This window comes from Streptomyces sp. NPDC001717 (genome assembly GCF_042892775.1).
GTDB lineage: Bacteria > Actinomycetota > Actinomycetes > Streptomycetales > Streptomycetaceae > Streptomyces.
Window position 1 is genome coordinate 1 of record NZ_JBIAUK010000044.1, and the last position, 57,671, is coordinate 57,671.

The window sequence follows — 57,671 nt, forward strand, 5'->3', positions numbered from 1 at the left end:
GAGCCGGACCTCACCGGGGTGCTGCGGCCGAAGGCGGAGGCGGCCCGGCTGCTGCACGAGCTGACCCAGGACCTGGACCTGGACGCCTTCGTCCTGTTCTCCTCCGTGGCGGGCATCACGGGCAATCCGGGGCAGGCCAACTATGCCGCCGCCAACACCTACCTGGACGCCCTCGCCCAGCACCGGCACGCCCTCGGCCTGCCCGCCACCTCCCTCGCCTGGGGCCTGTGGGACACCGGCACCGACACCGGCATGGGCGGCCACTTGTCCACCGCCGACCTCGCCCGCATCGCCCGCACCGGCATCGCCCCGCTCACCACCACCGAAGGACTCCGCCTCTTCGACGCGGCCCTGGCCGGTGGCCTGCCGGTCGTCGTACCGGCCCGCGTGGACACGGCGTCACTGCGCCGGGCCGCCGATCCGGCGCGGATACCGGCCCTGCTGCGAGATCTGGCCCCCCGGCCCGAGCCGCGGCCGGCCGCGCCCCGCACCGCGGGCGGGGCCACCCCGTCCGGGGTGGCGGACGTGACCCCGCCGTGGGTGCGCACCCTCGCCGCGGCGAACGCCGCCGACCGGGCCCGGATCGCCCTCGACCTCGTACGGGCGACCGTCGCCGACGTGCTCGGCATCCCGCCGAACCGCCCGGTTCCCGTCGATCGCGGCCTGCTCGACCTGGGCTTCGACTCCCTGACCGCGGTCGAACTCCGCAACCGGATAGGAGCCGAGACGGGGCTGCGCCTGCCCACGACCCTGCTCTTCGACCAGCCGACGGTGAGCGCGCTCGCTCCGCACCTGCTGCACGAGCTCGCGCCCCGCCTTCCGGGAGGCGCGGCGACGGCCCTGGCCCGCATCGACGAGCTGGAGGCCGCCTTCGACCAGGGCGACCTCAGCCCCGAGGCTCACGAACGCATCGCCGACCGGCTGGCGGCCGTCCTGGCCCGGCTGCGACCCGGCGGCGCCGCCGCGGCCGACGGGGACACGACCACCACCGCACTTCTCGACCAGGTCTCCGACGACGAGCTCTTCGAGCTCATCGACGGCAGCCTCGGCTCCGAGTGACCAGCACCAAGAGGAGAGTTGACGTCGAATGACGAACGAGGACAAGCTCCGCGACTACCTCAAGCGCGTGACCGCCGATCTGCTGCAGACGCGGGAACAGCTGAGCCAGGTGGAGGCCGAGCGCCACGAGCCGATCGCCATCGTCGGCATGGCCTGCCGCTATCCGGGGGGCGTCCGCTCCCCGGAGGACCTGTGGCGCATCGTCGCCACCGGGACGGACGCCATCTCGCCCTTCCCCGAGAACCGCGGCTGGGACACGGCCGCCCTGTTCGACCCGGACCCGGAGCGGACCGGAAAGACGTACGCGCGGGAGGGTGGATTCCTGCACGACGCCGACCAGTTCGACCCGGCGTTCTTCGGGATCAGCCCGCGCGAGGCACTCGCCATCGACCCGCAGCAGCGGCTGCTGCTGGAGACCGCGTGGGAGGCATTCGAGCGGGCCGGGATCGACGCCCGCACGCTGCGCGGCTCCCGTACGGGCGTGTTCGCCGGGGTGATGTACGGGGACTACGGCGGCCGCATCCGTAAGGCCCCGGACGGGCTGGAGGGGTACATCGGCACGGGCAGCGCGGGATCGATCGCCTCGGGCCGGCTCTCGTACACCTTCGGCCTGGAGGGCCCCGCCGTCACGGTGGACACGGCGTGCTCGTCCTCGCTCGTCGCCCTCCACCTGGCGGTCCAGGCGCTGCGCAACGGCGAATGCGACCTCGCGCTGGCGGGCGGCGCGACCGTGATCGCCACGCCCGGCCTGTTCGTGGAGTTCAGCCGGCAGCGCGGGCTGTCCGCCGACGGCCGCTGCAAGGCGTTCGCAGCCGCCGCCGATGGCACGGGTTGGGGCGAGGGGGTCGGCCTCCTGCTGGTGGAACGGCTGTCGGACGCCCGGCGCAACGGCCACCAGGTCCTCGCCGTCGTACGGGGCTCGGCCGTCAACCAGGACGGTACGAGTGGCCAGTTGTCCGCGCCGAACGGTCCCTCGCAGCAGCGGGTGATCCGGCAGGCCCTCGCCGACGCCGGTCTGGGTACGGCCGACGTGGACGCGGTCGAGGCCCACGGCACCGGCACCCGGCTCGGCGACCCGATCGAGGCCCAGGCGCTGCTGGCGACGTACGGCCAGGACCGGCCGGAGGACCGGCCCCTGTGGCTGGGGTCGTTGAAGTCGAACATCGGCCACACCCAGGCCGCCGCCGGAGTCGGCGGCATCATCAAGATGGTCGAGGCCATGCGGCACGGCGTGCTTCCGCGCACGCTCCACGTGGACGAGCCCTCCCCGCACGTCGACTGGTCGGCCGGCGCCGTCGAGCTCCTCGCCGACGAGGTGTCCTGGCCCGAGCACGACAGGCCGCGCCGGGCCGCGGTCTCCTCGTTCGGCATCAGCGGTACCAACGCCCACGTCATCCTGGAGCAGCCCGGCGAGGCGGCGGAGCCCGCCGCGGAACCGTCCGGTGGTGCGGCGGCCGCGCCGTGGGTGCTGTCGGGGCACAGCGAGGCCGCGCTCAAGGACCAGGCCGAGCGGCTGCGCACCTACCTGGAGACCCACCCCGAGGCGGAACCCGACGCCGTGGCCCACGTCCTGGCGACCGGCCGGGCCCACCAGGACCACCGCGCGGTCATCACCCACACCGACCGGGAGTCGCTCGGCGAAGCCCTGGAAGCACTGGCTGAGGGCACACCGCATGCGGCCCTGGTCCAGAACGTGGTGGGGCCGCTGGGCAAGACGGTGTTCGTCTTCCCCGGCCAGGGCTCCCAATGGGACGGCATGGCCCGCGAACTCCTCACCACCTCACCCGTCTTCGCCGAACACCTCACCGCCGCCTCCCACGCCATCCAGGAACACACCGGCTGGAACCTCCTCGACATCCTCAACGGCACCACCGACACCCCACCCATCGACCGCGTCGACGTCATCCAACCCGCCCTCTTCGCCGTCATGACCAGCCTCGCCAAACTCTGGCAACACCACGGCATCCACCCCGACGCCGTCATCGGCCACTCCCAAGGAGAAATAGCCGCCGCCTACACCGCAGGCGCCCTCACCCTCCACGACGCCACCAAAATCGTCACCCTCCGCTCCCGAACCATCCGAGAACTCGCCGGCACCGGCGCCATGGCCCACATCCCCCTCCCCGCCCACGACACCACCACCCACCTCACCCCCTACAACGACCTCCACATCGCCGCCCACAACGGCCCCCACTCCACCGTCATCGCCGGCAACCCCCACCAACTCCACCAACTCGTGGAAAAACTCAACGACCAGAACATCCGCGCCCGCACCATCGACGTCGACTACGCCTCCCACACCCCCCACGTCCACACCCTCCACACCCAACTCCTCCACCACCTCGCCGACATCAAACCGGCAACCGGCAACATCGCCTTCCACTCCACCCTCACCGGCACCCCCATCGACACCACCACCCTCAACGCCGAGTACTGGTACCAAAACCTCGCCAACCCCGTCCTCTTCCACCCCACCCTCCACACCCTCATCAACACCGGCCACACCACCTACATCGAAACCAGCCCCCACCCCACCCTCACCACAGCCATCCAAGACACCACCGACCCCCTCGAACTCCCCACCACCCCCCTCATCACCGGCACCCTCCGCCGCGACCACGGCACCCTCACCCAGTTCCACCACAACCTCGCCCACCACCACACCCACGGCACCCCCACCACCTGGCACACCACCCCCACCACACCCCCCACCAACCTCCCCACCTACCCCTTCCAACACCACCGCTACTGGCTCGAGGACGCGGCGACCGGCGGCGACCCCGAGAGCCTGGGCCTGCACACCACCCAGCACCCCCTCCTCACCGCCGTGACCACGCTCGCCGAGGGTGACGCCCTGCTGCTCACCGGACGGGTCTCCGCCCGCGCCCACCCCTGGCTCACGGACCGGACCCTGAACGGCACCGTCCCGTTCGAGCTCGCGCTCCAGGCGGGCCGCGTGCTCGGCGGGCTCGGCGTGGCACGGCTCTCGCTCGGCGAGCCCGTGGCCCTGCCCCCTACGGGCGGAGTCGACGTACAGCTCACGGTGGCCGCTCCCGGCGAGGACGGCGGCCGCGAGTTCGCGCTGCACGTCCGCCCGTATGAGGACGGGGCCGACGACGACTCCCTGCACCGGCCGTGGACCGGCTTGGCCTCCGGCCTGCTCACGGTGCCGGCCCCGGTCCCCGACCCGGCGTCCGAGGACTCCGCCGTCTGGCCGCCGGCCGAGGGCCCGGACGGAGTCCCGCCCCACGCCGAGGTCTCGCTGCCCGAGGACTCGGCGGACGGAGCGGCCCGCTACGGCCTCCACCCTGCCCTGCTCGACACCGCCCTGCGGGCCGCGCTCACCGCCCTCGACGAGGACGTGGTCCCGGCCGACTGGGAGGACGTGGTCCTGCACGCCGTGGGCGCCGGAACCCTGCGGGTCCGGCTCACCGCCCGCGGTGACGCGTACGGGCTGCACGTCACCGATGCCACCGGGGCACCCGTGGCCACGGTCGGGTCCCTCGCCCTGCGTCCCCTCCCCCGGACGGCCGGGGTGCGCCACGACTGGCTGCTGGGCCTCGACTGGCTCCCCGTGGACCCCGCCCCCGCGTCGGCGGCCGGCGCCTTCGGCACCTGGGCGCTGGACGGTCCCGGGATCGCGGGCCTCGACTCCGTGCTGGGCTCGGCGCAGATCGCCCCGTACGACCCCGATTCGCCGGACGGGGCGCCGACCACCATCCTGCTCACCGCGCCCGACGCGGCCGATCTGCTCCCCCGGCTCCAGCGGCTGCTGGCCGCGCCTGCCGCGGCGGAGAGCCGGCTCGTCGTCCTGACCCGGCACGCGGTGGCCACGCGGCCGGAGGACGTGCAGGACCTCGCACCGGCCCCCGTGTGGGGCCTCGTACGGGCGGTGCAGTCGGAGCAGCCCGACCGGATCACCCTGGTGGACGTCGACGGTACGGCCTCCTCGCTCGCCGCCCTGCCCGCCGCCCTCTCGTCCGGTGAGCCCCAACTCGCCCTGCGGGACGGCCGAATACGCGTGCCACGGCTGGAGCGCGGCGTCCCCGGCGAGTTCGGTGACGTGCCCGCGCCGGATCCCGCCGGGTCCGCGGTCATCTCCGGCGACGGCGACCTCGCGCAGGCCGCCGCCCGCCGCTTCGTCGAGGTGCACGGGGTCCGCAGCCTGCTGGTGCTCGGCACGGACACGGCGTGGGCGGCCCAGTACGCGGACCTGGGGGTCGACGTACGCGTCGCCCACGGCACGGCTGCGGACCGGGACGCGCTCGCCGCTGCCCTCACCCTGCTGCCCGCCGGTCAGGCGCCGACCGCGGTCGTCCACGTGGCCGGGCCGGCGGCCGGCACGGTGCTGGCGTCCACCGCTCCGGAGGCCTTCGCCGCCGACCTCGAGGACGGGATCAGTGCGGCCTGGAACCTGCACGAGCTCACCCTGGGCACCGAGTTGAGCTCCTTCACCCTGCTCGCCCCGGACACGTCCGCCGTCCTCGGCGGAACCGGCCTTGCCGCCGGTGCGGCGCTGGGCTCCTACCTGGACGCACTCGCGCATCACCGCCGTACGCTCGGCCTGCCCGGCACCTCGGTCGCCTGGGGGCCCCGAGGGTCCGCGGCGCAGCCCACTGCCTCCCGCGGTCTCACCCCCTTCGGGGCGGGCCAGGTCGGCGACCTGCTGGAGCTGGCGTACGGCGCCGAGCGGTGGGCCGTGCTCGTCGCGGCCCGGCTGAGCCGGGCCGCGCTGGAGGAGCAGGCCCGCGCGGGCCTGCTGCCGCCGGTGCTCGGCTCCCTCGTCCATGTCGTACGCAGCGCTGCCGCGGGTCCCGCGGCGGCGGCCGGCACGCTGGCGTCCACGCTGGCCGGGCTGCCGGAGAGCGAGCGACTGCGCACTCTGCTCGACCTGGTGAAGGGACAGGTGTCCAGTGTGCTGGGGCATGCTCCGCGGGACACCGTGGACGCATCGCGCGCGTTCAAGGACCTCGGCTTCGACTCGCTCACCGCGGTCGAGCTGCGCAACCGCCTGAACGCGGCAACCGGTCTGCGGCTCCCCAGCACCCTCGTCTTCGACCACCCCTCGCCCGGTGCGCTCGCCGCTCACCTGCGGGACGAGCTGCTCGGCGGGGCGGTCGAGGCGGGTGGCGGCTCCCGTGCTCCGCGCGGCGCGTACGACGGTGAGCCGATCGCGATCGTGGCGATGGCCTGCCGTTATCCGGGCGGGGTCCGCTCACCGGAGGACCTGTGGGAGGTGGTCGCCTCCGAGAGCGACGTCATCTCGCCCTTCCCCGTGAACCGCGGCTGGGACCTGGACCGGCTCTTCGACCCCGACCCGGCCCACCCGGGCACCTCCTACGCGCGGGAGGGGGGTTTCCTGCACGACGCCGACCAGTTCGACCCGGCGTTCTTCGGGATCAGCCCGCGCGAGGCCACCAGCATGGACCCGCAGCAGCGGCTGCTGCTGGAGACCGCCTGGGAGGCCTTCGAGCGGGCCGGCATCGATCCCACCTCGCTGCACGGTTCGAAGACCGGGGTGTTCGCGGGAGTCGTCTACACGGACTACGGATCGCGGGTGAAACTGCCCGCCGACATGGAGGGCTACCTGGGCATCGGCAGCGCCGGCTCCATCGCCAGCGGCCGGATCGCCTACACCCTCGGTCTGGAGGGCCCCGCGGTCACGGTGGACACGGCCTGCTCGTCCTCGCTGGTCGCCCTCCACCTGGCCGTGCGGGCACTGCGCAACGGCGAGTGCGACCTGGCCCTGGCGGGCGGTGCGACCATCCTCGCGAACCCGGACATCTTCATCGGCTTCAGCCGGCAGCGCGGTCTGGCCCGGGACGCCCGCTGCAAGGCCTTCGCGGCGGCCGCGGACGGCACGGCCTTCGGCGAGGGGGTCGGTCTGCTGCTGGTCGAGCGGCTCTCGGACGCGCGGCGCAACGGCCACCAGGTCCTCGCCGTCGTACGGGGGACCGCCACGAACCAGGACGGTGCCAGCAACGGCATCACCGCGCCGAACGGTCCCTCGCAGCAGCGGGTGATCCGGCAGGCCCTGGCCGACGCCGGTCTGGGCGCGGCCGATGTGGACGCGGTCGAGGCCCACGGGACGGGGACGACACTGGGCGACCCGATCGAGGCGCAGGCGATCGTCTCGACGTACGGGCAGGACCGGCCGGAGGACCGGCCCCTGTGGCTGGGGTCGTTGAAGTCGAACATAGGCCACACCCAGGCCGCGGCCGGTGTCGGCGGCGTCATCAAGATGGTCGAGGCCATGCGGCACGGCGTGCTTCCGCGCACGCTGCACGTGGACGAGCCGACCCCGCACGTGGACTGGTCGGCCGGCGCGGTCGAACTCCTCACCGAGGCCCGGGAGTGGGTGCCGGACGGGCACCCCCGGCGGGCGGGCGTGTCCGGATTCGGCATGAGCGGTACGAACGCGCACGTGGTGCTGGAGGAGGCTCCGGCGTACGAGCCCGAAGAGGTCGCGGACGCCGGAGAGGTCGAAGGGCCCTCCGTCGGCGTGGCCGCGCCGTGGGTGCTGTCGGGGCACAGCGAGGCCGCGCTCAAGGACCAGGCCGAGCGGCTGCGCACCTACATCGAGGCGGAGACCGACACTCCGCTCGATGCGGTCGCCCATGTCCTGGCGACCGGCCGGGCCCACCAGGACCACCGCGCGGTCATCACCCACACCGACCGTGCGGGGCTGACCGAGGCGCTCGGCGCACTGGTCAGCGGGACGGCTCACGCCGAGGTCGTGCAGAACGTGGTGGGGCCGCTGGGCAAAACGGTGTTCGTCTTCCCCGGCCAGGGCTCCCAATGGGACGGCATGGCCCGCGAACTCCTCACCACCTCACCCGTCTTCGCCGAACACCTCACCGCCGCCTCCCACGCCATCCAGGAACACACCGGCTGGAACCTCCTCGACATCCTCAACGGCACCACCGACACCCCACCCATCGACCGCGTCGACGTCATCCAACCCGCCCTCTTCGCCGTCATGACCAGCCTCGCCAAACTCTGGCAACACCACGGCATCCACCCCGACGCCGTCATCGGCCACTCCCAAGGAGAAATAGCCGCCGCCTACACCGCAGGCGCCCTCACCCTCCACGACGCCACCAAAATCGTCACCCTCCGCTCCCGAACCATCCGAGAACTCGCCGGCACCGGCGCCATGGCCCACATCCCCCTCCCCGCCCACGACACCACCACCCACCTCACCCCCTACAACGACCTCCACATCGCCGCCCACAACGGCCCCCACTCCACCGTCATCGCCGGCAACCCCCACCAACTCCACCAACTCGTGGAAAAACTCAACGACCAGAACATCCGCGCCCGCACCATCGACGTCGACTACGCCTCCCACACCCCCCACGTCCACACCCTCCACACCCAACTCCTCCACCACCTCGCCGACATCAAACCGGCAACCGGCAACATCGCCTTCCACTCCACCCTCACCGGCACCCCCATCGACACCACCACCCTCAACGCCGAGTACTGGTACCAAAACCTCGCCAACCCCGTCCTCTTCCACCCCACCCTCCACACCCACATCAACACCGGCCACACCACCTACATCGAAACCAGCCCCCACCCCACCCTCACCACAGCCATCCAAGACACCACCGACCCCCTCGAACTCCCCACCACCCCCCTCATCACCGGCACCCTCCGCCGCGACCACGGCACCCTCACCCAGTTCCACCACAACCTCGCCCACCACCACACCCACGGCACCCCCACCACCTGGCACACCACCCCCACCACCACACCCCCCACCAACCTCCCCACCTACCCCTTCCAACACCACCGCTACTGGCTCGAAGGTCCCGCGGCCCACAGCGACGCGGGCAGCCTCGGCCTCGACGCCACCGACCACCCGTTCCTCACGGCCGTCACCACGCTCGCCGACGGTGACTCCGTCCTCCTCACCGGGCGGATCTCCGGCGCCGCGCACGCCTGGCTCGCCGATCACGCGGTCAACGGCACCGTGCTGCTGCCCGCCACAGCGCTGCTGGAACTGGCCCTGCAGGCAGGACAGCGGACGGACACCAACCGGGTGGAGGAACTGACCCTGGAGTCACCGCTGTTCGTCCCCGAGCGCGGCGGCATCCGCGTCCAGGTCGCCGTCCAGGCCCCGGACGAGGCGGGGCTGCGCCGGATCTCGGTGCACTCCCGGCCCGAGGCGACCGGGCCCGGGCTCGACGCCGGTGACGAGGCGGGGCCGTGGACCCGGCACGCCTCCGGCACGCTGGCCCCGGCGGCGAACGGGGTTGCCGTACCCGGGGCGGACGAGGTCTGGCCGCCGGCGGGAGCCGAGCCCGTCGACGTGACGGAGCTCTACGAGGACCTGGCGCGCCTCGGTTACGAGTACGGGCCCGCGTTCCAGAACCTCACCGCCGCCTGGCGCGCGGGTGACACCGTGCACGGCGAGGTCTCGCTGGCGCCGGAGCACCACGACGACGCCGCTCGTCTCACCGTGCACCCGGCGCTGCTCGACTCCGCCCTGCACACCATGGCGCTCGGCGATTTCCTCGGCGACGGAGTCCGGCTGCCCTTCTCCTGGAGCGGTGTGTCACTGCACGCCACGGCGGCGACCGCGCTGCGGGTGACGGTCGCACCGGGTTCCGGCGGTGAGGATTCGGTGACCGTCTCGGTCGCCGACCCCGCCGGGGCTCCCGTCCTCACCGTCGAGGCATTGACGCTGCGGCCCGTCGCGGCCGGCCAACTGCCTTCGGCCGCGCGCCCGTCCGGGGTGCGGTCGCTGTACGAGCCGGTGTGGACCGAGCTCCCCGAGACGTCCGAGCCGTCCGCGTCCGGTCTGTCCGCGTCCGGTCTGTCCGTGTCCGCAGAGGTGCCCCCGTACGAGCTGCTCGACGCGACCGGCGCCCACGAGGGGTCCGCCCCCGAGGCGGTGCGCGCGGCCGTGGCGGACGTACTCGGCCGGCTCCAGGGCTGGGTGAGACAGGACTCCGGTACGGGCGCGGACCCGGAGCGCCCGCTCGTGGTGCTCACCCGGCGGGCCGTCGCGGCCGCTCCCGGTGACGCGCCGGATCTGGCGGCGGCGCCGCTGTGGGGGCTGGTCCGGTCGGCAGCCACCGAGAACCCGGGCCGGATCGTCCTGGTCGACATCGACGATCCGGAGGCGTCCTCCGCCTCGCGCCGGGCCCTGGACTCCGCCCTCGCCACCGGTGAGGCCCAGTTCGCCCTGCGGGAGGGCCGGATCCTCGTGCCGCGGCTGGAAGCCGCGCCCGGAGGCGCCCCGCTGGTCCTGCCCGCCGAGGGTCCCTGGCGGCTCGCGACCCCGGGTGGCTCTCCGGACGACCTGTACGCGGCTCCGTACCCGGAGGCCGCCGCGCCGCTGCAGGCAGGCCAGGTACGGATCTCCGTGCGCGCGGCCGGGCTGAACTTCCGGGACGTGCTGACCGCCCTGGGCATGGTGCCTGCCGATGCCTCGCCCCTGGGGACCGAGGCCGCGGGCACGGTGCTGGAGACCGGGCCGGGCGTCGAGGGTCTCGCGGTCGGCGACCGCGTCTTCGGCTTGGTGCCGGGGTCGGTGGGCCCCGTGGCCGTGGCCGACCGGCGGCTGATCGCCCGGATCCCGGATGCCTGGTCCTTCGCCCAGGCGGCCGGCGTTCCGGCGGTGTTCACGACCGCCTACTACGGTCTGGTCGAGCTGGCCGGGCTGAAGTCCGGGGAGCGCCTGCTGGTCCACTCGGCCGCGGGCGGGGTGGGGCTGGCCGCCCTCCAGCTGGCCCGCCACCTGGGGGCCGAGGTCTTCGCCACGGCGAGCACCGCCAAGTGGGGCGCGCTGCGCGAGCTCGGGGTGGACCGGGACCATCTGGCCTCCTCGCGCACCACGGAGTTCGAGCACGCGGTCCTCGCGGCCACCGGGGGTGACGGGGTCGACGTGGTCCTGAACTCCCTGACGGGCGCGTTCGTCGACGCGTCGCTGCGGCTGCTGGGCCCGGGCGGGCGGTTCGTGGAGATGGGCATCGCCGACCTGCGCGACCCGGAGGAGGTCGCCGCGGCCGCACCGGGGGTCGCGTACCGGCCGTTCGAGCTGCTGGACATGGACCCGGACGTGGTGGGCGGCGCCCTGGCCGCCGTACTCGCCCTCTTCGAACAGGGGGTGCTGGATCCGCTGCCGGTCACCACGTGGGACGTCGCCCGCGCACCGGAGGCGTTCCGCTGGTTTTCCCAGGCCCGGCAGGTCGGCAAGGTCGTCCTCACCCTGCCTGCGCCCGCCCGGCCGGGAACGGTGCTGATCACCGGCGGTACGGGCACGCTGGGGTCGGCGCTGGCACGGCACCTGGTGACCGAGCGCGGTGTGCGCCGGCTGCTGCTGACCGGCCGCCGGGGACCGGATGCGCCGGGTGCGCCGGAGCTGGCCGCCGAGCTGACCGCGCTGGGGGCGGACGTACGGATCGCCGCGTGCGACACCGCCGACCGGGAGGCCCTCGCCGCCCTGCTCGGATCGGTGGACCCCGCGCATCCGCTCACGGACGTCATCCATGCGGCGGGCGTGCTGGACGACGGCGTGATCGCCTCGCTGACGCCGGAGAAGACCCGGGCCGCACTGCGGCCCAAGGTGGACGCGGCCTGGCACCTGCACGAGCTGACACGGGAGTCGGACCTGTCGTCGTTCGTCCTGTTCTCCTCCGCGTCCGGTCTGCTCGGCGGCGCCGGTCAGGCCAACTACGCGGCGGCGAACGTCTTCCTGGACGCGCTGGCCCTGCACCGGCGCCGGCTCGGCCTCCCGGCGGTCTCCCTGGCCTGGGGCATGTGGGAGGACGCCAGTGGGATGACCGGGCATCTGGACGACGCGGACCGGGCCCGGATCGGCCGGGGCGGGCTGGTCCCGATGTCCGTCCCCGAGGGCATGGCGCTGTACGACGCGGCGCTGGCGGCCGGAGCGCCGCTGCTGGCACCGGCGCCGCTGGACCTCGCCGGGCTGCGGGCCCAGGCGGGCCCGGAGGGGCTGCCCGCGGTCCTGCGCGCGCTGGTGCGGGGGCCGGTCGTACGGCGGGCCGCGCAGGCCGCGCGCGCGTCGGCGCAGGGCCTCGCGGACCGGCTGGCGGCCCTGCCCGGGCCGGAGCGGGAGCGGGTCCTGCTCACGCTCGTGCGCGACCAGGTCGCGGCGGTCCTCGGGCATGCCGCGGCCGACGGGATCGCGGCGGACCGCGCGTTCAAGGAGATCGGCTTCGACTCCCTGACGTCGGTGGAGCTGCGCAACCGGATCGCGGCGGCGACCGGGCTGCGGCTGCCGACGACGCTGGTGTTCGACTTCCCGACGCCGCAGGCGCTGGCCGGGAAGCTCCTGGGGCTGCTGGCCCCGGCGGACGCGGCCGCCGACCTGGACCGGCTGCTGGCCTCGGTGACCGTCGACAGCCCGGACTTCCCGGCGCTGCGGGACCGGCTGCGGGCGGCCCTGTGGCTGTGGGAGGAGCAGGCGGGCCCGGTGGACGGCCCGGACGGGAGCGACGGCCCCGGTGATCTGGCCACGGCCACCGACGAGGAGCTGTTCCGGGCCCTCGACGGAGAACTGGACGCGGATCCGGACGCGGAACTGGACGGAGAGCTCGATGCCTCCTGAACCGAACGGAAAGAGTGGGACAGCGATGAGCAACGAGGAAAGGCTCCGCGACTACCTCAAGCGGGCGACCGCCGACCTCAAGCAGGCCAAGCGCCGGATCCGGGAGCTGGAGGACAGGAACCACGAGCCGATCGCGATCGTGGCGATGGGCTGCCGCTTCCCGGGCGGCGTCGACTCACCGGAAGCCCTCTGGCAGTTGGTCGCGGAGGAGCGCGACGCGGTGTCCGGCCTGCCGGTGGATCGGGGCTGGGACGTTGACGGGCTGTACGACCCCGACCCCGACCGGCCGGGCACCACGTACGCGCGGGAGGGCGGCTTCCTGCACGACGCGGGCCGGTTCGACGCGGCGTTCTTCGGGATGGGGCCGCGCGAGGCGATCGCCACGGACCCGCAGCAGCGGCTCCTGCTGGAGGTGGCGTGGGAGACCTTCGAACGCGCCGGGATCGCCCCCGGTTCGCTGCGCGGCAGCCGCACGGGCGTGTTCGCGGGGGTCGTCTCCCAGGCGTACGTACCGCCGCCCGCCGAGGTGCCCGACGGGTACGAGGGGCACCTGATGACCGGCAACGCGACCAGCGTCGCCTCTGGGCGGATCTCCTACCAGCTGGGCCTGGAGGGGCCGGCCGTCACGCTCGACACGGCGTGCTCCTCCTCGCTGGTGGCCATGCACATGGCCGCGCAGTCGCTGCGCAGCGGGGAATGCGATCTCGCCCTGGCGGGCGGCGCGACGGTGATGGCCACACCGCTGCTGCTCGTGGAGTTCAGCAGGCAGCGCGGGCTGTCACCGGATGCGCGGTGCAAGGCCTTCGCGGCAGCCGCGGACGGGACCGGGTTCGCGGAGGGCGTCGGTCTGCTGCTGCTGGAGCGGCTGTCCGACGCCCGGCGGAGCGGGCGCCGGATCCTGGCCCTGCTGCGCGGCTCGGCCGTGAACCAGGACGGGGCGAGCAACGGTCTGACGGCGCCCAACGGGCCGACGCAGGAGCGGGTGATCGCGCAGGCGCTGGCCTCGGCCCGGCTGGCGCCGCAGCAGGTCGACGTGGTGGAGGCGCACGGTACGGGCACGCGGCTCGGTGATCCGATCGAGGCCCAGGCGCTGCTGGCCGCGTACGGTCAGGGGCGGCCCGCGGGTGAGCCTCTGCTGCTGGGCTCGGTGAAGTCCAACATCGGCCATACGCAGGCGGCCGCGGGGGTGGCGGGCGTCATCAAGATGGTGGAGGCGATGCGGCACGGGCTGCTGCCGCGCACGCTGCACGTGGACGAGCCGACTCCGCACGTCGACTGGTCGGCGGGGGCTGTGGAGCTGCTGACGGAGTCGGTGCCGTGGCCGGACCGGAAGCGGGCGCGGCGGGCGGGGGTGTCGTCGTTCGGGATCAGCGGGACCAATGCCCACGTCATCCTGGAGCAGGCGCCGGGGCCCGCCGTCTCCGGGGCCGCGTCGCGGGGCCCGGCAGCAGCGTCCCCACGGTCGGCACCGGACGGGGCTGCCGCGCCGCCCGCGCCGTGGCCGCTGTCGGCCCGTACGGAGGGGGCCCTGAGGGCCCAGGCCGGCCGGCTGCTCGCCCGGCTGGAGTCCGCCGGGGCGGACTGGACGGACGCGGAGGTCGGCCGGACCCTCTCCCTCGGGCGCAGCCACCTGCGGTACCGGGCGGCCGTGCTGCCGGGTGGACGTGAGGCGTCGGCGGCCGCGCTGGCGGCCCTGGCGGCGGGCGGCCCCGCGGGGGGCGTCGTGCGGGGCACGGCCGGCGAGCGTCCGGCGACGGCGTTCCTGTTCACCGGGCAGGGCAGCCACCGGGTCGGCATGGGCCGGGAGCTGTACGAGGCCCGGCCCGGGTTCAGGACGGCGCTGGAGGAGGTGTGCGCGGCGTTCGACACCCCGTTGGGCCGTCCGCTGCTGCCTGTGCTGCTCGCGGCCGAGGGCAGTGCGCAAGCCGCGCTGCTGGAGCGTACGGAGTTCGCGCAGCCCGCGCTGTTCGCTCTGGAGCTGGCGCTCTTCCGCGAACTGGGGCGGCTGCTTCCGGAGCCGGAGTGGGTGGCCGGGCATTCGATCGGCGGGCTGACGGCGGCCGCGGCGGCCGGGGCCCTGTCCCTGGAGGACGCGAGCACGCTGGTCGCGGCGCGGGGCCGACTGATGCAGGAGCAGCCGGCGGGCGGCGCGATGCTGGCCTGCGAGGCCTCGGAGCAGGAGGTGCTGGCGCTGCTCGGCGAGTACGGGGGCCGGGTCTCGCTGGCCGCCGTCAACGGCCCCTCGTCGGTGGTGGTTTCCGGTGACGAGGACGCCGTGGCGGAGATCGCGGCCGCGTTCACCGCATGGCGGCGGCGGACCAGCCGGCTCCGGGTGAGTCACGCGTTCCACTCGCACCACATGGACGGCGCCCTCGAACCGCTGCGCCGGGTGGTGGCCGGCCTGCACTTCCGGACCCCGTCGCTGCGGATCGTCTCCGACCTGACGGGCCTGCCCGTCGACGGGGAGGAACTGCGCCGACCGGACTACTGGGTCCGCCAGCTCCGTTCGACCGTGCGCTTCGGCGAGGTCGTCTCGACGCTGCACTCGGCGGGGGTCACGGCCTTCGTGGAGGTCGGGCCCGATGCCGTGCTGGCCCCGCTGGTCTCGTCGGCGCGGTCCACGGGCTCCGGCGAGCCGGCGGTGGTGCCGGTGGTGGTGCCGACGCTGGTGCGCGAGCGGCCCGAGGAGGTCTCGCTGGCCGGAGCGCTGGCCCGGTTGCACGTGGCGGGCCAGACGGTGGACTGGAGGGAGTGGTACGGCGGCCCCGAGGCGGCGGGGGCGGACCTGCCGACCTACCCGTTCGAGGAGACCCACTACTGGTGGCCCGCCCGTGCGGCGGCCCGCCCGCGCCCGCTGGCGAGCGTGCCGGACCTCGCCGGGCCCGGCCCGGCCGGCGGCGCGGTGGAGACGCGAGGGCACGGGAGTGGGTACGGGCCCGCGCACGAGCCCGTGGAGGATGACGCGCGGGGGCCCGTGGAGGATGACGCGCGGGGGCCCGTGGAGGATGACGCGCGGGATCCCGCCGGGGTGGACCCGTACCTGGAACTCGTCCGGGTCCACGCGGCCGACGTGCTCGGCCACGCCTCGCCCGAGCTGATCGACGCCGAGGACAACTTCCTCGACATCGGCTTCTCCTCCTTCACCGCGCTGGAGGTGCGCAACCGGCTGTGCGAGGCGACGGGGCTGATCCTGCCGCCCGTACTGCTCTACGACTACCCGACCCCGGCGGCCGTGGCCCGCTTCCTGGAGGAGCAGGCCCCGGCAGCCTGACGCGGGGTGCGGAACGGAAGCGAGGCGGTGGGCACCGGGGACGCCACCCGGTGCCCACCGCCTTCGTGCCCGGCGCGCTACCAGCGCACGGGCAGCCGCAGGATGCCCTGGACCGATCCTCCGGGCTTGGTTCCCAGTTGCGAGACGGGCTCGGCGAGGCTCAGCTCCGGCAGGCGTACGGCCAGTTCGTACAGGGCGATCTCCAGTTCGGCGCGGGCCAGGTTCTGGCCGATGCACTGGTGGACGCCGTAGCCGAAGGCCAGGTGGTGCCGGGTGCCGCGCTCGAGGTCGAGGACGTCGGGATCGGGGAAGGCCTCCGGCGAACGGTTGGCCGCGGCGTTCGGCAGGTAGACGGCGTCGCCCTCCCGGATCAGCCGGCCGCCGATCTCGATGTCGGCGGCCGCCACCCGCTGGAGTTCGTCCGCGACGGAGAGGAACCGCAGGAGTTCTTCGACCGCGCCGGCCGCGAGTCCCTCGTCGGACCGCAGCCGGGCGAGCCGGCCGGGGTGCTCCAGGAGCGTGAGAATGCTCAGCCCGATCATGTTCGCGGTCGTCTCGTGGCCGGCGACCAGCAGGAACATCGCGATGGAGGCGACCTCCTCCCGGGTGAGTTCGCCCCTGCCCAGGCGCTCCGTGATGAGCTCGTCGAGCAGCCCTTCGCCGGGCTCGCCCAGTTTCGTCTCGATCAGCTCCTCGAAGTACAGGATCAGCGCGGCGCTCGCGGCCGCCGCCTCCTGCGCCGTACTGGTGGCCATCAGCATCCGGCGGGTCTGCTCCTCGAAGAACTCGTGGTCCCCGTAGGGCACTCCCAGCAGTTCGCAGATGACGGTGGACGGCACGGGCAGCGCGAACTCGGGCACCAGATCGGCCGCCCGCCGCCCGTCGGCAGTGAGGGCCTCGATCCGCTCCACGACGATCCGGCGGATCGCCGGCCGCAGCGAGTTGACCCGCTTCACGGTGAAGCTGGGTATGAGCATGCGGCGCTGCACGTCGTGCTCGGGCGGGTCCATCCCGACGAGCGCGACGAGCTTCGCGGCGGCCATCCTGGGCACCAGCACCGGGAAGTCCGGCCGGGAGCGGTCGGAGGAGAGCCTCGGATCGACCAGGAGCCGACGGGTCTCGTCGTAGCCGGTGACGGCCCAGGCCGTACGGCCGTCATAGAGCCGCACCTGCGCCAGCGGCCCTTCCTTCCTCAACTCCTCGTAGCCTGCAGGCGGGTGGTACGGGCACTGGCGCGACATGGGGAACTCGGGCAGCATGCGGCCTCCTGGCCGGGAGGGGAGGGCGAACGTTCGTCCGCGACGACGCGGCATCCTCCGATCCCCCGCTAAAGCGCACCTGAAGACCCCCCGCGGCCCGACCTGCCGGTCCCCGCCGTCACCCATGGCCGATGTCCAACGGGCCGTGTCCGAAGGGCGGATGCGTCGCCGGCCGGTCACCGGGCACCGAGGCCGGGCCGGGCGTTCGGCTTCGCGGATGACCTGGCCGAAGAGGAAGAACCGGAAGAAGTTGGCCATCGGGTTGCCCTCGGTCCACTCGAAGCAGATGTGGGAACGTTGGCCGGGCCCGGCGCCGATCTGACGCCGCCCGCGAGCGGTCCCTGTCAAAACGCGTGGATGTCACCGCAGACCTCGGCCGGCGTCCGGAGTACAGGGGCATCTCGGTCCATGGACCGGGGCATCACTGCTGCCGGGGTGCAAAAAGCACCCGTACGACACCCCGACCTACAGGTGGAGATCGACGGCATCCGCGACTGACCGCGCCGACCCCGGGCGCGGAGATTGCATGCAGACCACGCCCTGTCTCACGGCGGTCACTCCCGCGTGTTGACAGATGCTGCCACTCGGAAGGGGAGGGAGGAGGATGAGAGGGAATCGACGGACGGGCAGGGCCGCGCGGATCATCGGGTCCGTGGCCCGCCGGCGGTGGTCGAAGGAGGTCCGGTCATGGTCACGTCCGAGACATCGCGGGCCGAGCCCAGCCCGGTGGGAGTCGCTCCCTCCGAAGCAGGCGGTCTGCTGGACGTGCTGAGCGTGGCAGCAGTGGTCCTGGACACCGATGGGCGGATCACGCTATGGAGCCCCCAGGCGGAAGAGCTGTTCGGCTGGTCGGCCAACGAGGCACTGGGCAACTACGCGGCCGGACTTCTGGTCGCCGATGAGTACGTCGACCTGATCCTCGAGCTCTTCGGCAAGGTCATGGCTGGAGAGGGCACCTGGGCGGGCGTCTTTCCCGTACGGCACAAGGACGGGTCCACGAGACTGGTGGAGTTCCGCAACATGCGGCTGCAGGACGAACACGGCGACGTGTACGCCCTGGGCATCGCATGCGACGAGGCCGTCCTGCGAGGCGTGGAGCGCGACCTGGCGCTGTCGGTGCCGCTGGTGGCGCAGTCCCCGCTCGGACTGGCGGTGCTGGACACCGGCCTGCGCTACGTCCTGGTCAATCCGATGCTGGAGCGGATCAACGGCCTGCCCGCCGAGAAGCACCTGGGCCGTACACCCCGTGAGGCGCTGCCGTTCCTCGACACGGACGTGATCGAGGCGTCCATGCGCCAGGTCCTGGACACCGGCGTGCCGCTGCTCGACCAGTACGGCATCGGCCGGACTCCCGCCGATCCGCACCAGGAGCATGCCTGGTCGGGCTCGTACTACCGGCTGGAGGACCCGGGCGGACGGGTGATCGGTGTCGCTCTGGTGGTGGTGGACGTCACTGACAGCTACCGTGCGGCCAAAGAGGCGGCCGAGGCCCGTCGGCACCTGGACCTCATCGCCCGGGCATCGGTGACCGTGGGAACCACGCTGGACCTGGGGCGCACGGCCCGTGAACTCGCCGACCTGGTCGTGGCCGACCTGGCCGACATCGCCTCGGTCGACGTCCTCGACTCCGTCCTCGAAGGCAGCGTGACCTCGGCGCCCGGCCCCCGGGCCGGGCAGGCCCTCTTCATGGCCCTGGCCGTATCGGCATCCTACGAGACGGTCGCCGTCCGCGCCGCAGACCCGGTGGGCGAGCGCGTCACGTATCCGGCCGAGCGCCTGGTCACCCGTTGCGTGGGAACCGGGCGTCCCGTCCTGGTATCGCACATCACCGGTCGGGACCTGGCACAGATCGCGCGCGACCAAGCTGCTGCGGACCTGCTCGCCCGGGAGGGCGCGCACTCCTACCTGGCCGTACCGCTGACCGCCCGTGGGCAGGTCCTCGGCGCCCTCGGCCTGCTGCGCACCCGAAATCCGCTGCCCTTCGACGACGACGACGTCACCCTGGCCGGAGAGCTCGCAACCCGCGCCGCCATCGCCATCGACAACGCCCGCTGGTACCAGCACGCCACCGACACTGCCCTGACCCTGCAACGCCACCTCCTCCCGCACCCCCCGCCCCGGGCCGCCGGCCTCCAGATCGCGTACCGCTACCAGCCCGCTGCGGCGGCGGCCGGGATCGGCGGCGACTGGTTCGACACGATCCCCCAGCCGAGGGACAAGACCGCTCTCGTGGTCGGCGACGTCATGGGACACGGTGTGCACGCCGCCGCCACCATGGGACAACTGCGCACGGCCACCCGCACCCTGGCCGACCTCGGCCTCGAGCCGGCCCGGGTCCTGCGTCACCTCGACCACATCACCGCCGAACTGGAAGGGACCATCGCGACCTGCGTCTACGCCACCTGGGACCCGCACCGCTCCCGCTGCCGTGTCGCCCTCGCCGGCCACCCGCCCCCCGTTGTCATCCGGTCAGGGCAGGCCCCCGAACTGGTCGACCTTCCCGTCGGTGTGCCGCTCGGCACGGGCGGCCTCGGCAAAGCCGTCTTCGAGACTGCCGTCCTCGATCTGATACCCGGCGACCGGTTGGTCCTGTACACCGACGGCCTCGTCGAAACCCGCGACGACGCCCTGGACGACCGCCTGAACCTGCTCCTCAGCCTCCTCAGCAATCCCGGCCTCTCCCCCGAGGCAACCTGCGACCGGCTCCTGGCAGCACTGCGACACCACGACGCGGCCGACGACGTCGCCCTCGTCATAGCCCATGTACAAGCTCACCCCGCACCCACCGACGAGACCCACACATCAAGCTGACCAGCGCGCCGGGCGAGTCTCGCCCCGCGTCAGCCGCCCGCCCGGAGTCGCGGGCCGATGTGTCTGCGATCAGGGCCACCGCCTCGTCGAACTTGCCGACTTCCTCCGGGCTGAGCGTCGGGGTTGCGGCCCGCCGCGTCCTGGCCTCCGCAAGCTGTACCTCGCCGATGTCGCCGAGATGCCGTAGCAGCGAGGAGAGCGGAACTGTTGCGGCAACCCTGCCGCATCGAGGTCGCATCGCGGGGCGTCAACCCGCTCGGGCCACGACCTCGAACTCCAGCGGCAGGCTCCGTTCGGTCTCACGCGTCAAGACCGTACCCATCGGAGCCCTCGGCCTCCCCTCACCGCACGGCCACTCTCGCCTGCCGCACGTCGCCTCTTCCGGCGGTCCCGTCAGGGAGTTGGGGAGTCGGTCGCGCGGGCGATGCCGTCGAGGCGGCCGTCGAACCACGCGTGTCGCGCCGCGTCGGGAGCGGCCGGGGGTGTGCCGGGGTGTTGGTCACGGGTGCGGGGGTTCTCCACGACCGCCCAGCCCTTGCCGCCGTCGAAGGTCGTGAACTCGACCAGGCGGTGGTCGAGGTGGCCAGTGATCATCACTGCCATGAGGGACAGGTACTCTCCCCGAAGGTCGGGGGTGAGCTCGCCCTCCTGCGACCCTCCCAGGAGGACCTGCTGCTCCTCGGCCAGGAGCGTGCACGTGGTCTGGACGGCTCGGACGAGTGCCTCGAACTGCTCTCCGCTCAACCGCGTCCGTAGCAACTCCAGATGGGAGCCGAGGACGTCGGCCTCCTCACCGCCTCCCGACCCGCCGGGATCCACCTGCGCTCCAGGCTCTCCAGGGTCCGGCGGATGAGTCTCGGTCATGCTTCCGCCCTTCCCCCAACGGCTGGTGCCCTGCGCAGTGTAGGCCGAGACCCGCGCTCCGAGGGCGCTCTTCGGCCACTCGGCCGGCCCCCGCCGCCTTCTCTCCGGCGCTGCCGGTCCCAGGCGCCCCGAACGCAATCGACTATGCCAATTGCACATTCAAAACGAATGCGATTTCGGCAATTCCGGGATGGATTACCTGCGTTCACCCTCCCAACGTTGACAGCGTGCTGCGTCTTGAGGGTAAATGAGTTCACAGGTGGCCTGATGTGGTCGCAGGGAGGCTGGATCAGGCCACCCCGTGACCGGTTCGTTCCGCCTGTCACCTGGCGTGGCCGCGGCGATGTCGCAGGAGAGGGGCGTTTGGACCGCGGGTGTACGGCGTGCTCGTGCAGTGAGCGGGTATTGACGAATCCGATTCTTCCGTGGGGGATCAATGGCCCAGCTCGATTCCTTTTCCGTCCCGGATTTCCACCTTCCGTTCGGAAACTCCAAGCATCCCGGGGCCGCCCGGGCGAACGCCGAGGCGACCTCGTGGGTGTTGCAACACGAGCTGGTGACCGCCGCGGCCGAGCAGTTCTCGGGCATCGGCGTGGGCCACCTGGCCGGCCGCGTCAGCGGTGACGTCCCCTACGAGCGGGTCCTCCTGCTCGCCGAGTGGATGGCCTGGTCGTTCGTCCTGGACGACCAGCACGATCACCTCATCAGGACCGGAGAGGTCGCGGCCTGGCGGCCCGTCACCGATGCGATCACCGGCTATCTGCGAACGGGGCGGATCGAGCGGTCGGCAGCGGGCCGAAATCCGTTGGTGACGGGATTCGTGGAGCTGTGCGACCGGATCCTGGCCGGCATGTCCGAGGGGACCGCGGCCCGGTACCGCACCCATGTCCCCCTCATGCTCGACTCCTTGGACCAGGAGGCGGGCAACCGCGCCGCCACGCGACGCCCGGGGGTCCAGGAGTACGTCCTCATGCGCCGCCACAGCTCCCAGATCCTTCCGATGATGGACATGGTGGAAGCCGGGCTCGGGATCGACCTCCCTCAGAACGTCCACGACCTCCCCGAGTTCCAGGCTCTCGCCGCGAGCGTGCTCGACGTCATCTCATGGGGCAACGACGTGTTCTCCCTGCCGAAGGAACACGCTTGCGGGGACACCAACAACCTCGTCTCCCTCATCTCCTTCTGGGAGGGGTGCTCCCTCCCCGACGCCGTCCAGGCGGTCGAAGGGCGCATCCAGGAGCGCATCGAGCAGTATCTGACCCAAGAAGAACGTCTGGTTCAGGCCGTCAACGCGCTCCCCGGGACGGAACCGTCGCTGGTCGACGCGGTCACCCGCTGCGTGCGCAGTTACGAGGACTGGATGATCGGCGCCGATCTGTGGCAGCGTTACGAGTGCACGCGGTACAGCGACGAACGGTTCGCGGCCGGACTGGAGTCTGCGTACACCCGTCCGGATCTTGTCTCCGTGGCGTGACGGAAAGTCAGTTCATGGCATCTGAGGCGCATTCCGGTCCCGAGGTCCATGCTCCGGTCGCCCCAGGACGGTTACCGCTCCTGGGGCACGCGCTGCAACTGTGGCGCCGGCCGATCGCGTTCCTGGAGTCGCTCCGGGAACACGGCGACATCGTACGGCTCGACATCGGCACCTGGCCCGTCCACGTGCTGACGAGCCCGGAGCACGTCCACTCCGTACTGGTCCAACAGGCACAGCAGTTCGGCCGGGGAAGGATCTTCGACAGGCTCCGCCCGGTGTTCGGCAACGGAATCGTGACCACCGACGGCGACTTCCACCGCAAGCAGCGCCGGATGATGCAACCCGCCTTCCACCGCAACCACATCGCCGAGTACACCGAGGTGATGTGCCGGCAGGCGGAGGTGATGTCCGCGTCGTGGACGGCCGGCCGTGAGATCTCCATGGTCACGGAGGCGCGCGGGTACGCGATGTCCTCGGTCGCCGAGATGATCTTCTCGGGGGACCTGAGCCGGCCCGCCGTCGACGAGGTGCACCGCTCTCTGCCCATCGTCCTGCAGGGCATGCTCGTGCGGGCCGTCATGCCCAAGTCGCTCGACCGGCTGCCCATTCCCTACAACCGGCGGTTCGACGGCGCTGCCGCCCGGCTGCGCCGGGTCATCGACGAGGTCATCGAGCAGTACCGGGCCGAGGAGCCGGCCGAGCGGGGCGACCGACACGACCTGCTCTCCTTGCTGCTGGCGGGCGTGGACTCCGAAACGGGCTCGACGATGGCTGCCGAGCAGGTGCGGGACGAGGTCATCGCCATCATGCTCGCCGGCACCGAGACCTCTGCGACCACGCTGTCCTGGATCTTCCACGAGATCGGCCGGCACCCCGAGGTGGAGGCGCGCGTCCACGCCGAAGTCGACTCGGTGGTGGGGTCCCGGCCCGTGCGTCCCGAAGACATACCCGCGCTGACGTACACGCACGACGTCTTCCAGGAAGCCCTGCGCCTGCATTCCCCCCTGCTCTTCACCCGCAGGGCCTTGGCCCCCCTCGCCCTCGGCGGAATCTCGATCCCGGCCGGCGCGGAAGTGGCCTACAGTCCGTACGCGTTGCACCGGGACCCCGTGCTCTTTCCCGACCCCGGCGTCTTCGACCCGGACCGCTGGCAGAAGGGGGCGAAGGAGCGGTCCCGTACTCACAGTTACGTACCGTTCGGGGCCGGCCAGCACAAGTGCATCGGCGATTCCTTCGCCGTGGCGGAGATCCTGACCGCGGTGGCAACCGTCGCCTCGCGATGGCACCTGAAGCCCGCCCAGGGCATCACCGTGCGCGAACTTCCCGCAGGGATCCCGCAGCCCAGCGAACTGCCGATGATTCCCGTGGCGCGGAATATACAACACACTTCTCATACGAGTGAGGAGATGCCGCAATAGTGTGCTGAAACAACATCAACTCCTCCTCCGACCCGTACACTCTGCCGCACGTGCTGGAGGGGGCAAAGGATGTCGCAGGTCACGGAACCGAGAAGCTGGAACACTCAGCCCCTGCTCGAGCGGGAGGCTGAAGTCCTCGCGATCCAACGCGCGGTGGACGTACTCTGCGGCATCTCGGGCAATGGCTCGGCCAACCGCAGCGGGGGTGTCCTGACCTTCGCCGGATCGGCCGGCATAGGCAAGACCACCCTGCTGAACGAGGCCCGCCGCCCCGCCGCCGACCGCTCCTGCACCGTGCTCTTCGCGCGCGGCGGCGAGCAGGAGCGGCAGGTTCCGTTCCACGTGATGCGCCAGCTCATCCAACCGGCCCTCGCCGCCATGAGCGAGGACGAACGGCGCGACGCGCTCGGCAACTGGTACGGCATCATCGCCCCCGCGCTGGGGCTGACCGCCGCCCCGAAGAATCCGACGGCGCCCGACCCGCAGGGCGTGCGCGACGGACTCGACTGGGTGGTCACGCATTTAGCGGTACGCAACGCCCCCGTCGTGCTGATCGTCGACGACGCGCACTGGGCGGACGCGGAGTCCCTGAGCTGGCTCACCTCCTTCGCGGCGCGCGCCGAGGAACTGGCCATGCTGATCATGGTGGCCTGCCGGCCCGACGAGATCCCCGCCGACGCCGCCGCTCTGCGCGCCCTCATGGGACGCCAGGGGACGCGCCCGCACGAGCTGGCTCCCCTGACCACGAGCGCCGTCGCGCGCATCGTGCGCGACGCCCTCGGGGAGAACGCGGACGACGTGTTCTGCCGCGAATGCTGGGCGATCACCGGCGGAAACCCCTTCGAGGTGGTCGAGCTGGTCATGAAGGGCCGCGACCGGGGGTTGCAGCCGTACCAGGACAACATCCCCCAACTGCGCGACCTGGCTTCCGCGGTCAAGGGCAGCGGCCTGATCGACCGGCTCGAACAGCTCGGCCCGTCCACCGTCCGGCTCGCCTGGGCGGCCGCCGTGCTCGGTACGGCGGTCCCCCTCGGCATCGTCGGTGGCGTGGCCGCCCTCGGTGAGGCACAGGCCGCCGAGGCCATCGACCGGCTGCGGGCCGCACGCATCCTGACCGTCCTCACGGGCGTACGGCGCAAGGAGGTCGTGGAGTTCTTCCACCCGCTCATCGCCACCGCCGTGTACCGCTCGATTCCGCCCGGTGTGCGCGTGGCCATGCACGGGATGGCCGCCCAGGCCGTGATCGACGACGGGCAGGGTTCCGCGGCCGCCGCCCGCCATCTGCTGGAGATGCACCCCGAAGGCGACCCGTGGGTCGTACAGCAGCTGCGCCAGGCCGCGCGCGAGAGCTTCTCCGCGGGCGCTCCCGATGCCGCGCGCCGCTACCTGGCGCGTGCCCTGCGTGAGCCCCCGGAGGTGGAGGACCGCGCCGAGGTCCTGTTCGAACTCGGATCCGCCAACCTCCTGCACGAGCCCGCGACGACGATCAACCAGCTCAGGGCCGCGCTGGAGGAGCCCAAGACCGACCAGGCCCTGCGCGAGGCGATCACGTACCGCCTCGCCCAGGCGCTCGGCCACACGGGTCAGCTGGGTCTGGCGGCAGAGCTCCTCGCGGACGAGGCCCGGCGCGCCACGAGCTCCCGTACGCGGCTGCGCATGCAGGCCGAGCAGTTCAAATGGAACGCTGTCCGGTTCGACGAGGAGAACTCGCCCGCCCGCTCCCGGCTCCTCGCCCAGTTCGCCAAGCGGCTCACCGGTCGGGGTCTGGCCGAGCGACACATCCTCGGTCTGCGGGCCTGGGACGCCGCGATGCGCGGCGAGCCCGCCTCCACCGCCCTGGAGTACGCGGAACAGGCGCTCGACGGGGGCATGAGCTGGACCGACCAGGACTTCGGCTTCGAGGTGCCCGCCGTCCTCGCGGTCACGCTCATGTACTGCGACCAGCCCGGCCGCGCCGAGGAGCTCTTCAACACGGCGATCATCGAGTTCGAGGGGAAGGGCTGGCGCGGCGCGCACCTGTCGTTCGTCTACACCCTGCTCGGCTACGTCCGCTACCGCCGCGGTCAGCTCGCCGAGGCCGAGGACTTCGTACGCAACGGCCTGCAGATCGCCGACCGCGTCGGCACCGGTACCCCGGCGCAGTGGTACGCGATCGGCACCCTCATCGAAACCCTGCTCGCCCGGGGGAACACCGCCGAGGCGCAGCGCATCGCCAAGGCATACAAGCTGGCCGACGGCTTCCCCCAGGCCGTGGTCTATCCCGATCCCCAGGCCGTGTGGGGCAAACTGCTCCTGGCCCAGGGCAGGATCGAGGAGGCGGAGCACCATCTCACCGCAGCCGGCCGGCGCCTGGATCTGCGCGGAACGCGCAATCCCTCGTGGAGTCCCTGGCAGTTGGACTTGGCGCTCGCGCAGGCAACGCACGCGCCCGAGCAGGCACGGGCCACGGCGGCCGAAGCGGTCGCACGGGCCCGCGCGTTCGGGACGTCCAGCGTGATCGGTCACGCCCTGCGCGTCGCGGCCGCGACCACGGACCCGTCCCAGGCGGCGGGCCTGCTGCAGGAGGCCGTGGAGCACCTCGAACAGTCACCGGCCGCCTGCGAACTCGCGCACGCGCTCATCGACCACGGGCTGGCCCTGCACGCCATCGGCGACCCGCACCAGGCAGCACAGCAGAACTACCGGGGCATGGAGTTGGCCGCCGACTGCGGCGCCGACGGGCTCGTGAGCAGGGCCAGGAACCAGCTGGCCGCGGCAGGTCTTCGGCCTCGCCGTCTGCACACCTCCGAGCAGGACACCCTGACCGTGGCCGAGCTCACGGCGGCCCGCCACGCCTCGGCGGGGATGGACAACAGGGCGATCGCCGCGGCGATGCACACCCACGCCCAAACGGTGTCCGAGCTGTTGTCCGCGGTCTTCACGAAACTGGGCACCGACCGGCTCGGACTGCACCGGGCGCTCGGAGACTGATCTCACGGTCGGTCCGGCGGGGAGTCCGGGCCGGAGTCGGTGCTCGGCCGGCCCCGGCGCGGACCCGAGGGGGCTCAGTCGAGCCCGGGTGCGCCCCACACGGGGAACCAGCGGCCGAGGTCCGGCTCCATGGGCAGGTCGTCCGCGAGCAGAGCCCGGATCTGCAGTTCCGTGCCGTTGTCACGCTTCCCGGTCTCCCCGGTCCGCCCGGTCTGTCCGGGAAGCGGAGCGAACGGATAGAAAGTGCCTCGCTTGTACAGGTAGACCAGGGCCAGTGCACGCTCCGCCGTCGCGTCGTGGAAACCCATCAGGGAGCAAAGGAGCTGCGGACCGAAGCCGGCGTCCTGGAGGAGTGCGTTGACGGCGTGCAGGTCGTTGACCAGTGAGGCGGTGTCGTCGGCAGGGTGCCGGGCGAGGAGCCAGGTGTAGCCGTACGCGTCCTGGCTGAACTCGACCGGTCGGCCACCGCTGCCGGTATCGGCGTCGAGCAGCTCCCGTACGTCCTCCTTGAGCCGGGCGAAGGCACCGCCTTCGACGCCGGCGAAGCACACCGAGCCGGCGCCGGTCGGAGCGAACCCGGCACCCGCCTGAAGGGTGATCGCGGCGCTGGGCAGGCCGAAGAGCCGGTCGAGGTCGGGAAGTACCGGCTTGCTGCGGCCGAGGATGGTGTCGAGCAGTCCCACGGTAGGAACCTCCGTTGCCGGTGACGCGCCTGGCTGTTCAGGGACGGCCGAGCTGCTCCGTGATCCTGCCCAGCCGGTCCAACCGCTCCTCCAGCGTGGGGTGGGAGTCGAGCAGCCTGCTCAGGCTTTCCTTCGACGAAAACGCGGGCGCGAACCAGAACGCGTTGAACGACTCCGCCTTGCGCAGATCCCGGCTCGGGATCCTCGCCATCTCACCGGTCACCTTGGTGAGCGCCGAGGCGAGTGCGGAAGGCCGGCCGGTCAGCAGCGCGGCCGCACGGTCGGCGGACAGCTCGCGGTAGCGGGACAGCAGCCGGGTCAGCAGGAAGCTGATCACGTAGACGACGGCGCTGACCAGGGGTATCAGGATCGCCACGAGGGCGGCGTTGCTGTCGCGGCTGTTGCGGCCGAGTCCGCTGTAGACCGCGATGCGGGTCATGATCCCCGCGAGGACACCGAGGAACGACGCGACGGTCATCACCGCGACGTCGCGATGGGCGACGTGCGACAGCTCGTGCGCGAGGACACCCTCCAGCTCCTCCGGCTCCAGGCGGCGCAGCAGCCCCGTGGTGACGCAGACCAGTGCGGCGCGCTCTCCCCGGCCGACGGCGAAGGCGTTCGGCACGTCGCTGTCGGCGATCGCCACCCGGGGCTTGGGCATGTCGGCGAGGGCGCAGATACGGTCCACGGCGCCGTGCAGCTCGGGCGCCTGCTCACGGGTGACCTCGTGGGCGCCCATGCAGGAGGCCGCGATACGGTCACTGAACCAGAACTGCGCGACGAACAGACCGCCCGCGATCACCAGAATGGCGGGCCACGAGCCCCGGTACAAGGCCAGCAGGGCGCCCACGAAGACGACGTAGAGCAGCCCGATGAGGAACATGGTCGTCACCATGCGGGTGGTGAGTCCCTTGTCCGGGACGTAGCGCGAACGAAGCCGGTTCCCAGGCATCTGGCCGCCCTCCAGCGGGAGCGCGGAGCAGCGCTCCTCACTGTCGATTGTGCAACTTCCTCGCCCACCGTGCGGACCCTCCGGGAATCCGTCGGCGTTCGTACGCCGCCCGTCAGCCGGCGTGGACGTGCGGGCGGCGGCTGCGGTCCGGTTCGGCTTCGCGGATGACCTCGCGGGTGACGGGGGCGACCTCGCCCTGGCCGAAGAGGAAGAACCGGAAGAAGTTGGCCATCGGGTTGCCCTCGGTCCACTCGAAGTAGATGTGGGGACGCTGGCCGGTCTCGTCGCGTACGTGGAGCAGGAGGGCGGCCAGCGCGTTGGGGATGCTGGAGCTCTCCAGGGTCAGGACGCGGTAGCGGTCGTGGAGGACCTCGCCGCGTACGCGCATGCCGGATTCGAATTCGGAGGCGTCCGTGACGGTGACCTCGACGAACATGACGTCGTCCTCGACCGGGATGTCGTTGTCCGCGCGGATCTGCGCCTTCTTCTGCCGGTACTCCTCCACGTCCCGGCTGTCGGGCTCGTTGGCGATGAAGCGGATCGTGCGGTTGGCGGTGTCGCGGATGAACCGGTCCGCCATGTCGTCGAACTCGATGTCCGTGACGCGCAGCTCGAAGACACGGGCCAGGCGCGAGAGGAGGGAGAGTGCCATGATGCCGCCGATGAAGCAGGCGCCGATCTTCACGCCGTCCGGCCGCTCCACGACGTTGACGGCCGTCGTGTAGATGAAGACGGCCGAGATGATTCCGAAGCCGATGGTCCAGCCGCGCTCCCCGGCCCGCCGGGCCGCGATGGTCACGGCGACCGCCGCCGAGGTGATCAGGACCAGGACGCCCGTGGCGTACGCGCCGCCCTGGGCGTCGACGTCGGCGTTGAAGATCCAGGTGACGAGGAACGCGACGAGGGTGAACACGATGACCATGGGGCGCAGGGCGCGGGCCCAGTGCGGGGCCATGCCGTAGCGGGGCAGGTAGCGCGGCATCAGGTTGAGCAGGCCGGCCATCGCGGAGGCGCCGGCGAACCACAGGATGCAGATGGTGGAGATGTCGTAGACGGTGCCGAAGGCGGAGCCCAGGTACTCGTGGGCCAGGTACGCGAGGGCGCGGCCGTTGGCTTCGCCTCCTGGCTGGAACTGGGCGGCGGGGATCAGCAGGGTCGTGATCAGGCTGGAGCAGATCAGGAAGACGCTCATGATCACGGCTGCCGTGGTCAGCAGCTTCTTGGCGCCGCGGATCCGGCCGGCGGGCTTCTCCTCGCTGTCCGCGGGGTCGCCCTGGACGTGCGGCATGACCGCCACGCCGGTCTCGAATCCGGACAGGCCGAGCGCGAGCTTGGGGAACACGACGAGGGCGATGGCGATCATCATGAACGGGTTGCCGTGCTCGGCGGTCAGCGCGGTGGTCCAGTCGGTGATGACCTGCGGCTCGCTGAACACGTTCCACAGCCCGACCGCCACGACGACGACGTTCAGGCCGAGATAGGTGGCCACGAGGACCACGGCCACGCCGATGGCCTCGCTGAAGCCCTTCAGGAAGACGCCGCCGAGCAGCGCGATCAGGATCAGGGTGATCAGTACCTCGTGGCCGTGCAGGGTGCTGGTGAGGTGCGGGTTCTCCACCATGTGCGCGGTCGCGTCGGCGGCGGAGAGGGTGATGGTGATGAGGAAGTCGGTCGCCGCGAACCCGAGCAGGGTCAGGACGAACAGCTTCCCCTTCCAGAACGACAGCAGCTTCTCCAGCATGGCGATGGAGCCCTCGCCGTGCGGGCTCTCCTCCGCCACCCGCCGGTAGACGGGCAGCGCGCCGAAGAGGGTGAGCAGTACGAGCACGATGGTCGCCAGCGGCGAGAGCAGACCGGCCGCGAGGAAGGCGATGCCGGGCTGGTAGCCGAGGGTGGAGAAGTAGTCGAGGCCCGTCAGGCACATGACCCGCCACCACGGCCGGCCGTGCGGTTGGGCCGCCGACTCCTTGGCTGCGGGCGAACTCGTCTGGGCGGTCAAGCCTTCCAGCATCCAAGCGCGCAGGCGCGAAGAGCGGGCAGGGGTGGCCATCGTCGGGCGCTCCTGTCGTACGGCATGGGATTCGGCCATCGGAGTCGACGGCTGGGCCAGCGTACGCAGCGAGAACACAGCCAATACGTCTATATCCTCGCCTGACGGAATCCTGACGCGCTCTTAACGCCATTCCTTCCAGTGGCGTACGGAACGCGTTCCCGCCGCGACGAAGTGCCGAGACCCGGAGGGTCAGCGGGGGTGGGCGGTGATGCGGAACCGCAGTCGGCAGATCACCGCGTCGGTGTCCCGGCGTACGGCGTGGGCGACCACTGAGCCGCGCTGGTTCTGCAGGATCCGCTGCCACAGGCGTTCCGGCTCGGTCTCGGGGATGAGGACGGTCACCTGGGTGTCCGGCCGCTGCTCCGTCAGCTCGCGGACGTAACCCGACACGGGACGGCCCGGCGAACGGGTCGGGGAGCAGAGTTCGACCAGCTCGACGCCCGGGTTCCACACCTCCCAGTCGCGGCGCAGCGCCTCGGTGGCCCGTCGGTCCTCGGGCGCGGGGTGCGTGACGGTGACGGCGAGGACCTCGTCGCCCAGCGAGCGGGCCGCGGTCAGCGCCCGACAGGTCAGCAGCGACAGCCCGGACACGGGGACGACGACCATGGAGCGGGAGCGCCGCGGGGGCTGCGGGACCCGGCCGAGTTCCAGGCGTGCTCCGATCTGCCCGTAGGCGCGGTGCACCTTCTCGAAGGCGAGGACGAGCACCGGCAGGGCCACCACGATCAGCCAGGCCCCCTCGGTGAACCTGGTCGCCGTCACCACCACCGCGGACACGCCGGTGAGCAGCGCGCCGAAGCCGTTGAGCACGGCTTTCGCACGCCACCGGGCGGGGCGTTCCAGCGACCAGTGGCGGACCATGCCGACCTGGCAGACGGTGAAGCCGATGAAGACGCCGATGGCGAAGAGCGGGACGAGGGCGTTGGTGTCGCCGCCGGAGAGGACGAGCAGGAGGGCGGAGACGAGCGCCAGCCAGATCACGCCGTGGCGGTGGACCTGGCGGTCGGCCTTGAGGGCGAAGACGTGGGGCAGGTGGTGGTCGCGGGCGAGCAGGCTCATCAGGACGGGCAGGCCGCCGAAGGAGGTGTTCGCGGCGAGCGCGAGCAGCACCATGGTGGCGAACTGGACGACGTAGAAGGCGGCGCCGTGGCCGAAGGAGGCGTCCGCGAGCTGGGCGAGGACGGTGACGCCCTCCACCGGCTGGAGGTGGAAGCGCCCGATCAGGATGGACAGGCCGATCAGCATCACGCCCAGGAGCGCGCCGAGTGCCACCTCGGTGCGCCCGGCCCTGCGGGCGGCCGGGGCCCGGAAGGACGGCACGGCATTGGCGACCGCCTCTACCCCGGTCAGGGCCGAACAGCCGGCGGCGAAGGCCTTGAGCAGCAGGAGCGCGCCGACGGCGGTCTCGCCCTGGCCGAGGGCGGAGGCGTGTCCGGCGACGGACGTCGTGCTGACGGGGCCGTCCCGGAAGAGCCCGACGGCGACCATCGCGAGGATCGACCCGACGAACACGGCGGTGGGCACGAGGAACGCCTTGGCGGATTCCACGACCCCGCGGAGGTTCACCGCGGTGACCAGGACCAGGACGCCCAGGCAGATCCACACCCTCTCCCCGTACAGCGCGGGGAACGCCGAGGTCAGGGCCGCGACACCGGCGGTGACGGATACGGCGACGTTCAGGACGTAGTCGAGGATCAGTGAGGCCGCTGCGACCAGGCTCGTTCGCCGCCCCAGATGGCGTTTGGCGACCGCGTAGGAGCCGCCGCCGTCCGGGAAGGCGGCGATGACCTGCCGGTACGAGGCGACGAGCACGGCGAGCAGTGCGGCGATCGCCAGGGTCACCGAGAGGGTGAAGCCGAGGCCGTACGCACCGGCCGCGGCGAGTACGAGCACGATCGACTCGGGGCCGTACGCGACGGACGCCATGGCGTCCAGCGACAGGGCGGCCAGGCCCTGGAGCGCGGTCAGCCCGTGCCGCTCCCCCGACTCGACCGCCGCGCCGGCGCCGGCGCCGGCGCCGGGATCAGGCAGCTCCTCCTGGCCCGGCCTCCGGTCGGCAGCGGTCGATTCTCCTGTGTGCATGGCCATGTCGCCGTTCCTCCGAGGTGAGCAAAGTCAGGACAGCGTCGAAGCCGCTCCCTCCGGGCGCCGGCCACCTTGTCGTGATCCATACGCCGGCCGCGCCACTCTTCACGCACTCCATACGCCGGCTTGCCGTCCGGGCCCGGCGGCTCCGGCCGGTCGCCGTGGCCCTCGCCGCCCGGGCAGGTGCCGCCCCGGACACCTCCGGTCTCGCCCGGAAGGCGTGCAGAGCCGCACGTCACGGTGGGTCGGCGGTGGTCCGCGTATGGACCGCGTCAAAGGTCCCCGCCTGCCCGTATGGAGGTCGTCAAGGCCTCTTAACGCGGGCTGCAACTCACGCTTTGCTCGGTCTCGGCCACTCCGGCCGATTCCATTTCTTCACTTCATCAGGAGCTCACGATGGCCGATCTGGCCTTCGTCGTCACCACGGTCGCGGTCTTCGCACTGGTGGCTCTCATCGCCCGAGGGGTGGCCAAGCTGTGACTGTCGAGAACATCGTCGGCCTCGCGGTGGCCGTCTCCCTGCTGGGCTACCTCGTCCTCGCCCTCCTGTACCCGGAGAGGTTCTGAGTCGACATGAGTCCCCAGATCGCCGGTGCCCTCCAGCTCCTCGCGCTGATCGCCGCCCTGGCCCTTGCCTACCGTCCGCTGGGCGATCACATGGCCAGGGTCTACTCCTCCGAGAAGCACTACCGCCCGGAGAAGTGGATCTACAAGGTCATCGGCGCCGACCCGTCCGCGCAGATGCGCTGGCCCGCCTACCTTCGCGGTGTCCTGGCCTTCTCCGCGGTGAGCGTCCTCTTCCTCTACCTGCTGCAGCGGCTCCAAGGTGTCCTCCCCGGCTCGCTCGGCTTCCAGGCCATCGACCCCGACCAGGCCTTCAACACCGCGGCCTCGTTCGTGGCGAACACCAACTGGCAGTCGTACTACGGCGAGCAGGCCATGGGTCACGTCGTACAGACCGGCGGCCTGGCCGTGCAGAACTTCGTCTCGGCGGCGGTCGGCATGGCCGTCGCGGTCGCGCTCGTGCGCGGCTTCGCCCGCTCCCGCACCGGTGAGCTGGGCAATTTCTGGGCCGACCTGGTCCGCGGCACCGTCCGCATCCTGCTGCCCATCGCGGTCGTCGGCGCGATCGTCCTGGTCGCGTGCGGCGCGATCCAGAACTTCGCCGGGATCCACGAGGTGGGGCAGTTCGCGGGCGGTTCGCAGCAGTGGAACGGCGGGGCCGTGGCCTCGCAGGAGGTCATCAAGGAGCTGGGCACCAACGGCGGCGGCTACTTCAACGCCAACTCGGCCCACCCCTTCGAGAACCCGACCCCGTTCTCCAACCTGTTCGAGATCTTCCTGATCCTCGTCATCCCCTTCGCGCTCACCCGTACCTTCGGCCGCATGGTCGGGAACCTGCGCCAGGGCTACGCGATCCTCGCCACGATGGCCACCATCTGGCTCGGCTTCACCGCGCTGATGATGTGGACCGAGTTCGCGCACCACGGCCCGGCGCTCCAGGCGGCGGGCGGTGCGATGGAGGGCAAGGAGACCCGCTTCGGCGTCGGCGCCTCCGCGATCTTCTCGGTCGCCACCACGCTGACCTCGACCGGCGCGGTCAACTCCTTCCACTCCTCCTACACCGGTCTCGGCGGCGGCATCCAACTCCTGGGCATGCAGCTCGGCGAGATCGCACCCGGCGGTGTCGGCTCCGGCCTCTACGGCATGCTGATCATGGCGATCATCGCGGTGTTCATCGCCGGCCTGATGGTCGGCCGCACCCCCGAGTACCTCGGCAAGAAGATCGGCACCCGCGAGATCAAACTCGCCGCCTGCTACATCCTCATCACCCCCGCCCTGGTCCTCGGTTTCACGGCCGCGGCGATGGCGCTGCCCACCCCGCCCCACTCGATGCTCAACTCGGGCGCGCACGGCTTCTCCGAGGTGCTGTACGCCTACACCTCCGGCGCCAACAACAACGGTTCCGCTTTCGCCGGCCTGAACGCCGACACCCAGTGGTTCAACTCGACCATCGGCATCGCGATGCTGCTCGGCCGCTTCCTGCCCATGGTGTTCGTCCTGGCACTGGCCGGCTCGCTCGCCGAGCAGAAGCCCGTCCCCGAGACGGCGGGCACCCTCCGTACCGACAAGCCGCTCTACACGGGCCTGCTCGTCGGCACGATCCTCATCGTCACCGGACTGACCTACTTCCCCGCCCTCGCGCTGGGACCGCTCGCCGAAGGGCTCGCATCATGAGCACCGCCACTGAGACCCGTGTTCCGCACGAGGACCCGCCCACCGGCCAGAGGCCGCCTGCCGGCCGTGTCGGCGGGGGCCTGTTCGACCCCGAGCAGCTGCTGAAGTCCTTCCCCGACGCGGTGAAGAAGCTCGACCCGCGCGTCATGATCAAGTCCCCGGTCATGTTCGTGGTCCTCGTCGGATCGGTCGTCACGACCGTGCTGGCGTGTCTGGACCCGACGGACTGGTTCGGTTGGGCCATCACGGCCTGGCTGTGGCTGACCACGATCTTCGCCAACCTCGCCGAGGCCGTGGCCGAGGGCCGCGGCAAGGCGCAGGCCGACACGCTGCGCAAGGCCAAGACCGACTCCGTAGCCCGCCGGCTGGCCAAGGACGGCACGGGCGAGGAGCAGGTCCCGGGCACCGACCTGAAGATCGGTGACCTGGTGGTCTGCGAGGCCGGCGACATCATCCCCGGCGACGGTGACGTCGTCGAGGGCGTCGCCTCGGTCGACGAATCCGCCATCACGGGCGAGTCCGCCCCGGTGATCCGCGAGTCGGGCGGCGACCGATCGGCCGTGACCGGCGGCACCAAGGTCCTCTCCGACCGGATCGTCGTCAAGATCACGACGAAGCCCGGCGAGACCTTCATCGACCGCATGATCGCCCTGGTGGAAGGCGCCGCGCGCCAGAAGACGCCGAACGAGATCGCGCTGAACATCCTCCTCGCGTCCCTCACGATCGTCTTCCTGCTGGCCGTGGTCACGCTCCAGCCGTTCGCGATCCACGCCGGTGCCGAGCAGTCGATGATCGTGCTCACGGCCCTGCTGGTCTGCCTGATCCCGACCACCATCGGCGCCCTGCTGTCGGCGATCGGCATCGCGGGCATGGACCGGCTCGTCCAGCGCAACGTCCTGGCCATGTCCGGCCGTGCGGTGGAAGCCGCCGGTGACGTGTCGACGCTGCTGCTCGACAAGACCGGCACCATCACCCTCGGCAACCGCCAGGCCGCCGAGTTCGTACCCGTCAAGGGCACGACCGAGGCCGAACTGGCCGACGCCGCCCAGCTCTCGTCCCTCTCCGACGAGACCCCCGAGGGCCGTTCCATCGTCGTCCTGGCGAAGGAGAAGTACGGGCTGCGCGAACGCCACCAGGGCGAGCTCGCGTACGCAGAGTGGATCGCCTTCACCGCCCAGACCCGCATGTCGGGCGTGGACGTCGACGGCCGCAAGGTCCGCAAGGGCGCGACCGGTTCGGTCATCGCCTGGGTGAACGAGCGCGGTGGCGAGGTCGCGGACGACGCGCAGGCGCTCACCGACACGATCTCGCAGGCCGGCGGCACCCCGCTGCTCGTGGCCGTCGAGGACGCGGACGGTGCCCGCGTGCTCGGCGTCATCCATCTCAAGGACGTCGTCAAGGACGGCATGCGCGAGCGGTTCGACGAGCTGCGCCGCATGGGCATCAAGACCGTCATGATCACGGGTGACAACCCGTTGACCGCGAAGGCCATCGCCGAGGAGGCGGGTGTCGACGACTTCCTCGCGGAGGCCACCCCCGAGGACAAGATGGCGTTGATCAAGCGGGAGCAGGCGGGCGGCAAGCTCGTGGCGATGACGGGTGACGGTACGAACGACGCCCCCGCGCTCGCGCAGGCCGACGTCGGCGTGGCGATGAACACGGGTACGTCGGCCGCGAAGGAGGCCGGCAACATGGTCGACCTCGACTCCAACCCCACCAAGCTCATCGAGATCGTCGAGATCGGCAAGCAGCTCCTCATCACCCGGGGCGCGCTGACGACGTTCTCCATCGCCAACGACGTCGCGAAGTACTTCGCGATCATCCCGGCCATGTTCGCCGTGGTCTACCCGGGCCTGGACAAGCTCAACATCATGGGCCTGCACTCCCCCGAGTCGGCGATCCTGTCCGCCGTCATCTTCAACGCGCTGATCATCATCGCGCTCGTCCCGCTCGCCCTCAAGGGCGTCCAGTACAAGCCGACCAGTGCCGACAAGATGCTCCGCCGCAACATCGGGATCTACGGACTCGGCGGCCTGATCGCCCCGTTCATCGGCATCAAGCTCATCGACATGCTCATCACCCTCATCCCCGGAATCGGCTGAGACGACATGAACAACTCTGTAGGCAACACCGCACGGTTGATCGGGGCCGGCCTGCGAGCCCTGCTCGTCCTGACCGTGATCTGCGGGGTCATCTACCCGCTCGCCGTCACCGGGATCGCCCAGGCCCTGTTCAACGACATGGCCAACGGTTCCGAGATCAAGGACAAGAGCGGGCAGGTCGTCGGCTCCTCCCTCATCGGGCAGAGGTACGACCTCCCGAAGCAGAACCCCGACGACCCGGAAGAGGCGGCCAAGCCGGACCTCAAGTGGTTCCAGCCCCGCCCCTCCAACGGCCTGGGCACCAACAGCGTCAACACCCAGTACTCCCTGATCCTCTCCGGCGCCACCAACCGCTCCGCCGACAACGGCGCCGTGGGCGGCCGGTGCACCGAGGACGCCGAAGAAGGCACCCTCTGCGCCCAGGTCATCGCCGCCAAGGAGGCCGTCATCGCCGACAACTCCACGCCCGGCCACCCGGTCAAGCCCGAGGACGTTCCGGCCGACGCCGTCACCTCCTCCGGCTCCGGCCTCGACCCGAACATCTCCCCCGCCTACGCGAAGCTCCAGATCAACCGGATCGCCGAGCGGAACGGGCTCGACGTCGAGCAGGTCGACAAGCTCGTCGCAGACCACACCACCGGCCGGACCCTCGGCTTCATGGGCGAACCCCGCGTCAACGTCCTCCGACTCAACATCGCCCTCAAGGCACTGACCAAGAGCTGATGTCGCACGTCGCACGGATCGGGAGCCGGCAGGTCGCGGAACGCTCGCGCCCTGCCGGCTCCTTACCGTCCTGCTGTTCCCAACGAAGGAAGGGCTGCACGCCGATGACCCGGGTGCTGGTGGTGGAGGACGACCCTCAGCTCGTCCGCGCACTGAAGATCAATCTGCAGGCGCGCAAGTTCGAGGTCGAAGAGGCTCCGGACGGCGGCTCGGCCCTGCGGCTCGCGGCCGCGCGCGAGCCGGACGTCATAGTGCTCGACCTCGGGCTGCCCGACATGGACGGCGTCGAGGTGATCAGAGGCGTTCGCGGCTGGAGCCGCGTGCCCATCCTGGTCCTGTCCGCCCGCCACACCTCGGAGGACAAGATCCGCGCCCTGGACGCGGGCGCCGACGACTACGTGACGAAACCCTTCAGCATGGACGAGCTCCTGGCGCGGCTGCGCGCGGCCGCCCGCAGGCACGAGCCTCCCGCCTCCCGGGCGGACCAGGTGGCCGTGGTCACGACCGACGGGTTCACCGTCGATCTGGTCGCGAAAAAGGCGTACCGGGGCGAACGCACGGTACGGCTGACCCCGACCGAGTGGCACCTGCTGGAAATCCTCATCACCCACCCCGGTCGGCTGATCACCCAGAGCCGACTGCTGCTGGAGGTCTGGGGTCCGAGCTACGGGGGGAACACCAACTACCTACGCGTCTACATGGCCCAGCTCCGGCGCAAACTGGAAGCGGACCCCTCGCACCCCCGGTACCTGATCACCGAGCCGGGCATGGGATACCGCTTCGAACCCTGATCACCCGGGTCGCGGCGCGCCGTGAAGCCCGGCGTGCGACCACGCGCGGCCGTCAACCGGTACAGGGCGGGCCGTACCAGCCACGTCTTGAGCCTCGTTGACTCTCTGTGATCGGCCCCGATCGGCCGGTCGGCCCGTGGCGGACTCGTGAGCCCGCCTGCCTTCCCGGGGCAGTGCCCGGGCGGCGAAAAGCGTGGCGCGCGCAGCCGAGGAAACCGGGTAACGTCTTTGTCATGTTCTTCCAGACACCGATTCACGAGTGAGAGCGTGACGGGCCCCCGCTGACGTCCCTCCACGTCGCCGCGCCCGTCCCCCACCGTTGAATCCGTAGATCACTGCACATCACCACCGGGAGAACCCGTGACCGACAGCAAGAACATCAACAACCCCGTGGGCCAGGGCGGCGGACAGCGCAAGAGGCAGTCCCGCGCCGAACGGCAGAACAACGGACCGCACCGCAATCTCGACCGCCAGGGCGCCGCCGACAGGAAGGCGGAACTGGTGCGCAAGATGCGCGAGAAGGCGGCCGCGGCCGAGGCCGCCGAACAGGCGGACAACGGCGCCGCACAAAGCTGACGCACCGCCGCCGCGGAGCGGCACCGCACGGGGCAGGGCCCGGACCACGACGCAGGGTCCGGGCCCTGCCTCCGTATCGGGGCTCCCCCGCCGCACCGGGCGACGCGGCGCATCGCGGTGCCCCGTGCGTCAGGCGCTCGCTCGGTGCCAGGGGATCTCGGCCCACACCTGCTTGCCTCCGCTGAGGGGAACCGATCCCCAGGCCATCGTCATCGCCTCGACGATGAGCAGCCCTCGACCGCCGGTCTCCTCCCAGCTCACCGACATCGGTTTGACGGGGCTGCGCGGCGACGCGTCGTTCACGGCGATCCGCAGCCGGTCCGCCGACAGGGTCAGATCCATCCCCACCGCGCCCTGCGTGTGCGCGATCGCGTTGGTGACCAGCTCGGACACGACCAGCAGGGCTGCGTCGAGTTCCTCCGCCACTCCCCAGGACCGCAGGGTGCGCGCGGTGAAGCGGCGCGCGTGCATGACCGCGTCGGGCAGCCGCCACACCGTCCAGTGGCTCCGCATCGGCCGGTCCCGTGCGCCGTCGTAGCGCAGCAACAGCAACGCGACGTCGTCATGGCGACGGCCCACGGTGACGACCAGTTCGTCGGCGACCGCTCCCACATCGACCGGGTTGGCCGCGGCGAGCACCTCGCGCACCCGCCGCATGCCCTTGTCCAGAGGCAGCCTGGCGGACTCGACCAGTCCGTCCGTCAGCAGCATGAGCAGCGTTCCGGGGATCAGCCCGGCCTCGGTCATGGGGAATTCGGCTTCCGCGAGCACCCCCAGCGGAGGCCCGCCCTCGACCTCCAACTCCTCGGTGACGCCGTCGGGATGGCGCAGTACCGGCGGCAGATGGCCCGCACGCACGACCTTGGCGATGCCCTCCTCCATGTCCAGGTCCACGTACCCACAGGTGGCGAACAGGTCGGTCTCCATGCCTACGAGCAGCCGGTTGGCCCGCGCGACCACCACATCGGCCGGGTGGCCCTCCACCGCGTAGGCCCTGACCGCCGTACGCATCTGGCCCATGATGGTGGCCGCCGCCGCGCTGTGCCCCTGTACGTCCCCGATGACGAAGGCCACATGACCGTCACGGAGCGGAATGACGTCGTACCAGTCGCCGCCCACCTCGAGTCCCGCCGTCGCGGGGAGATAGCGGGCGACCGCGATCCCGCCCGGCAATTCCGGGAGCTTACGGGGCAGCAGACTGCGCTGGAGCATGCTGGCGAGTTCGTGGCCCGCGTCCAGAGCGCGGGCGCGCACCAACGCCTGCCCCGCCAACCCCCCTGTCGCGGTCAGCAGCGAACGCTCCTCCGGTCCGAAGCGGTGCTCCGCGTCCCATCCCACCAGGCAGGCGCCCGTCATCCTGCCCTCGGCGGGCAGCGGCAGCACCGCGAGACCCCCGGGGCCCACACCCAGCAAACCGGGCTCGAGAGCCGCGCCGGGCGGCCACAGGCTCATGTGCCCCTCACGCAGCGCGCTCTGCAGAGTGGGCAGGTCACCGAGCGGTACGTCGGGCCACACGGACCGCCATTCCGCGCGCCACGCCTCGGGCCAGGCATCGGGTTCCGGCGGGTCGAGGGCGGTGACGATGAGCCGTTCCGGCTCCAGTACGCCGACCGCGACCCGGGAGGCGCCGAGCGGCTCGCGCAGCGCGGCGACCACCAGTCGGCTGACCTCCCGGACGGACGCCGCTCCCGCCAGCGCGGCCGACAGCCGCTGCACGAGGGACACCTCGTCGGCGCTGGGCCTCAGATAGGCGGCATCGGCCACCACACCCAGGACGCGCTGCGGCGTGCCACCGGAGTCCACCTCCACGCGGCAACGCAGGCCCAGCCAGCGCAGCTCTCCGTTCGGGCGGCGGATACGGAACGCCAGCTGCTGCCCCTCGGCGGCCAGCCGGTCCGGCTCCACGATCGCCATCAACGCGGGCATGTCGTCGGGGACGGCACAGGCGAGCAGGGTCTCCACCTGCCCGTCGAACCGCTCGGGAGGCAGACCGAGCAGTTCCAGGACGTTCGCGTGGGCCTCCATGCGGCCGGTGCTCAGTTCCAGGATGAAGGCGCCGCCTTGTTCCGGCACCAGGGACTGTCCCAGATGCACCTGCGGGGCCGCACGTCCGGCGGAGCGAGCGGCGACCGATTGGAGTCCGGCGGCGACCTGATCGGCGTAGAGCTCGAGAAGGCTGCGGTCGTCGGCGCTGAAGCCGCCTCCGACCACCCCCGCCACGATCAGACACCCGAGATCCTGGTCGCCGTGTCCCAGTGGCAGCGCGCCCAGCGAGGTCCTGGCCGGCGAGTTGGGGCCACCGTCCCGGACCCGGGTGGGGACGTGGTGGGGATCCTCCTCGATGAACGTGGCGAGTTCCTTGGGAGCCAGCCACAGCGGGCGGCCGGAGCGGAAGGCCGTGGCGGCGGGCGAATGGCCGTCCACGGCGAGCACCGCGGGCAGCCCGTAGAGGACACCGAGGTTGCCGGTCAGCTCGGCCAGATGCAGTTCCCTGCCCTGGTCGGCGACCACGTAGACAGCGGCAAGCTCGGCGCCGCAGAACGCAAAGCCATCACTGGTCACTGCCCGTGTCGCCTCCTCCCGAGGCATCGCGCCGGCCGCCCCTCCCTCCATGCTGTCGCTCCCGGGACCATCCGGGCGAGTCGGAACGCGCGCCCGGAGGGCCGGTGCCGCCCCGCGCTGCGCGGACCCTCCGCAAACCCGTTGGCGGAACACTGCGGCCCCTGCTACTTTGCCGGAGGCCGTGCGAGAGAACGAGGAGGTGGTACCCGTGAACGCAGTATCGACATGGGTGCTCTCCTCCGGGGTCACGGTCGGGCGATAGGTCGTCCGGGAGCGCCGCTCAGCAGCACTCCCGAAAGGCACGACCGTGCATTTCACTTCCGAGCAACGCCTCGACGACGGCGTCCTCGAACGCGAATTCACCCTCGGCGAGATCCCCGGCATCCTGTGGACGCCCGCGCCCGCGTCCGCAGCCTCACCCGCGTCCGCGCCGACGCCGCTGATCCTGCAGAGTCCGCCTCCCCTCGGGTTGCGCAGGACGTACCCGCGGCTGGCGGCCCGGGCCCGGCACTCCGCGGCGAACGGCTTCGCCACGGCGACCATCGAGCTCCCCGGAAGCGGCGACCGGCCCCGTTGGCCCGCCGCCGAGCAGGCCCGCGCCGACCTGCGCCGGGCGATGGACGCCGGCGAGCCCGTGACCGACGAGATCATCGACGCGCTCGTCCTCCCGCTGGTCGACAAGGCGGTCCCGGAATGGCAAGCCGCCCTGGACGCCCTCCTCGCGCTGCCCGAGATCGGCGGCCCGGTCGGCTACTCGGGGGGAGTGATCTCCATCGGCACCCGGCTGGCGGTGGTCGAGCCGCGCATCTCGGCCGCCGTTCTGTTCGCGGGCAGTTTCGTCCCTCGCGCCATGTACGACGAGGCCCGCCAGGTCACCATTCCGCTGCATGTCCTGCTGCAGTGGGACGACGAAGGGAACGACCGGCAGGCGGCCCTGGACCTGTTCGACGCCTTCGGCTCCACGGAGAAGACCCTGCTCGCCAACATGGGCGGGCACACCGGCGTTCCCGAGCACGCGGGGGAGGCCGCGGCCCGGTTCTTCACCCGGCACCTGACGTGAGACCCGGCGGTCGGGCAGGCCTCGGACGGCAGGTGCTGTCGGCCCGAGCGGGCACCCCCACGCCCCGTGCCGGTTCCGTGCCGACCGCTGTCGCCGAGATCTCGGGAAGGGGCAGGTCGTAGCCCTGATCGGATGAGTGGTCGTATCACTCGTCCGGAGTCCTCGGGCTGCGCAGACGCCGGGCTCGGCATGACGCTGGAAGCCAAGCCCCCGGGGCGGCCGGAGGGGCGCCCGGTGCTCCGGGGCCTCCCGGCGAGCCGGGCCACCCTTCCTCCAGGAGCGTGATCATGGCCCGGAACCGTCGTCTGATCCTCAGCTCGCCGTCCGAAGTGTGGGACCTGCTGTCCGACGGCCACCGCTACGGGGAGTGGGTGACGGGAACCCAGCAGGTCCTCGCCGTGGACCCGCATTGGCCGGACGTCGGCGCACGGCTGAAGGTCCGCGTCGGCGTCGGGCCCCTCACCCTCGACGACACCTGCGTCGTCCGCATCTGCGAACCACTGCACCGCCTGCAACTGGAAGCGAAGGCCGGATCCTTCGGTGCGGCGCGCATCGCGATGCAGCTGATCCCCTGGGGCGAGCACACCCTCTTCACCCTCGATTGGCACCCCCTCCGGGGCCCCGGCACGCGGATGCACGGCCTCCCCGTCGACTACGTCGTCGCGGTCCGCAACGGCATGATGCTCACGAAGCTGGCTCGGATCGCGGTGCGCGAGCACGCCGAGCTGGGCCCCGGCAGCGCGACGTCCGGCGCGGCCGGAACCTCCGCGCCCCGCACGTGACGGAGCCGGCGCCTCCCGACGGGGACGTGAGACGTAGGGCACTAGGGCCTGTCGTCAAACTCCCGTCGTCGCCCGGAGGGCGGCCCCGCGGCGTCTGGTGCGTGCTCTCGGTGCGCCGGGCGGAAGCCCGCGTACTGGACGTACTCGGGCTTCCGCCCGGTGCGGCGAGAGCGCGTGCCAGGCGTCGCGGGGCAGACGGGAGTTTGACGACAGGCCCTAGGGTGGGCCACGCAGCTGGTTCGCCCCCGTCCGCCAGGCGGGACGCGTCGCAAGAGGGAACCCGGTGGGAATCCGGGACTGCCCCGCAGCGGTGAGCGGGAACGACCGCCGTCATACGCACTGGGACCGGAACCGGTCCTGGGAAGCGACGGCCAGTAGACGCCCCGTACGCGTCGTGCGTACGGGAACGTGCCCGCGAGTCCGAAGACCTGCCGCTGCCCGTGCGCGACGAGCGCGTACGGAGACCCGAGGGCCTCGTGGGCGGGCCGGCGGCAGCGGGCACCCCACCGGTCCCGCCGCTCCTTCGCGCCCCGGGTACGCCACCGGGTCGAGCCACGACTCGCGAAGGAGAGTTCCGTGACCACGGACATCACTTCAGGCACCCGCGCCCACAAGGCGCCGGCCGACTCCCGTGTGACCCTCGCCCACATCATGAGCGAGCACGACACCAACCTGTACGGCACCATCCACGGCGGGGTCGTCATGAAGCTCATGGACGACGCGGCCGCGGCGTCGGCGGGCCGCCATGCCGACGGACCGGCCGTGACGGTCTCCGTGGACCGCATGACGTTCATCGCCCCCGCCCGCGCCGGGGACCTCCTCACCGTCCACGCCGTGCTCGAACGCGCCGGTCGGACCTCGATGACGGTGGCCGTTCGCGTCACCGCCGAACGCTGGAACGCCACCACCACCCCCGCCACCGAGGTGGCCAACGCACTCCTGACCTTCGTCGCGATCGACTCCGAGGGCAGGCCGCGCGCGGTTCCCGGTCTCCTGGAGGCGTAGGCGGGTTCCGCTGTCAGGCCCCGGCCCGCTCCTCGCCCACGCGTTCGGGCGAGTGGTCGAAGCGGTCCGGGGCCCGGGAGCGGGCCTTGCGGGCGGCGCGGCGGACACCACCCCGCCGCGCTCCCTTCCACCACACGCCGCCGGGACCCTCGGCCCGGCCGCGGCACCGGGCCCCTCAGCAGTCCCGGTCGTACGTGTGGAACCCTCGGCCCGTCTTGCGGCCCAGCAGCCCGGCCTGCACCATCCGCATCAGCAGCGGCGGCGGCGCGTGGAGGGGTTCCTTGAATTCGTCGTACAGCGACTCCGCGATGGCGGCGATGGTGTCGAGGCCGATGAGGTCGGCGAGTTTGAGCGGCCCCATGGGGTGGGCGCAGCCGAGTTCCATGCCCGCGTCGACGTCCGCCGGGGTGGCGAAGCCGGATTCGGCCATCCGGATCGCCGACAGCAGGTAGGGGATGAGTAGGGCGTTGACGACGAAGCCGGCCCGGTCCTGGGAGCGGATCGCCGTCTTGCCCAGGGTCTCCCGAGCGAAGGCCTCCACCGTCTGCGCGGTCTCGTGGGAGGTGTGCAGCGAGGAGACGACCTCGACCAGCGGGAGGACGGGCACCGGGTTGAAGAAGTGCAGGCCCACGACCCGGTCCGCACGCCCGGTGGCCATGCCCAGCCGCATGACGGGCAGGGACGAGGTGTTCGTCGCGAGGATCGCCGCGCGGTCTTCGACGATCTTGTCCAGCGCGGCGAAGGTCTCGATCTTGACGTCCGCGTCCTCGGTCACCGCTTCGACGACGAGCTGCCGGTCGGCGAGGTCGTCGAGGCTGCCGGTGAAGACGAGGCGGGCGAGGGCGTCCTCGGCCGAGATCCGGTCGAGCTTGCCCCGCCGGACGGCGCGTTCGAGGGAGACGGCGACCCGCTCGCGCGCCGCACGGGCGGCCGCGCCGTCCGCCTCGCAGACGACCGTGTCGAGTCCGGCGCGGGCGCAGACCTCGGCGATGCCGGCGCCCATCTGACCGCCTCCCACGACGCCGACCCGGCGGATGGAGGCGCTCATGACCGCACCTCCCCGCGGCGGACCAGGTGACGGCTGTAGGCGTCGAGGGTGAAGAAGGCCGGCAGGTCGCGTTCCAGGGCGACCCGCTCCAGTACGGCCCTGGCCTCCGGTATAAGGGCGAAGGGCCGCTCCGCGGTGAGCGCGGCGCATTCCTCGTCGAGCACGGCGAGCAGGTCGTCCCGGTCGATCCTCCGGTGACGCAGCCATTGCCAGAGCTGGACGCGGGCGATCTCGGCGGTGGCCGCGTCCTCCATCAGGCCGTGGAGGGCGACCGCTCCGCGGCCGCGCACCCAGGCCTCGAAGTACCGCAGCGAGACGGCCACGTTGGCGCGCACCCCATCCGGCGTGGGTGGCGCGCTGATGCGGCGCACGGAGAGCAGGTCGGCGGCGCGGACGTCCACGTCCTCGCGGGTCCGGTCGAGTTGGTGGGGCCGTCCGTCGAGAACGGTGTCGAAGACCTCGCGGCAGACGGGAACGAGCGCCGGGTGGGCGACCCAGGAGCCGTCGAAGCCGTCCTCGGCCTCTCGTTCCTTGTCCAGGCGGACCTTGGCCAGGGCAGCCCTGTCGGCGTCGGGGTCATCGGCCGGCACGTGGGCGGCCATGCCGCCGATGGCGTGCGCGCCGCGCTTGTGGCAGGTGCGGACGAGGAGTTCGGCGTAGGCCCGCATGAAAGGGGCGGTCATGGTGACCTGGGCGCGGTCGGGGAGCTGGAAGTCGGGCCGGTGGCCGAAGGTCTTGACGATGCTGAACAGGTAGTCCCAGCGGCCGGCGTTGAGGCCGGCGCTGTGCTCGCGCAGGGCGTGGAGGATCTCCTCCATCTCGAAGGCCGCGGTGACGGTCTCGATGAGGACGGTGGCGCGGATGGTGCCGCGCGGGATGCCGAGGAGTTCCTGGGCGAGGACGAAGACGTCGTTCCACAGGCGTGCCTCGCCGGCGTTCTCCAGCTTGGGGAGGTAGAAGTACGGGCCCTGCCCGGCGTCGATCCGACGCTGGGCGCAGTGGAAGAAGTACAGCCCGAAGTCGACCAGCGAAGCGGGGACGGGTCGCCCGTCGATCTCCAGGTGTTCTTCGAGGAGGTGCCAGCCGCGGGGGCGGACGACGATGGTCGCCAGGTCCTCGCCGAGGCGGTACTCCGTGCCCTCGGGCGTGGTGAAGTCGATGCGGCGCTCGATGGCGTCGAGCAGGTTGAGCTGGCCGCCGATGACGTTGTCCCAGGTGGGGGCGGTGGCGTCTTCGAAGTCGGCCATCCACACCCGGGCACCGGAGTTGAGCGCGTTGACCGTCATCCGGCGCTCCGGCGGGCCGGTGATCTCCACCCGGCGGTCTTCCAGCCCGGGGGCGGGAGGGGCCACGCGCCAGTCGGGGTCGGCGCGGATGGCGGCCGTGGTGAGGGAGAAGTCCATTGGTGCTCCCGCGACCAGGCGGTCCTTGCGCCGGAGCCGCTCCTTGAGGATGTCCAGGCGGCGGTGCGCGAACGCCGCGTCGAGGCGGCCGATGAAGTCGAGCGCCTCCTCCGTGAGGATCTCGTCGTGGCGGTCGCCGGGTGCCGCGAGGACCCGGACCCGGTGCGTGGTGGCGGTGGTGGCGGTGGTCATGCGGTCTCCTGACGAGGGTGGGGCGGGGCGTCCTGGTGCCGGCCGGGGCACTAGTGGAACTGCTCTTCCTCGGTGGAACCGGTGAGGGCGGTGGTGGAGGAGGCGGGGTTGACGGCGGTGGAGACCAGGTCGAAGTAGCCGGTGCCGACCTCGCGCTGGTGCTTGACCGCGGTGAAGCCGTGCTGCTGGGCGGCGAACTCGCGTTCCTGGAGGTCGACGTAGGCGGTCATGCCGTGTTCGGCGTAGCCCCGGGCGAGGTCGAACATGCCGTGGTTGAGGGAGTGGAAGCCGGCCAGCGTGATGAACTGGAACTTGTACCCCATGGCGCCCAGCTCCTTCTGGAACGTGGCGATCTGGTCGTCGTCCAGGGTCGCCTTCCAGTTGAAGGACGGCGAGCAGTTGTAGGCGAGCATCCGATCCGGGTACCGCGCGTGGATCGCCTCGGCGAACTCGCGGGCCTGGGCGAGGTCCGGGGTGCCGGTCTCGACCCAGATGAGGTCGGCGTACGGGGCGTAGGCGAGGCCGCGGGCGATGACGGGTGCCATGCCGTTCCGGACGCGGTGGAAGCCCTCCGCGGTCCGCTCGCCCGTGCAGAACCGCGCGTCGCGCTCGTCCACGTCGCTGGTCAGCAGGTTCGCGGCGAGGGCGTCGGTGCGGGCGATGACCAGGGTCGGGGTGTCGGCGATGTCGGCGGCCAGGCGGGCGGCGTTGAGGGTGCGGATGTGCTGGGAGGTGGGGACGAGGACCTTGCCGCCGAGGTGGCCGCACTTCTTCTCGGAGGCGAGCTGGTCCTCGTAGTGGATGCCGGCCGCTCCCGCCGCGATCATCGCCTTCGTCAGCTCGAAGGCGTTCAGCGGGCCGCCGAACCCGGCCTCGGCGTCGGCCACGATCGGGGCGAGCCAGTCGGTCGTGTCGGCGCCGCCCTCGGCGGTGGCGATCTGATCGGCTCGCAGCAGCGCGTTGTTGATCCGGCGCACCACCTGCGGGACCGAGTTGACCGGGTAGAGGGACTGGTCGGGGTAGGTGTGGCCGGCCTGGTTGGCGTCGGCGGCCACCTGCCAGCCGGACAGGTAGATCGCCTGGAGCCCGGCCCGGACCTGCTGCACGGCCTGGCCACCGGTCAGGGCGCCCAAGGCGTGGACGTAGTCGAGGTCGTGGAGCTGCCGCCACAGCCGCTCGGCGCCGCGGCGGGCGAGGGTGTGCTCCTCTCGAACGCTGCCGGAGAGCCGGACGACGTCCTCGGCGGTGTAGGTCCGCTCGATGCCCGCCCATCGCGGGTCGTCGGCCCACCGCTGCCTGAGCCGCTCGGCCGCCGCCTTCGTCGTGTTGGTGTCTGCCATGACCATCACCGTCTCCATGGGTCGCTTGGTCTGCCAACGTCCCGTCCCTGACGACGAGAGATTGGCACTCTGTGCCGTGATAGGGACTGCGGCTGCCGGAACCACACACGCGAAGGCGCGAGTTGAGCCCTCTGTGTCCGCCCGGCCGTTCGAGATCCGGTGGGCCGCACGTCAGACTCTGACAGCGGCACGCAGTGCCATCAATGAGGTACATCTGCCAACTTCTGCGAATCTTCCGCGGCACAATTGCCAAGCTTGCGAAGCTCGGGATCGGCGGATTCGTGCGTACGCTGAACCACTGGCGGGCGAGGTCGAAGGAGCCAGGTGAGCAAGACGTACGCGGGTGCGCGGCTGCGGCGGTTGCGCGAGGAGCGCCGGATGAGCCAGGCCGAGCTGGCACGCGTCCTGGCCATCTCCCCCAGCTACCTGAACCAGATGGAGCACGACTCCCGGCCCCTCACCGTGCCCGTCCTGCTGCGGCTGACCGAGGCGTTCGGCGTGGACCCCGGGTTCTTCTCGGAACGCGACACCAGCCGCCTCGTCGCCGACCTGCGCGAGGCCCTGGCGGGCGAGATCGCCGCGGCCCGCGTCTCTCCCTCCGACCTGGCCGAACTGGCCACGCGGATGCCCGCGGTGGCCGCGGTCCTGCTGGACCTGGGCCGGCGCGGCCACGTACTGGCCGAACGGCTCGCGGACACCGCCGACGGCCGCAACGGAGGCCCGGCCGCGCCGCGTTCACCGCACGAGGAGATCCGCGAGTTCTTCTACCGCCGCCAGAACTACCTCCACGACACCGACCTCGCCGCCGAGACCCTCGCCCAGGAGATCGGCATCCGCCCCGGAGAGGTCATCCGGGTGCTCTCGCAGCGCCTCACCGAGCACCACGGGATCCGGCTCGTCGCGGACTCCGACCGCCTCCACCACTTCGACGGCACGTCCCGCGTCCTGCACCTGTCCAGCCGGCTCCGCCCGGGCCAGCAGGCGTTCCGCATGGCCACCCAGCTCGCCCTGGTCGAGTACGGCGGCGAGCTGGACCGGCTCGCCACCGAGGACTTCGCGCCCGGCTCCCCCGCCCACGGCCTGGCCCGCATCGGCATCGCCAACTACTTCGCCGCCGCGCTGATCCTCCCGTACCGGGCCTTCCACACGGCGGCCGAGAAGTTCCGCTACGACATCGAACGGCTCACCGACCACTTCGGCCTCGGCTACGAGACCGTCTGCCACCGCCTGAGCACCCTGCAACGCCCCCGGCTGCGCGGGGTCCCGTTCTCCTTCGTCCGGGTCGACAGGGCCGGCAACATGTCCAAGCGGCAGTCCGCCACCGGATTCCACTTCTCCCGGGCCGGCGGCACCTGCCCGCTCTGGAACGTGTACGAGGCCTTCGCCGCGCCCGGCCGGATCCACGTCCAGGTCGCCGCCATGCCCGACGGACAGCGGTACTTGTGGACCGCCCGGGCCGTCACCCGGCACCGTGGCGGGTGGGGCGAACCCGGCAAGACCTTCGCCATCGGTCTGGGCTGCGAGATCCGCCACGCGCCCCGGCTCGTGTACTCGGACGGCCTCGACCTGGACAACGCCGCCGCGGCCACCCCGATCGGCATGGGCTGCCGGCTCTGCGAACGCCTGGACTGCCCGCAACGCGCGGTCCCGCCCCTCGGCCGAACCCTGGCCGTCGACGAGAACAGCAGCACGTTCGTCCCCTATCCCGTGTCTCGGGACGAAGGCCGGAAGTCGTCCGGCCGAGCTTGAGGTGGGGTTCCTTGCGCCCTCGCCGGCTATCGTCGCCTCGACGAGGGGAGGCATGGAAGACGTCTTCGATCTGACCGGAACGCCACCACAGGGGTGGATGCACGCACTGTTCGGTGCCGGACCGTACGCCGAAGACGTCGGCCGGTGCGTGCCCGGGCCGCCGGCGCCGCCGGTCGTCGCGGTTCCGCTTCCCGAAGGCGGGGAGTTCGCATACCGGTTGGTGACGGTCGGCTCCTGGTCGGCGCCGGATGACCCGATCGCCGTCTACGACGACACGGGCCTGCGAGCGCCCGAGCCGCCCCTGTCGGAGCAGGAGAAGTCCTGGCTCCCTCGTCGTGCCGAACGGCGGTCCGGGGCGGCGGTGAGGCGCCCGCGACAGCCGGACGGGCGGTGACGCCGCGGGCACGGTTCGAGGAGGACACGGCCGCGCTCGCCTGTGATCAAGGACTCATCCGCTTGGTGCGACGGCGCGCCGGGCTGTAGCGTCACGCCGACATCTGCACATAGCGACGACGGCGAGACGGAAGCCCGGTGTGAATCCGGCATGGTCGCGCCACTGTGTGCTGCGACGACACCTCCAGGGGTGGCGGTCGCGGCGAGTCAGACCCTCGGACCGTCGTTCCGCACCACCACATGGGACGCGTTGTTCCCCGAGGAGGTTCCACCATGGCCGAGGCCCTCGCCCCCGCCGCCATTCCCACCCCCGCCGTCTCGCCGTCGGCTCCGCTGCCGGTGAAGGCCGTCCTGCCCTGGGCGCTGTTCGTCGGTCTCCTGATGCTCGTGGCCCTGTACTTCGTCGGCGCCGAGCAGGGTGCCACCGCCGTGTTCTCCGGTGAGGGCGTGCACGAGTGGGTGCACGACGGCCGTCACCTGCTCGGCTTCCCCTGCCACTGAGAGGCGCACGCACCATGTACGCCTCCACCGTCAGAGGTCTCCTGGTCCGCGGCATGCTCGCGGGCCTGATCGCCGGACTGTTCGCCTTCGCCGTCGCCTACGTGGTCGGTGAGCCCCCGGTCCGGGGCTCCATCGCCGTCGAGGAGGCCGCGGCCGCCAAGGAAGCCGCCCCCGCGGCCGGGCAGGACGCCGGGCACGAGGCCGGTCACTCCGGTCACGGCGCCGCCGCCTCCTCCGCCTCCGCCTCCGCCGAGGAAGAGGAAGAACTCGTCAGTCGCCCCGTGCAGTCCACCGTCGGTCTCGCGACCGGTGTGCTGGTCTACGGGGTGGCGCTGGGCGGCATCGCCTCCCTCGCGTTCTCCTTCGCCCTCGGCCGCGTCGGCGGGTTCAGCCCCCGGGCCACGGCGGCGCTCACGGCGGCGGGCGCCTTCGCCACCGTCTACTTCGTGCCGTTCCTGAAGTACCCGGCCACCCCGCCGGCCGTCGGCAATCCCGACACCATCGGACAGCGCACGACGTTGTTCTTCCTGATGATCCTGCTCAGCGTCCTGCTCGGCGTCGGCGCGATCATCCTGGGACGGCGACTGGCACCGCGCCTGGGCAACTGGAACGCCACCCTGACGGCGGGCGCCGGCTTCGTCGTCGCCACCGCCCTGGCCTTCCTGGTCCTCCCGGACAACACCGACGCCGTCAAGCCCGAGTTCCCCGCGGCCCTGCTGTGGGAGTTCCGGGTGGCGTCGGTGAGCGTCCAGGTCGTGATGTGGGCCGTGTTCGGAATCGTCTTCGGCGTCCTCGCCCAGCGGCTCCTGGCCCACCGCACCGACCCCGCCGGTACGGAGGCGGCCGCGCCCCGGCCGGCCCCGGCCCTCGGCTGATCCGCGCACCGGAGCCACCGTCAGAGCCCTGCCGTTCCGGATGTCCGGAGCGGCAGGGCTCTGGCCGTCTCCCGGGCCGGGTCAGGGCACCGAGCGGATGCGGCGCACCAGGACCGAACCCGCGACGGCCAGACCTCCCGCCAGGGCGTAGAGGGCCGTGTATCCGCCGAGGTGGGTGACGACCGGGGCCGCGATGACCGGAGCCAGCACCTGGGGCAGCGCGTTGGCGATGTTGATCACGCCCAGGTCCTTGCCCCGGTCCTCCGCGTTCGGCAGCACGTCCGTGAGCAGGGCGAAGTCCACCGCCGTGTACACGCCGAAGCCGAGGCCGAGGACGAGCGAGGCGACGACCGCGCCGGTCCAGGTCTGCCAGACGCCGAGCAGCAGGGTGGCCGCGGCGATGACCAGCCCCGAACGGATGACGTAGGACTTCCGGCGGCCGCTGCGGTCCGAACGGATGCCGCTGATCACCACGGTGGAGAGCAGGGTGAGCGCGTTGAGCGCCGTGAGGATCAGTACACCGGTGTCGGCGTCTCCCCCGTAGCGCACCGCGTCGGTCAGGTAGTAGAGCAGGTACATGGTGCTGATGGAGTACGACAGGTTCATCAGGAACCGGGTGAGCCAGGCCCAGCCGAAATCGGGGTGGCGGCGGGGATCGATCCAGAAGCCGGTGAGGAAGGTCCGCCACCGGAAGGCCGGCCGGGCTGCGGGGGCGAGCGTCGAGTCGCGGCGCATGACCACGTACGGCACGGCCGCGAGCACCGAGAAGCCCGCGCAGGCCAGGTAGCCCGCGGTGATCCCGCCCGCGACCGTGGCCAGCGCCGTGCCGACCAGGATGCCGACGACCTGGGAGACGCCGAGCCAGCCGCCGACCAGGCCGCGCTGCCGGGGCGGGACCTGGTCGGGGACGGCGGCGGTGAGTGCGGCGAAGGCCGCGTTGAGGGCGAGCTGGACCAGGCACCAGCCCGCGATCACGGCCGTGACGCTCGCCGCCAGGGAGAGGAGGACCAGGCCGGCGGCGCCGCCCGCCACCCCGGCGACCACCCAGGGGATCCGGCGGCCCGCGCGTGCCGTCGTACGGTCGGACAGCGCTCCGAAGACCGGGTTGGCGACCATCGAGACGGCCGCGCCCAATCCCGTCACCAGGGCGAGGGTGGATGCCTTGTGTTCGGGGGCGAGTTGCTCGGCCTGGCGCGCCAGTAGCAGTTGCAGCGGACCGAACCAGCCGACCCACACCCCGATGTTGGCGAGGGACAGGGCGCCCACCCACCGGCCGCCGGGCGCGCTGCCCTGTTCGGCGGGTTCCGACGCTTCCGTTGGTTCCGCCGGCTCCTCGGGTCCCGCGGGTTCCGCGGCCCTCGGCTCGGCGGTCATCTGCCGCTCTTGATCAGGTCGCGGTACCAGGCGTACGACTCCTTGGGCGTCCGTGCCAGCGTCTCGTAGTCGACGTGGACGAGCCCGAACCGCTGCCGGTAGCCCTCCGCCCATTCGAAGTTGTCGAGGATCGACCAGATGAAGTAGCCGCGTACGTCGACCCCCTCGGCCATCGCCTGGTGCAGGGCGCGCAGGTGGCCGTCGTGGTAGGCGATCCGGCGCGCGTCCTCGACCCTGCCGGTGTCCGGGTCCGGCCCGTCTCCGTACGAGCAGCCGTTCTCGGTGATGTACAGGGGCGGCAGCCGGTCGCCGTAGCGCTCGCGCAGGGTGGTGAGCAGCTCGCGCAGCCCGTCCGGAACCACCGGCCAGTCGAAGTCGGTGCGCTCGTACCCCTCGATGTCGCGGATGGCGAAGGGGAGTCCGGAGGGGATCTCGATGCCGCCGAAGGCGGAGGCGGCGGCCGGGGTCGGCGCGCCGACGAGCATCGGGTTGTAGTAGTTGACCCCGTACCAGTCCAGCGGGGCCGAGATCGTCTTGAGGTCCTCCGCCACCGGGCCGGGCAGCAGGGAGTCCAGGCCGTCCGGGTAGGCGCCGGTCAGGATCGGGTCTGCGAAGAGGCGGTTGGTGAGCGTGTCGTACAACTCGGCCGCGGCGCGGTCCTCGTCGCTCTCGCCGGCGGCCCAGACGGGACTGTGCGAGGCGGCAATGCCGATCCTGCGGGCGCCCGCCGCGCGCAGGGCCTGTACGCCCAACCCGTGGGCCAGCAGCTGGTGGTGGGCGGCGGGCAGGGCGTCGAAGACGAGCTGTCGGCCGGGGGCGTGTTCGCCCAGGCCGTAGCCGAGGAGGGTGACCTCGGCCGGCTCGTTGATGGTGATCCACATGGGCACGCGGTCGGCGAGGCGCTCCGCGACCACCGAGGCGTACGCCGCGAACCGCTCGGCGGTGTCGCGCTCCAGCCAGCCGCCCCGCTCCTCCAGGGCGAGCGGGGTGTCCCAGTGGAAGAGGGTGGGCGTCGGGGCGATCCCCGCGGCGCACAGTTCGTCGACGAGCCGGTCGTAGAAGTCCAGCCCGGGGCGGTTGACCGGGCCGTGCCCGTCGGGCAGGACGCGGGACCAGGAGATCGAGAACCGGTAGGCGTCCACACCGAGTTCGGCCATGAGCGCGACGTCCTCGCGATAGCGGCGGTAGTGGTCGGTGGCCACCTCCGCGTTCGAGCCGTCCTTGACTCGCCCCTGCTCCCGGCTGAAGGCGTCCCAGGAGGAGGGACCCCGACCGTCGGCCGTGGGCGAGCCCTCGATCTGGAAGGCGGAGGCGGAGACTCCCCACAGGAAGCCGGCCGGGAACTGGGGTACGGGCACTGTCATGCGGACTCGCTTCGGTCGAGGAGCGCGGATCCCGGGCACGGGTGCGGGGAGGCGCTTCCGGGCGTGCTGCTGACGGAACTTTCGGGTCCCGGGGACCGCCCTGTCAATGGAAAGTGAACAATCCTCAACTTTTGCCGGTGAGACCACTGCGCCCGGAGGCCACTGCCGGATCCGTCGCCTACCGGCCGGCGAGACCCGCGAGCTGGGACCGTAGGCTCCGGGACATGACCGTTCTGTGCGGCAACGCCGTCGAACTCCGGCCCGCCCAGCGCCACCACGTCCCCGAACTGGCGACCATCCGCGCCACCCCCGAGGTGCGGGCCCGCTGGCGCGGTGGCCCCGACCTCGAAGCCGAGGTCGCGGAAGACCTGACGGACCCCGCCACCCACTGCCTGACGATCCACCACCAGGACCGGGTCATCGGCATGATCCAGTGGCACGCCGAGGAAGAGCCCGATTACCGGCACGCCGGCATCGACCTCTTCCTGGACCCCGCGGTACACGGCCGGGGCCTGGGCACCGACGCCGTCGGAACCCTCGCCCGCCACCTCGTCCGCGATCTGGGTTTCCACCGGCTCGTCATCGACCCGGCCGCCGACAACGCCGCCGCCATCCGCTGCTACACGAAGGTCGGCTTCCGGCCGGTCGGCATCATGCGGCAGTACGAACGCGGCGCCGACGGAACCTGGCACGACGGCCTGCTCATGGACCTCCTGGCCGAGGAGCTGAAGTGAACCGAACCCGCGAGGGGTGAGCGTCCGGCAGGACGATCACCCGGACGCTCGTGGCGGAGCAGTCCGGCGCCCGCTGCTCCGTCCGGCGCAACCCGTGCCGCGCCGGTACGCGAAAGCGGGCAGGCTGATCCGCATGGGAACCCTCATCGCCCGTCTCACCGCCGCCGTCCGCGCGGACGGCGGACACGGGGACGGCATCTGCGTCCGGACCCTGAAGGCGCTCGACGCCGTGGCGGACGCCGAGGAACTCGACACGGTCACCGAGCCGCTGGGGCGCGCGGTCCGGGCCCTGCCCCTGGGCCGGCTGCGCGGGCTACTGCACGGTCGCCCCCTCGGTCACCCGCTGCACCCCGCGCTGGTCCAGATTCCGGTCGGTGCCTGGATCTCCGCGGGCGTCCTGGACCTCGTGCCCGGGTCGGAGCGCGCCGCGCGCAGGCTCGTCGCGGTCGGCGTCGTCACCGCCGCCCCCGCGGCGTGGACGGGCTGGGTCGACTGGGCCGAGCTGCACCCGCGGCAGATGCGCACCGGCTTGCTGCACGCCGCGTCGATCGCCGCCGCGGTGGGCCTGTACGGCGCGTCATGGGCGGTGCGCTCGCGAGGCCGCCTCGGTCTGGGGCGCACGCTCGGCTTCGCGGGACTGGCGGCGGTGGGCACCGGGGCCGCTCTCGGCGGGCACCTCGCCTACCGGCAGGCGGTCGGTGCGAACAAGACCGAGTCGGTCGCCCTCGTGGTGACGCCCGGCTGGCACACGCTCGGGTCCGTCGAGGAGTTCGCGACGGGCGAGGGGGTGCGCCGAATGGTCGGCGAGGTGCCGGTGCTGGTGGTCCGGGAATCCCATGACGTCTTCCACGTCCTGGCCGACCGGTGCAGCCACTTCTCCGGCCCCCTCTCGCAGGGCGAGATCGCCGACGGCTGCGTGACCTGCCCCTGGCACGGCTGCGTCTTCCGCCTCTCCGACGGCTGGAACGTGGGCGGGCCGGCCACCGCTCCACAGCCGGCGTTCGCCACGCGGACCGACGGTCACGGCAACCTTCAGGTGCGCCTGCCCGCGGCCGGCTGACGGCCCTCGGGACTTCATCCCTGCCGGGACAGACGGCGTTCCGCCGCGGCGACGGCCGCCTGCGGTGCGGGCCGTCCCCCCATGAGGACGCACAGGGTGTACGCGGCGCGGTCCATGACCTGTCGGTGGCGGAGGCGGGTGAGGGCCCGGGGCCCTTGCTGTTCAAGCAGAGCGCGTCGTCGCGTCGGGGTCGGAGCCGGCACAGCGGACACAGGTGGTCGCTGCCGGTCGGATCTCCAGACGTTCGGGGGGAATCGTCCCACCGCAGCCCTCGCATCGTCCGTACTCGCCTCGTTCGAGTCGTTCCAGAGCCCGGTCCAGCTCTTCCAGGTGTTCTCGCGCCTGCGCCATGAGAGCGGCGACATGGGCCCGCTCGAAGGCCGTGGTGCCCCCTTCGGGATCGTGCTCGTCGTCGACGGCGACCAGGGCGTTCGCTGCGACGATCCCGGCGAAGTCACGGCCCAGCGCGGCCAAACGCGCGAAGGTGTCCGCGCGGTCGGCCGCGAGGCGGTCTCGGACGGTGGAGGAGGCGGCTGCGGAGGCGGAGGCGGACGGACCGGGCTCTTCTCGACCGTGTCGTGACGCATCATCCATGCCTCGACAACGCTGACCCGCGGATACCGATTCCCCTTGCTCCGGCCCGCGCCGCAAACGGCGGAGAACCCGAGCGGACCACCCGGGCGAGACGCCCTCCCGGTCCCGCTCAGACGTTCAACATGATGGCGTAGGCCAGGAAGAACAGGGCACAGGCCAAGGCCACCAGGCAGATCACCAGGAGGGGGCCCTTGGCCCAGCCGCGCGTGAGCGGCCGGTAGGGACCTGCGCCGGTTCCGGTGCTCGACTCACCGGGCGGCGTCTCGCCGGGCGGCACCCCTGGGTTGGGTCGAGTCGTGTTGCGGCGCTCGGGGTCTGGAATGCGTGCGGACATGTCCGCCTCCTTCCCTTTTGCCGGCAGGTCGGCCGGACTCGTCCGGCGCCTACCCACCACGTGCCACCCCCATCACACGGGTGCGCGGGTCGGTCTCTGCCGCACTACCACCGCTGCGGACCGTGGCACCCGGCCCCTGCGCCTCCAGCCCCCTTGGCAGGCGTACGGCGGCGGGTCGAGGAGGCCGTGATGAGCAGCAACCGGTGCCACTGCCTCGTCTCCCCCAGCGAAGCGGTCCGGCACGTGCGGCCTCTGCCGACGCGTACGCCGTACGAGCGCGGGCAGGGGCGAGCTACAAGGCACAGCCGCCCACTGCTCAGGGATCGATCATGGGCCCACCGCCATCCCCTCCCGCATTCCGCCACCGTGAACTCGTCTTCGGCTCCGAG

At 71.8% G+C, this 57,671-nt stretch carries 37 protein-coding genes, 2 pseudogenes and 1 riboswitch (1 of these 40 running past the window's edge); of the genes and pseudogenes, 23 read left to right on the forward strand and 16 right to left on the reverse strand.

Going from position 1 to position 57,671, the window contains the following annotated elements:
- The 3 genes and pseudogenes from ACFYZL_RS37575 to ACFYZL_RS37585 all read left to right on the forward strand — a co-directional run.
- Window positions 1-1,059: KR domain-containing protein (locus ACFYZL_RS37575; protein WP_388685374.1), on the forward strand; the 1,059-nt coding region annotated here is incomplete at its 5' end.
- A gap of 34 nt (window positions 1,060-1,093) precedes the next feature.
- Window positions 1,094-12,643: pseudogene (locus ACFYZL_RS37580) on the forward strand (SDR family NAD(P)-dependent oxidoreductase); the annotation flags it as partial.
- A gap of 25 nt (window positions 12,644-12,668) precedes the next feature.
- A pseudogene (locus ACFYZL_RS37585) lies at window positions 12,669-15,914 on the forward strand (type I polyketide synthase); the annotation flags it as partial.
- Between the two features lie 77 nt (window positions 15,915-15,991).
- On the opposite strand, the gene ACFYZL_RS37590 reads toward ACFYZL_RS37585, so the two are convergent.
- Window positions 15,992-17,173 (reverse strand): cytochrome P450, encoded by a 1,182-nt coding sequence (locus ACFYZL_RS37590; protein ID WP_388685377.1) that lies wholly within the window; start codon window positions 17,171-17,173, stop codon window positions 15,992-15,994.
- A 687-nt stretch (window positions 17,174-17,860) separates the two neighbouring features.
- Here ACFYZL_RS37590 and ACFYZL_RS37595 point away from each other — a divergent pair.
- Window positions 17,861-19,984 carry a SpoIIE family protein phosphatase gene (locus ACFYZL_RS37595; protein ID WP_388685380.1) on the forward strand — a complete coding sequence of 708 codons (2,124 nt, stop codon included), beginning with the start codon at window positions 17,861-17,863 and terminating at the stop codon, window positions 19,982-19,984.
- Window positions 19,985-20,377: 393 nt separating this feature from the next.
- Here the strand turns inward: ACFYZL_RS37595 and ACFYZL_RS37600 are convergent, their stop codons facing one another.
- Window positions 20,378-20,848, reverse strand: coding sequence for a hypothetical protein (locus ACFYZL_RS37600; protein ID WP_384750775.1), 471 nt, complete (start codon window positions 20,846-20,848; stop codon window positions 20,378-20,380).
- A gap of 538 nt (window positions 20,849-21,386) precedes the next feature.
- On the opposite strand from ACFYZL_RS37600, the gene ACFYZL_RS37605 reads away from it, so the two are divergent.
- The 3 genes from ACFYZL_RS37605 to ACFYZL_RS37615 all read left to right on the forward strand — a co-directional run bounded on the left by ACFYZL_RS37605 (window position 21,387) and on the right by ACFYZL_RS37615 (window position 26,710).
- Complete coding sequence (locus ACFYZL_RS37605; protein WP_384750778.1) at window positions 21,387-22,322, forward strand: terpene synthase family protein; 936 nt, start codon at window positions 21,387-21,389, stop codon at window positions 22,320-22,322.
- Window positions 22,323-22,336: 14 nt separating this feature from the next.
- On the forward strand, window positions 22,337-23,740 hold the full coding sequence (locus ACFYZL_RS37610; protein ID WP_388685383.1) for a cytochrome P450: 1,404 nt from the start codon (window positions 22,337-22,339) through the stop codon (window positions 23,738-23,740).
- Window positions 23,741-23,809: 69 nt separating this feature from the next.
- Entirely contained in the window at window positions 23,810-26,710 is a 2,901-nt protein-coding gene (locus tag ACFYZL_RS37615; protein WP_388685386.1) for an ATP-binding protein, read from the forward strand.
- Between the two features lie 74 nt (window positions 26,711-26,784).
- Here ACFYZL_RS37615 and ACFYZL_RS37620 read toward each other — a convergent pair whose 3' ends face one another.
- The 4 genes from ACFYZL_RS37620 to ACFYZL_RS37635 form a co-directional block, all read right to left on the reverse strand.
- A complete protein-coding gene (locus ACFYZL_RS37620; protein ID WP_384750795.1) occupies window positions 26,785-27,393 on the reverse strand; it encodes a hypothetical protein in 609 nt (202 codons plus the stop codon).
- Between the two features lie 37 nt (window positions 27,394-27,430).
- Window positions 27,431-28,345 (reverse strand): zinc metalloprotease HtpX, encoded by a 915-nt coding sequence (gene htpX, locus ACFYZL_RS37625; protein ID WP_384750799.1) that lies wholly within the window; start codon window positions 28,343-28,345, stop codon window positions 27,431-27,433.
- A 112-nt stretch (window positions 28,346-28,457) separates the two neighbouring features.
- Window positions 28,458-30,395 (reverse strand): amino acid transporter, encoded by a 1,938-nt coding sequence (locus tag ACFYZL_RS37630; RefSeq protein WP_384750825.1) that lies wholly within the window; start codon window positions 30,393-30,395, stop codon window positions 28,458-28,460.
- 192 nt (window positions 30,396-30,587) lie between these two features.
- Complete coding sequence (locus ACFYZL_RS37635) at window positions 30,588-32,486, reverse strand: APC family permease (RefSeq protein WP_388685389.1); 1,899 nt, start codon at window positions 32,484-32,486, stop codon at window positions 30,588-30,590.
- Between the two features lie 473 nt (window positions 32,487-32,959).
- On the opposite strand from ACFYZL_RS37635, the gene kdpF reads away from it, so the two are divergent.
- The 6 genes from kdpF (at window position 32,960) to ACFYZL_RS37665 (ending at window position 38,912) form a co-directional block, all read left to right on the forward strand.
- Complete coding sequence (gene kdpF / locus ACFYZL_RS37640) at window positions 32,960-33,049, forward strand: K(+)-transporting ATPase subunit F (protein ID WP_366455219.1); 90 nt, start codon at window positions 32,960-32,962, stop codon at window positions 33,047-33,049.
- Window positions 33,050-33,055: 6 nt separating this feature from the next.
- Window positions 33,056-34,720, forward strand: a complete 1,665-nt coding sequence (kdpA, locus tag ACFYZL_RS37645) for a potassium-transporting ATPase subunit KdpA (RefSeq protein ID WP_384750805.1) — start codon at window positions 33,056-33,058, stop codon at window positions 34,718-34,720.
- Entirely contained in the window at window positions 34,717-36,822 is a 2,106-nt protein-coding gene (gene kdpB / locus ACFYZL_RS37650; RefSeq protein ID WP_388685393.1) for a potassium-transporting ATPase subunit KdpB, read from the forward strand. The genes kdpA and kdpB overlap by 4 nt, the downstream gene beginning before the upstream one ends.
- A gap of 6 nt (window positions 36,823-36,828) precedes the next feature.
- Window positions 36,829-37,545 carry a potassium-transporting ATPase subunit C gene (locus ACFYZL_RS37655; RefSeq protein ID WP_388685396.1) on the forward strand — a complete coding sequence of 239 codons (717 nt, stop codon included), beginning with the start codon at window positions 36,829-36,831 and terminating at the stop codon, window positions 37,543-37,545.
- Between the two features lie 104 nt (window positions 37,546-37,649).
- On the forward strand, window positions 37,650-38,336 hold the full coding sequence (locus tag ACFYZL_RS37660; protein WP_384750814.1) for a response regulator: 687 nt from the start codon (window positions 37,650-37,652) through the stop codon (window positions 38,334-38,336).
- A 360-nt stretch (window positions 38,337-38,696) separates the two neighbouring features.
- Entirely contained in the window at window positions 38,697-38,912 is a 216-nt protein-coding gene (locus ACFYZL_RS37665; RefSeq protein ID WP_384750817.1) for a DUF6243 family protein, read from the forward strand.
- Between the two features lie 129 nt (window positions 38,913-39,041).
- Here ACFYZL_RS37665 and ACFYZL_RS37670 read toward each other — a convergent pair whose 3' ends face one another.
- Window positions 39,042-41,501 (reverse strand): SpoIIE family protein phosphatase, encoded by a 2,460-nt coding sequence (locus ACFYZL_RS37670; RefSeq protein WP_384750828.1) that lies wholly within the window; start codon window positions 41,499-41,501, stop codon window positions 39,042-39,044.
- A 280-nt stretch (window positions 41,502-41,781) separates the two neighbouring features.
- Here ACFYZL_RS37670 and ACFYZL_RS37675 point away from each other — a divergent pair, with 280 nt between their 5' ends.
- The 3 genes from ACFYZL_RS37675 (at window position 41,782) to ACFYZL_RS37685 (ending at window position 44,321) form a co-directional block, all read left to right on the forward strand.
- On the forward strand, window positions 41,782-42,534 hold the full coding sequence (locus tag ACFYZL_RS37675; protein ID WP_388685400.1) for an alpha/beta hydrolase: 753 nt from the start codon (window positions 41,782-41,784) through the stop codon (window positions 42,532-42,534).
- 287 nt (window positions 42,535-42,821) lie between these two features.
- Window positions 42,822-43,316, forward strand: a complete 495-nt coding sequence (locus ACFYZL_RS37680) for an SRPBCC family protein (protein ID WP_384750823.1) — start codon at window positions 42,822-42,824, stop codon at window positions 43,314-43,316.
- 270 nt (window positions 43,317-43,586) lie between these two features.
- Window positions 43,587-43,746: riboswitch (cobalamin riboswitch) on the forward strand.
- Window positions 43,747-43,892: 146 nt separating this feature from the next.
- Window positions 43,893-44,321 carry an acyl-CoA thioesterase gene (locus ACFYZL_RS37685; RefSeq protein WP_384753679.1) on the forward strand — a complete coding sequence of 143 codons (429 nt, stop codon included), beginning with the start codon at window positions 43,893-43,895 and terminating at the stop codon, window positions 44,319-44,321.
- A gap of 13 nt (window positions 44,322-44,334) precedes the next feature.
- Here the strand turns inward: ACFYZL_RS37685 and ACFYZL_RS37690 are convergent, their stop codons facing one another.
- The 4 genes from ACFYZL_RS37690 to aceA are packed head-to-tail and all read right to left on the reverse strand — an operon-like array spanning window position 44,335 to window position 48,304.
- Window positions 44,335-44,457, reverse strand: coding sequence for a hypothetical protein (locus tag ACFYZL_RS37690; protein WP_384753682.1), 123 nt, complete (start codon window positions 44,455-44,457; stop codon window positions 44,335-44,337).
- A gap of 39 nt (window positions 44,458-44,496) precedes the next feature.
- A complete protein-coding gene (locus ACFYZL_RS37695) occupies window positions 44,497-45,369 on the reverse strand; it encodes a 3-hydroxybutyryl-CoA dehydrogenase (RefSeq protein ID WP_384753685.1) in 873 nt (290 codons plus the stop codon).
- Window positions 45,366-46,964, reverse strand: coding sequence for a malate synthase A (gene aceB / locus ACFYZL_RS37700; protein ID WP_388685404.1), 1,599 nt, complete (start codon window positions 46,962-46,964; stop codon window positions 45,366-45,368). The genes ACFYZL_RS37695 and aceB overlap by 4 nt, the downstream gene beginning before the upstream one ends.
- 50 nt (window positions 46,965-47,014) lie before the next feature.
- Complete coding sequence (aceA, locus tag ACFYZL_RS37705) at window positions 47,015-48,304, reverse strand: isocitrate lyase (protein ID WP_384753691.1); 1,290 nt, start codon at window positions 48,302-48,304, stop codon at window positions 47,015-47,017.
- 324 nt (window positions 48,305-48,628) lie between these two features.
- Here aceA and ACFYZL_RS37710 point away from each other — a divergent pair, with 324 nt between their 5' ends.
- From ACFYZL_RS37710 to ACFYZL_RS37725, 4 genes are all read left to right on the forward strand, one after another.
- Window positions 48,629-50,053 carry a short-chain fatty acyl-CoA regulator family protein gene (locus tag ACFYZL_RS37710; protein WP_388685407.1) on the forward strand — a complete coding sequence of 475 codons (1,425 nt, stop codon included), beginning with the start codon at window positions 48,629-48,631 and terminating at the stop codon, window positions 50,051-50,053.
- 52 nt (window positions 50,054-50,105) lie between these two features.
- The gene (locus ACFYZL_RS37715; RefSeq protein WP_388685409.1) at window positions 50,106-50,447 is read left to right on the forward strand and encodes a hypothetical protein; all 342 of its coding nucleotides are present in this window, start codon (window positions 50,106-50,108) and stop codon (window positions 50,445-50,447) included.
- Window positions 50,448-50,719: 272 nt separating this feature from the next.
- A complete protein-coding gene (locus ACFYZL_RS37720; protein WP_384753696.1) occupies window positions 50,720-50,947 on the forward strand; it encodes a CbtB-domain containing protein in 228 nt (75 codons plus the stop codon).
- A 14-nt stretch (window positions 50,948-50,961) separates the two neighbouring features.
- Window positions 50,962-51,822 carry a CbtA family protein gene (locus tag ACFYZL_RS37725; RefSeq protein ID WP_388685412.1) on the forward strand — a complete coding sequence of 287 codons (861 nt, stop codon included), beginning with the start codon at window positions 50,962-50,964 and terminating at the stop codon, window positions 51,820-51,822.
- A gap of 81 nt (window positions 51,823-51,903) precedes the next feature.
- On the opposite strand, the gene ACFYZL_RS37730 is transcribed toward ACFYZL_RS37725, so the two are convergent.
- Both ACFYZL_RS37730 and ACFYZL_RS37735 read right to left on the reverse strand, forming a co-directional pair.
- On the reverse strand, window positions 51,904-53,196 hold the full coding sequence (locus tag ACFYZL_RS37730) for an MFS transporter (protein WP_388685415.1): 1,293 nt from the start codon (window positions 53,194-53,196) through the stop codon (window positions 51,904-51,906).
- Window positions 53,193-54,560, reverse strand: coding sequence for a GH1 family beta-glucosidase (locus tag ACFYZL_RS37735; RefSeq protein ID WP_384753704.1), 1,368 nt, complete (start codon window positions 54,558-54,560; stop codon window positions 53,193-53,195). The genes ACFYZL_RS37730 and ACFYZL_RS37735 overlap by 4 nt, the downstream gene beginning before the upstream one ends.
- Before the next feature lie 224 nt (window positions 54,561-54,784).
- Here ACFYZL_RS37735 and ACFYZL_RS37740 point away from each other — a divergent pair, with 224 nt between their 5' ends.
- Both ACFYZL_RS37740 and ACFYZL_RS37745 read left to right on the forward strand, forming a co-directional pair.
- Window positions 54,785-55,294 carry a GNAT family N-acetyltransferase gene (locus ACFYZL_RS37740; RefSeq protein WP_388685419.1) on the forward strand — a complete coding sequence of 170 codons (510 nt, stop codon included), beginning with the start codon at window positions 54,785-54,787 and terminating at the stop codon, window positions 55,292-55,294.
- 133 nt (window positions 55,295-55,427) lie between these two features.
- Window positions 55,428-56,354 carry a Rieske 2Fe-2S domain-containing protein gene (locus ACFYZL_RS37745; protein WP_388685422.1) on the forward strand — a complete coding sequence of 309 codons (927 nt, stop codon included), beginning with the start codon at window positions 55,428-55,430 and terminating at the stop codon, window positions 56,352-56,354.
- 14 nt (window positions 56,355-56,368) lie between these two features.
- Here the strand turns inward: ACFYZL_RS37745 and ACFYZL_RS37750 are convergent, their stop codons facing one another.
- The 3 genes from ACFYZL_RS37750 to ACFYZL_RS37760 all read right to left on the reverse strand — a co-directional run bounded on the left by ACFYZL_RS37750 (window position 56,369) and on the right by ACFYZL_RS37760 (window position 57,282).
- Window positions 56,369-56,617: a DUF5133 domain-containing protein gene (locus ACFYZL_RS37750; protein ID WP_388685425.1), complete on the reverse strand. Its 249-nt coding sequence runs from the start codon at window positions 56,615-56,617 to the stop codon at window positions 56,369-56,371.
- Window positions 56,517-56,948 carry a TraR/DksA family transcriptional regulator gene (locus tag ACFYZL_RS37755; RefSeq protein WP_388685427.1) on the reverse strand — a complete coding sequence of 144 codons (432 nt, stop codon included), beginning with the start codon at window positions 56,946-56,948 and terminating at the stop codon, window positions 56,517-56,519. The genes ACFYZL_RS37750 and ACFYZL_RS37755 overlap by 101 nt, the downstream gene beginning before the upstream one ends.
- Window positions 56,949-57,057: 109 nt before the next feature.
- Window positions 57,058-57,282, reverse strand: a complete 225-nt coding sequence (locus tag ACFYZL_RS37760) for a DUF6480 family protein (protein ID WP_384753718.1) — start codon at window positions 57,280-57,282, stop codon at window positions 57,058-57,060.
- A 329-nt stretch (window positions 57,283-57,611) separates the two neighbouring features.
- On the opposite strand from ACFYZL_RS37760, the gene ACFYZL_RS37765 reads away from it, so the two are divergent.
- Window positions 57,612-57,671, forward strand: partial view of an ATP-binding protein gene (locus ACFYZL_RS37765; protein WP_384753721.1) — the start only. It continues 351 nt past the right edge of the window; only the first 60 of its 411 coding nucleotides appear in the window; it begins with the start codon at window positions 57,612-57,614; the stop codon falls past the right edge of the window.

Coding starts and splice junctions, on each gene's coding strand:
- ACFYZL_RS37680 (WP_384750823.1), top strand. CDS start 42,822: ATGGCCCGGAACCGTCGTCTGATCCTCAGCTCGCCGTCCGAAGTGTGG.
- ACFYZL_RS37670 (WP_384750828.1), bottom strand. CDS start 41,501: ATGCCTCGGGAGGAGGCGACACGGGCAGTGACCAGTGATGGCTTTGCG.
- aceB (WP_388685404.1), bottom strand. CDS start 46,964: ATGACCACCGCCACCACCGCCACCACGCACCGGGTCCGGGTCCTCGCG.
- ACFYZL_RS37610 (WP_388685383.1), top strand. CDS start 22,337: ATGGCATCTGAGGCGCATTCCGGTCCCGAGGTCCATGCTCCGGTCGCC.
- ACFYZL_RS37655 (WP_388685396.1), top strand. CDS start 36,829: ATGAACAACTCTGTAGGCAACACCGCACGGTTGATCGGGGCCGGCCTG.
- ACFYZL_RS37735 (WP_384753704.1), bottom strand. CDS start 54,560: ATGACAGTGCCCGTACCCCAGTTCCCGGCCGGCTTCCTGTGGGGAGTC.
- kdpB (WP_388685393.1), top strand. CDS start 34,717: ATGAGCACCGCCACTGAGACCCGTGTTCCGCACGAGGACCCGCCCACC.
- ACFYZL_RS37635 (WP_388685389.1), bottom strand. CDS start 32,486: ATGGCCATGCACACAGGAGAATCGACCGCTGCCGACCGGAGGCCGGGC.
- aceA (WP_384753691.1), bottom strand. CDS start 48,304: ATGGCAGACACCAACACGACGAAGGCGGCGGCCGAGCGGCTCAGGCAG.
- ACFYZL_RS37595 (WP_388685380.1), top strand. CDS start 17,861: ATGGTCACGTCCGAGACATCGCGGGCCGAGCCCAGCCCGGTGGGAGTC.
- ACFYZL_RS37720 (WP_384753696.1), top strand. CDS start 50,720: ATGGCCGAGGCCCTCGCCCCCGCCGCCATTCCCACCCCCGCCGTCTCG.
- kdpA (WP_384750805.1), top strand. CDS start 33,056: ATGAGTCCCCAGATCGCCGGTGCCCTCCAGCTCCTCGCGCTGATCGCC.
- ACFYZL_RS37740 (WP_388685419.1), top strand. CDS start 54,785: ATGACCGTTCTGTGCGGCAACGCCGTCGAACTCCGGCCCGCCCAGCGC.
- ACFYZL_RS37755 (WP_388685427.1), bottom strand. CDS start 56,948: ATGGATGATGCGTCACGACACGGTCGAGAAGAGCCCGGTCCGTCCGCC.
- ACFYZL_RS37600 (WP_384750775.1), bottom strand. CDS start 20,848: ATGACCGAGACTCATCCGCCGGACCCTGGAGAGCCTGGAGCGCAGGTG.
- ACFYZL_RS37660 (WP_384750814.1), top strand. CDS start 37,650: ATGACCCGGGTGCTGGTGGTGGAGGACGACCCTCAGCTCGTCCGCGCA.
- ACFYZL_RS37590 (WP_388685377.1), bottom strand. CDS start 17,173: ATGCTGCCCGAGTTCCCCATGTCGCGCCAGTGCCCGTACCACCCGCCT.
- ACFYZL_RS37715 (WP_388685409.1), top strand. CDS start 50,106: ATGGAAGACGTCTTCGATCTGACCGGAACGCCACCACAGGGGTGGATG.
- ACFYZL_RS37745 (WP_388685422.1), top strand. CDS start 55,428: ATGGGAACCCTCATCGCCCGTCTCACCGCCGCCGTCCGCGCGGACGGC.
- ACFYZL_RS37725 (WP_388685412.1), top strand. CDS start 50,962: ATGTACGCCTCCACCGTCAGAGGTCTCCTGGTCCGCGGCATGCTCGCG.
- htpX (WP_384750799.1), bottom strand. CDS start 28,345: ATGCCTGGGAACCGGCTTCGTTCGCGCTACGTCCCGGACAAGGGACTC.
- ACFYZL_RS37695 (WP_384753685.1), bottom strand. CDS start 45,369: ATGAGCGCCTCCATCCGCCGGGTCGGCGTCGTGGGAGGCGGTCAGATG.
- ACFYZL_RS37615 (WP_388685386.1), top strand. CDS start 23,810: ATGTCGCAGGTCACGGAACCGAGAAGCTGGAACACTCAGCCCCTGCTC.
- ACFYZL_RS37730 (WP_388685415.1), bottom strand. CDS start 53,196: ATGACCGCCGAGCCGAGGGCCGCGGAACCCGCGGGACCCGAGGAGCCG.
- ACFYZL_RS37630 (WP_384750825.1), bottom strand. CDS start 30,395: ATGGCCACCCCTGCCCGCTCTTCGCGCCTGCGCGCTTGGATGCTGGAA.
- ACFYZL_RS37760 (WP_384753718.1), bottom strand. CDS start 57,282: ATGTCCGCACGCATTCCAGACCCCGAGCGCCGCAACACGACTCGACCC.